The organism is Xanthobacter pseudotagetidis, from assembly GCF_043194795.2.
GTDB classification, from domain to species: Bacteria; Pseudomonadota; Alphaproteobacteria; order Rhizobiales; family Xanthobacteraceae; genus Xanthobacter; species Xanthobacter tagetidis_A.
This window is the reverse complement of sequence record NZ_CM195534.1, coordinates 2,115,292-2,170,875: the sequence shown is the minus strand read 5'-3', so window position 1 is coordinate 2,170,875 and position 55,584 is coordinate 2,115,292. Positions and strand designations below refer to the sequence as shown.

51 protein-coding genes, 1 tRNA gene and 1 pseudogene (1 of these 53 only partly in view) are annotated in these 55,584 nt (G+C 70.2%); 29 read left to right on the top strand and 24 right to left on the bottom strand.

Features of this window, described 5'->3' with window-relative positions; translation table 11 throughout:
- Together V5F67_RS09930 and V5F67_RS09925 are read right to left on the bottom strand one after the other, a co-directional pair.
- Window positions 1–195 carry the start of a tetratricopeptide repeat protein gene (locus tag V5F67_RS09930; RefSeq protein ID WP_394019653.1) on the bottom strand. The gene continues 900 nt to the left of window position 1, outside the view, so the window shows 195 of its 1,095 coding nt (coding positions 1–195); it begins with the start codon at window positions 193–195; its stop codon lies beyond the left edge, outside the window.
- Window positions 195–785 (bottom strand): thiamine phosphate synthase, encoded by a 591-nt coding sequence (locus V5F67_RS09925; RefSeq protein ID WP_394019655.1) that lies wholly within the window; start codon window positions 783–785, stop codon window positions 195–197. The genes V5F67_RS09930 and V5F67_RS09925 overlap by 1 nt, the downstream gene beginning before the upstream one ends.
- 382 nt (window positions 786–1,167) lie before the next feature.
- On the opposite strand from V5F67_RS09925, the gene zwf reads away from it, so the two are divergent.
- The 4 genes from zwf (at window position 1,168) to V5F67_RS09905 (ending at window position 5,400) form a co-directional block, all read left to right on the top strand.
- On the top strand, window positions 1,168–2,643 hold the full coding sequence (gene zwf, locus V5F67_RS09920) for a glucose-6-phosphate dehydrogenase (RefSeq protein WP_394019657.1): 1,476 nt from the start codon (window positions 1,168–1,170) through the stop codon (window positions 2,641–2,643).
- Between the two features lie 8 nt (window positions 2,644–2,651).
- On the top strand, window positions 2,652–3,380 hold the full coding sequence (gene pgl, locus V5F67_RS09915) for a 6-phosphogluconolactonase (RefSeq protein ID WP_394019659.1): 729 nt from the start codon (window positions 2,652–2,654) through the stop codon (window positions 3,378–3,380).
- A complete protein-coding gene (gene pgi, locus V5F67_RS09910; RefSeq protein ID WP_394019661.1) occupies window positions 3,380–5,026 on the top strand; it encodes a glucose-6-phosphate isomerase in 1,647 nt (548 codons plus the stop codon). Before pgl ends, pgi begins: the two co-directional genes overlap by 1 nt.
- A gap of 137 nt (window positions 5,027–5,163) precedes the next feature.
- Complete coding sequence (locus V5F67_RS09905) at window positions 5,164–5,400, top strand: hypothetical protein (protein ID WP_394019663.1); 237 nt, start codon at window positions 5,164–5,166, stop codon at window positions 5,398–5,400.
- A gap of 81 nt (window positions 5,401–5,481) precedes the next feature.
- Here the strand turns inward: V5F67_RS09905 and oxlT (V5F67_RS09900) are convergent, their stop codons facing one another.
- The 4 genes from oxlT (V5F67_RS09900) to V5F67_RS09885 form a co-directional block, all read right to left on the bottom strand.
- Window positions 5,482–6,795: an oxalate/formate MFS antiporter gene (gene oxlT / locus V5F67_RS09900; protein ID WP_394019665.1), complete on the bottom strand. Its 1,314-nt coding sequence runs from the start codon at window positions 6,793–6,795 to the stop codon at window positions 5,482–5,484.
- Window positions 6,796–7,284: 489 nt separating this feature from the next.
- Window positions 7,285–8,571, bottom strand: coding sequence for an oxalate/formate MFS antiporter (gene oxlT, locus V5F67_RS09895; protein ID WP_394019667.1), 1,287 nt, complete (start codon window positions 8,569–8,571; stop codon window positions 7,285–7,287).
- 115 nt (window positions 8,572–8,686) lie between these two features.
- The gene (gene frc, locus V5F67_RS09890) at window positions 8,687–9,916 is read right to left on the bottom strand and encodes a formyl-CoA transferase (RefSeq protein ID WP_394019669.1); all 1,230 of its coding nucleotides are present in this window, start codon (window positions 9,914–9,916) and stop codon (window positions 8,687–8,689) included.
- Between the two features lie 276 nt (window positions 9,917–10,192).
- A complete protein-coding gene (locus V5F67_RS09885) occupies window positions 10,193–10,666 on the bottom strand; it encodes a CBS domain-containing protein (protein ID WP_394019671.1) in 474 nt (157 codons plus the stop codon).
- Window positions 10,667–10,947: 281 nt separating this feature from the next.
- Between V5F67_RS09885 and V5F67_RS09880 the strand changes: the two genes are divergently transcribed.
- The 4 genes from V5F67_RS09880 to V5F67_RS09865 all read left to right on the top strand — a co-directional run bounded on the left by V5F67_RS09880 (window position 10,948) and on the right by V5F67_RS09865 (window position 14,297).
- Complete coding sequence (locus V5F67_RS09880; protein ID WP_394019673.1) at window positions 10,948–11,637, top strand: GntR family transcriptional regulator; 690 nt, start codon at window positions 10,948–10,950, stop codon at window positions 11,635–11,637.
- Between the two features lie 510 nt (window positions 11,638–12,147).
- Window positions 12,148–12,894, top strand: a complete 747-nt coding sequence (locus tag V5F67_RS09875) for an FkbM family methyltransferase (protein WP_394019675.1) — start codon at window positions 12,148–12,150, stop codon at window positions 12,892–12,894.
- A gap of 93 nt (window positions 12,895–12,987) precedes the next feature.
- Window positions 12,988–13,641, top strand: coding sequence for a dienelactone hydrolase family protein (locus V5F67_RS09870; RefSeq protein WP_394019677.1), 654 nt, complete (start codon window positions 12,988–12,990; stop codon window positions 13,639–13,641).
- Between the two features lie 2 nt (window positions 13,642–13,643).
- Complete coding sequence (locus V5F67_RS09865; RefSeq protein ID WP_394019714.1) at window positions 13,644–14,297, top strand: phosphoribosyltransferase; 654 nt, start codon at window positions 13,644–13,646, stop codon at window positions 14,295–14,297.
- Between the two features lie 12 nt (window positions 14,298–14,309).
- On the opposite strand, the gene V5F67_RS09860 is transcribed toward V5F67_RS09865, so the two are convergent.
- Together V5F67_RS09860 and V5F67_RS09855 are read right to left on the bottom strand one after the other, a co-directional pair.
- Complete coding sequence (locus tag V5F67_RS09860) at window positions 14,310–14,516, bottom strand: ChaB family protein (RefSeq protein WP_394019716.1); 207 nt, start codon at window positions 14,514–14,516, stop codon at window positions 14,310–14,312.
- A 47-nt stretch (window positions 14,517–14,563) separates the two neighbouring features.
- On the bottom strand, window positions 14,564–15,160 hold the full coding sequence (locus V5F67_RS09855) for a hypothetical protein (protein ID WP_394019678.1): 597 nt from the start codon (window positions 15,158–15,160) through the stop codon (window positions 14,564–14,566).
- Between the two features lie 243 nt (window positions 15,161–15,403).
- Here V5F67_RS09855 and V5F67_RS09850 point away from each other — a divergent pair, with 243 nt between their 5' ends.
- Window positions 15,404–15,949, top strand: a complete 546-nt coding sequence (locus V5F67_RS09850) for a DUF1269 domain-containing protein (protein WP_394019680.1) — start codon at window positions 15,404–15,406, stop codon at window positions 15,947–15,949.
- Between the two features lie 42 nt (window positions 15,950–15,991).
- On the opposite strand, the gene V5F67_RS09845 is transcribed toward V5F67_RS09850, so the two are convergent.
- The 3 genes from V5F67_RS09845 to V5F67_RS09835 all read right to left on the bottom strand — a co-directional run bounded on the left by V5F67_RS09845 (window position 15,992) and on the right by V5F67_RS09835 (window position 18,806).
- Window positions 15,992–16,753: an ABC transporter permease gene (locus V5F67_RS09845; RefSeq protein ID WP_394019682.1), complete on the bottom strand. Its 762-nt coding sequence runs from the start codon at window positions 16,751–16,753 to the stop codon at window positions 15,992–15,994.
- On the bottom strand, window positions 16,750–17,727 hold the full coding sequence (locus V5F67_RS09840; RefSeq protein ID WP_394019684.1) for an ABC transporter ATP-binding protein: 978 nt from the start codon (window positions 17,725–17,727) through the stop codon (window positions 16,750–16,752). Before V5F67_RS09840 ends, V5F67_RS09845 begins: the two co-directional genes overlap by 4 nt.
- A 95-nt stretch (window positions 17,728–17,822) precedes the next feature.
- Window positions 17,823–18,806, bottom strand: coding sequence for a TIM44-like domain-containing protein (locus tag V5F67_RS09835; RefSeq protein WP_394019686.1), 984 nt, complete (start codon window positions 18,804–18,806; stop codon window positions 17,823–17,825).
- 257 nt (window positions 18,807–19,063) lie between these two features.
- Here V5F67_RS09835 and V5F67_RS09830 point away from each other — a divergent pair, with 257 nt between their 5' ends.
- Both V5F67_RS09830 and V5F67_RS09825 read left to right on the top strand, forming a co-directional pair.
- Window positions 19,064–19,999 carry an MBL fold metallo-hydrolase gene (locus tag V5F67_RS09830; RefSeq protein WP_394019688.1) on the top strand — a complete coding sequence of 312 codons (936 nt, stop codon included), beginning with the start codon at window positions 19,064–19,066 and terminating at the stop codon, window positions 19,997–19,999.
- Complete coding sequence (locus V5F67_RS09825; RefSeq protein WP_394019690.1) at window positions 19,983–20,942, top strand: hypothetical protein; 960 nt, start codon at window positions 19,983–19,985, stop codon at window positions 20,940–20,942. Before V5F67_RS09830 ends, V5F67_RS09825 begins: the two co-directional genes overlap by 17 nt.
- 773 nt (window positions 20,943–21,715) lie before the next feature.
- Here the strand turns inward: V5F67_RS09825 and V5F67_RS09820 are convergent.
- Window positions 21,716–23,512: an acyl-CoA dehydrogenase family protein gene (locus V5F67_RS09820; RefSeq protein WP_509210647.1), complete on the bottom strand. Its 1,797-nt coding sequence runs from the start codon at window positions 23,510–23,512 to the stop codon at window positions 21,716–21,718.
- Window positions 23,513–23,676: 164 nt separating this feature from the next.
- Here V5F67_RS09820 and V5F67_RS09815 point away from each other — a divergent pair, with 164 nt between their 5' ends.
- From V5F67_RS09815 to V5F67_RS09805, 3 genes are all read left to right on the top strand, one after another.
- The gene (locus V5F67_RS09815) at window positions 23,677–24,702 is read left to right on the top strand and encodes an L-threonylcarbamoyladenylate synthase (protein WP_394022255.1); all 1,026 of its coding nucleotides are present in this window, start codon (window positions 23,677–23,679) and stop codon (window positions 24,700–24,702) included.
- Window positions 24,699–25,157, top strand: a complete 459-nt coding sequence (locus V5F67_RS09810; RefSeq protein ID WP_394022256.1) for a GNAT family acetyltransferase — start codon at window positions 24,699–24,701, stop codon at window positions 25,155–25,157. Before V5F67_RS09815 ends, V5F67_RS09810 begins: the two co-directional genes overlap by 4 nt.
- Before the next feature lie 122 nt (window positions 25,158–25,279).
- Window positions 25,280–26,209, top strand: a complete 930-nt coding sequence (locus V5F67_RS09805; protein WP_394022257.1) for a histone deacetylase family protein — start codon at window positions 25,280–25,282, stop codon at window positions 26,207–26,209.
- 31 nt (window positions 26,210–26,240) lie between these two features.
- Here V5F67_RS09805 and V5F67_RS09800 read toward each other — a convergent pair whose 3' ends face one another.
- The 4 genes and pseudogenes from V5F67_RS09800 to V5F67_RS09785 all read right to left on the bottom strand — a co-directional run bounded on the left by V5F67_RS09800 (window position 26,241) and on the right by V5F67_RS09785 (window position 29,145).
- On the bottom strand, window positions 26,241–26,939 hold the full coding sequence (locus V5F67_RS09800; protein WP_394022258.1) for a TIGR00266 family protein: 699 nt from the start codon (window positions 26,937–26,939) through the stop codon (window positions 26,241–26,243).
- A 110-nt stretch (window positions 26,940–27,049) separates the two neighbouring features.
- Window positions 27,050–27,807: pseudogene (locus V5F67_RS09795) on the bottom strand (IS5 family transposase).
- Between the two features lie 79 nt (window positions 27,808–27,886).
- Window positions 27,887–28,807 carry an SRPBCC family protein gene (locus tag V5F67_RS09790; RefSeq protein WP_394019238.1) on the bottom strand — a complete coding sequence of 307 codons (921 nt, stop codon included), beginning with the start codon at window positions 28,805–28,807 and terminating at the stop codon, window positions 27,887–27,889.
- A complete protein-coding gene (locus V5F67_RS09785; RefSeq protein WP_394019260.1) occupies window positions 28,804–29,145 on the bottom strand; it encodes an ArsR/SmtB family transcription factor in 342 nt (113 codons plus the stop codon). The genes V5F67_RS09790 and V5F67_RS09785 overlap by 4 nt, the downstream gene beginning before the upstream one ends.
- 175 nt (window positions 29,146–29,320) lie before the next feature.
- Between V5F67_RS09785 and V5F67_RS09780 the strand changes: the two genes are divergently transcribed.
- The 5 genes from V5F67_RS09780 (at window position 29,321) to V5F67_RS09760 (ending at window position 34,745) form a co-directional block, all read left to right on the top strand.
- A complete protein-coding gene (locus V5F67_RS09780) occupies window positions 29,321–30,430 on the top strand; it encodes a hypothetical protein (protein WP_394019236.1) in 1,110 nt (369 codons plus the stop codon).
- A gap of 33 nt (window positions 30,431–30,463) precedes the next feature.
- The gene (locus V5F67_RS09775; protein WP_394019234.1) at window positions 30,464–31,564 is read left to right on the top strand and encodes a class I SAM-dependent methyltransferase; all 1,101 of its coding nucleotides are present in this window, start codon (window positions 30,464–30,466) and stop codon (window positions 31,562–31,564) included.
- A 226-nt stretch (window positions 31,565–31,790) separates the two neighbouring features.
- Complete coding sequence (locus V5F67_RS09770) at window positions 31,791–32,873, top strand: TRAP transporter substrate-binding protein (RefSeq protein ID WP_394019232.1); 1,083 nt, start codon at window positions 31,791–31,793, stop codon at window positions 32,871–32,873.
- 5 nt (window positions 32,874–32,878) lie between these two features.
- Window positions 32,879–33,412 (top strand): TRAP transporter small permease subunit, encoded by a 534-nt coding sequence (locus tag V5F67_RS09765; protein ID WP_394019230.1) that lies wholly within the window; start codon window positions 32,879–32,881, stop codon window positions 33,410–33,412.
- Window positions 33,413–33,419: 7 nt separating this feature from the next.
- On the top strand, window positions 33,420–34,745 hold the full coding sequence (locus V5F67_RS09760) for a TRAP transporter large permease (RefSeq protein WP_394019228.1): 1,326 nt from the start codon (window positions 33,420–33,422) through the stop codon (window positions 34,743–34,745).
- 28 nt (window positions 34,746–34,773) lie between these two features.
- On the opposite strand, the gene V5F67_RS09755 is transcribed toward V5F67_RS09760, so the two are convergent.
- The 4 genes from V5F67_RS09755 to groES form a co-directional block, all read right to left on the bottom strand.
- Window positions 34,774–36,381, bottom strand: a complete 1,608-nt coding sequence (locus tag V5F67_RS09755) for an ATP synthase subunit B family protein (protein WP_394019226.1) — start codon at window positions 36,379–36,381, stop codon at window positions 34,774–34,776.
- Between the two features lie 135 nt (window positions 36,382–36,516).
- Complete coding sequence (locus V5F67_RS09750; protein WP_394019224.1) at window positions 36,517–37,905, bottom strand: diguanylate cyclase domain-containing protein; 1,389 nt, start codon at window positions 37,903–37,905, stop codon at window positions 36,517–36,519.
- Window positions 37,906–38,175: 270 nt separating this feature from the next.
- Window positions 38,176–39,822 (bottom strand): chaperonin GroEL, encoded by a 1,647-nt coding sequence (gene groL, locus V5F67_RS09745; RefSeq protein WP_394019222.1) that lies wholly within the window; start codon window positions 39,820–39,822, stop codon window positions 38,176–38,178.
- A 46-nt stretch (window positions 39,823–39,868) separates the two neighbouring features.
- Window positions 39,869–40,159: a co-chaperone GroES gene (gene groES / locus V5F67_RS09740; protein ID WP_394019220.1), complete on the bottom strand. Its 291-nt coding sequence runs from the start codon at window positions 40,157–40,159 to the stop codon at window positions 39,869–39,871.
- Window positions 40,160–40,506: 347 nt separating this feature from the next.
- Between groES and V5F67_RS09735 the strand changes: the two genes are divergently transcribed.
- Complete coding sequence (locus V5F67_RS09735) at window positions 40,507–41,031, top strand: hypothetical protein (RefSeq protein ID WP_394019218.1); 525 nt, start codon at window positions 40,507–40,509, stop codon at window positions 41,029–41,031.
- A gap of 323 nt (window positions 41,032–41,354) precedes the next feature.
- Window positions 41,355–43,349 (top strand): TonB-dependent siderophore receptor, encoded by a 1,995-nt coding sequence (locus V5F67_RS09730; RefSeq protein WP_394019216.1) that lies wholly within the window; start codon window positions 41,355–41,357, stop codon window positions 43,347–43,349.
- A gap of 34 nt (window positions 43,350–43,383) precedes the next feature.
- Here V5F67_RS09730 and lepA read toward each other — a convergent pair whose 3' ends face one another.
- Window positions 43,384–45,189, bottom strand: a complete 1,806-nt coding sequence (gene lepA / locus V5F67_RS09725) for a translation elongation factor 4 (RefSeq protein ID WP_394019214.1) — start codon at window positions 45,187–45,189, stop codon at window positions 43,384–43,386.
- A 389-nt stretch (window positions 45,190–45,578) separates the two neighbouring features.
- Between lepA and folP the strand changes: the two genes are divergently transcribed.
- Together folP and folK are read left to right on the top strand one after the other, a co-directional pair.
- Window positions 45,579–46,415, top strand: coding sequence for a dihydropteroate synthase (gene folP / locus V5F67_RS09720; protein WP_394019212.1), 837 nt, complete (start codon window positions 45,579–45,581; stop codon window positions 46,413–46,415).
- On the top strand, window positions 46,405–46,905 hold the full coding sequence (folK, locus tag V5F67_RS09715) for a 2-amino-4-hydroxy-6-hydroxymethyldihydropteridine diphosphokinase (RefSeq protein WP_394019210.1): 501 nt from the start codon (window positions 46,405–46,407) through the stop codon (window positions 46,903–46,905). Before folP ends, folK begins: the two co-directional genes overlap by 11 nt.
- A gap of 93 nt (window positions 46,906–46,998) precedes the next feature.
- On the opposite strand, the gene V5F67_RS09710 is transcribed toward folK, so the two are convergent.
- Window positions 46,999–47,205 carry a CsbD family protein gene (locus V5F67_RS09710; protein ID WP_394019208.1) on the bottom strand — a complete coding sequence of 69 codons (207 nt, stop codon included), beginning with the start codon at window positions 47,203–47,205 and terminating at the stop codon, window positions 46,999–47,001.
- 101 nt (window positions 47,206–47,306) lie between these two features.
- Here V5F67_RS09710 and meaB point away from each other — a divergent pair, with 101 nt between their 5' ends.
- A complete protein-coding gene (gene meaB / locus V5F67_RS09705) occupies window positions 47,307–48,290 on the top strand; it encodes a methylmalonyl Co-A mutase-associated GTPase MeaB (protein ID WP_394019206.1) in 984 nt (327 codons plus the stop codon).
- A 10-nt stretch (window positions 48,291–48,300) separates the two neighbouring features.
- Window positions 48,301–48,897 carry a pyroglutamyl-peptidase I gene (locus V5F67_RS09700; RefSeq protein WP_394019204.1) on the top strand — a complete coding sequence of 199 codons (597 nt, stop codon included), beginning with the start codon at window positions 48,301–48,303 and terminating at the stop codon, window positions 48,895–48,897.
- 6 nt (window positions 48,898–48,903) lie between these two features.
- Here V5F67_RS09700 and V5F67_RS09695 read toward each other — a convergent pair whose 3' ends face one another.
- The gene (locus V5F67_RS09695) at window positions 48,904–50,196 is read right to left on the bottom strand and encodes a GGDEF domain-containing protein (protein WP_394019202.1); all 1,293 of its coding nucleotides are present in this window, start codon (window positions 50,194–50,196) and stop codon (window positions 48,904–48,906) included.
- Window positions 50,197–50,576: 380 nt separating this feature from the next.
- Between V5F67_RS09695 and V5F67_RS09690 the strand changes: the two genes are divergently transcribed.
- The 3 genes from V5F67_RS09690 (at window position 50,577) to V5F67_RS09680 (ending at window position 53,723) form a co-directional block, all read left to right on the top strand.
- A complete protein-coding gene (locus V5F67_RS09690) occupies window positions 50,577–51,503 on the top strand; it encodes a sulfite exporter TauE/SafE family protein (RefSeq protein WP_394019200.1) in 927 nt (308 codons plus the stop codon).
- A complete protein-coding gene (locus V5F67_RS09685; protein ID WP_394019198.1) occupies window positions 51,500–52,312 on the top strand; it encodes a TIGR02186 family protein in 813 nt (270 codons plus the stop codon). The genes V5F67_RS09690 and V5F67_RS09685 overlap by 4 nt, the downstream gene beginning before the upstream one ends.
- Window positions 52,313–52,934: 622 nt before the next feature.
- A complete protein-coding gene (locus V5F67_RS09680; protein ID WP_394019196.1) occupies window positions 52,935–53,723 on the top strand; it encodes an enoyl-CoA hydratase-related protein in 789 nt (262 codons plus the stop codon).
- 139 nt (window positions 53,724–53,862) lie between these two features.
- Here the strand turns inward: V5F67_RS09680 and V5F67_RS09675 are convergent, their stop codons facing one another.
- Entirely contained in the window at window positions 53,863–54,825 is a 963-nt protein-coding gene (locus V5F67_RS09675) for a hypothetical protein (RefSeq protein WP_394019194.1), read from the bottom strand.
- Between the two features lie 362 nt (window positions 54,826–55,187).
- Between V5F67_RS09675 and V5F67_RS09670 the strand changes: the two genes are divergently transcribed.
- Window positions 55,188–55,262 (top strand) — tRNA-Gln (locus tag V5F67_RS09670).
- Window positions 55,263–55,584 lie beyond the last annotated feature (322 nt).

Genomic DNA, 55,584 nt, shown 5'->3' with positions numbered 1-55,584 from the left:
CGGCTTCTGGGCCGGCTTCGCGGGCGGCACAGCGGGAGCCGACGGATTGAGCTGGATGGCGTTGGGCAGGAGCGGCGGCAGCGGCTGTGCCGCCGTCTGCGCCGCCGCCTCGGAGCCCGGCGCGGCGGCGCCCAGCGCCAGCGCCAGCAGGACCGCGCCGGCGCCCGCCGGAAAGACCACGGCCGCGCGCCGCATCAGGCGCCGGCCTCGGCGATGCGCGCCATGGCGGCGGCGACATTGGCCGGCCCCTGCCCGGCGTCGAGCAGCGGCCCCGCCAGGGCGATGAAATCCACGCCGGCGCGGGCCAGCGCCTCCACCTCGTCGAGGGAGGCGGCGACGCCCACGCACGGCACCTCGAACAGGTCCGCCCACCAGGCGGCGAGATCGAGGGTGCGGGGAAAGCCGCCGGCGGCGCCGGCGGCATCGCCGAACAGCACGTAGTCGGCGCCGCTCTCGCCGGCGATCATGGCCTCGTGGCGGTCCGCCAGGCCGCCGGCGCCGACGATGGCGCCCGGCTTCAGGGCCGAAAGCGCGGACTTGAGGGCCGCCGGATCGCTGACATGGACGCCGTCTAGCCCCGCCTGGGCGGCGGCGGCGGTCCCGCCTTCGGCCAGCGCCGCCACGTCGCGGCGCTGCGCCGCCTCCACCTGATCGGCGGGCGGCGGCCCGCGCCAGATCACCGCCGCCACGTCGCCCGCATCGAGGCAGGCGCCGAGGTCGGCGACGCCTTGCGGCGGCAGGATCATCATCAGGCGCGCGGCGGGCCGCGGCAGGGGGGCGCTCATGGGCAAGACCGGTCGGCCAAGAAACGGGCGAAAGCGGGGCGCGCGGCGCGCGTGCCCCGGGAGGAGCGCGACCTTAGCTTCTGGCCTCCGCAAAGGAAACCACGACGGCGACGCGCCGGATATTGCATCGCGACACCACATCCAAATCGATTTAGAATCGATGATCAAACCGTCCGCAAGCGGGATGGGGCCGTCGCGGCCAAGTGATCGCAGCCGCCGGCGCCGCACGTCCTGCGCGGACCTCTCGTCGCACGCGGAACGTCCGGCGGCCCACGGCATTGCCCCTTTGCAGCCGTCGGCGGCGGGCGGAGCATGGCGGCACGTGGACGGCGGGGCGGGAGATTCGCGCCGCCCATCGGGCGCGCTGGACGGAGAATCGGGAATGGTCGCGCGGGTGATTGAAGTGGAGCCTTTCGACATCGTCGTGTTCGGGGCGACCGGGGACCTCGCCCGGCGCAAGCTCCTGCCCGCCCTCTACGAGCGCGACCGCGCCGGCCAGTTGCCGGAGGCCTGCCGCGTCTTCGGCGTCTCGCGGCGCCCCATGGCGCGCGCCGCCTTCGAGGCCTTCGCCCGCGAGGCGGTGGAGGACCGCGACGGCATCGAGGAGGCGTCTCGGTCCGATCTCGCCCGCTTCCTCAAGCGCCTCGACTACGTGGCGGTGGACGCGCTCTCCGATGCCGGCTGGGCCGACCTTGCCGCGCGCCTCGCCGAGGCCGAGGACCGGGTGCGGGTGTTCTATCTCGCGGTCGGGCCGGACCTGTTCGACGACATCTGCGCGCGCATCGGCGCCCACGGCCTCGTCACCCCGCTGACCCGCGTGGTGGTGGAGAAGCCCGTGGGCAAGGACCTCGCCTCGGCGCGCAAGGTCAACGCCGCCGTGGGCCGGGTCTTCCCCGAGGAGGCGGTGTTCCGCATCGACCACTATCTCGGCAAGGAGACGGTGCAGAACCTGATGGCGCTGCGCTTCGCCAACGCCTTGTTCGAGCCGATCTGGAACAACGCCCACGTGGACCACGTGCAGATCACGGTGGCCGAGAGCCTCGGCACCGCCGGCCGCGCCGGCTATTACGACACCGCCGGCGCGCTCAGGGACATGGTGCAGAACCACATCCTGCAACTGCTCTGCCTCGTCGCCATGGAGCCGCCGGTCTCGCTCGACGCCGACGCGGTGCGCGACGAGAAGCTGAAGGTGCTGAAAGCCCTGGTGCCCATCGACGAGAAGACCGCCGGCCAGCTCACCGTGCGCGGCCAGTACCGCGCCGGCGCCTCGGCGGGCGGGGCGGTGCCCGGCTATCTGGAGGAACTGGGCGCCGGCGCCTCCGGCACCGAGACCTTCGTGGCGCTGAAGGCGGAGATCGCCAACTGGCGCTGGTCCGGCGTGCCGTTCTATCTGCGCACCGGCAAAAGGCTGGCGAGCCGGGTGTCGGAGATCGTGATCCAGTTCCGCCCCATCCCGCATTCGGTGTTCGACGGGCAGGCGGGGCCGATCATGGCCAACCGCCTCGTCATCCGCCTGCAGCCGGACGAGGGGGTGAAGCTCTGGATCATGATCAAGGACCCCGGCCCCGGCGGCATGCGGCTCCAGCACGTGCCGCTCGACATGAGCTTCGCCAGCGTGTTCGGCGTGCGCAACCCCGATGCCTACGAGCGCCTTCTGATGGACGTGGTGCGCGGCAACCAGACCCTGTTCATGCGCCGCGACGAGGTGGAGGCGGCCTGGCGCTGGGTCGATCCGATCCTGGAGGCCTGGCGCAATTCCCGCGAGGCGCCGAAGCCCTACACCGCGGGCACCTGGGGCCCGTCCGCCGCCATCGCGCTGATCGAGCGCGACGGGCGCACCTGGGCCGACGACGCCTGAGGCCGGCCATGGACCACCCCCCCCTGCCCTTGCCCCCCTTGCCCTACGCGCTCGCGGCCTATGACGACCGCGCCGCGCTCGCCCGCGCGCTCGCCGCCCATGTGGCGCAGGCGCTGCTTTCCCGTACCGCGCGGGACGGCGCGGCGAGCCTCGCCGTCTCGGGCGGCCGCACCCCGGCGCTGTTCCTGGAGACGCTCTCGGCCGCGCCGCTCGACTGGGGCCGCATCACCGTGACTCTGGTGGACGAGCGCTGGGTGCCCGAGACGTCCGTCCGCTCCAACGCCGCCTTGGTGCGCGCCCATCTGCTGAAGGGGGAGGCCAGGCGGGCGCGCTTCGTGCCGCTCTTCACCGGCGCGCCGACCCCCGAGGTGGGGCTCGACGAGGCCACGGCGCGCGCCGCCGGCCTGCCCCGTCCCTTCGCCGCCGTGGTGCTGGGCATGGGGGATGACGGGCACACCGCCTCCTTCTTCCCCGGCGCCGCCGGCCTGGATGCCGCCATCGACCCCGCCGCGCCGGCGGCGCTCGCCGCCATCCGCGCCGCGGCGGCGGGCGAGCCGCGCATCACATTTACGCTGCCGCCGCTCCTTGCCGCCGACACGCTTCTGCTGCACATCGAGGGCAAGGTGAAGCGGGAGGTGCTGGGGGCGGCCTCCCGTCCCGGCCCGGACGGCGAGATGCCGATCCGCGCCGTGCTCCGCCATGCCCGGCGCCCTCTCGATGTCCTGTGGTGCCCCTGATGGAGACGTGCATGAGCGAGACCGAGGCCTTCTGGCAGTCCCTTTCGGCCGCCTGGGCGGCGGACCGGGAACGCCCGCTCCGGGAGGTGGTGGCGGAGCCGGGCCGGTTCGAGGACTTCTCCTGCGCCTTCGGCGACCTGCTGCTCGACTTCTCCAAGACCGGGCTTTCCAGGCGCAGCCTCGGCCTGCTGATCGACCTCGTGAAGGCGGCGGGCGTCACGGCGCGGCGCGACGCCATGTTCGCCGGCGAGAAGGTCAACGCCACCGAGCGGCGCAGCGTGCTCCACGTCGCCCTGCGCGACGGCGAGGAGGCCGCCCTCGTGGTGGACGGGGCGGACGTGAAGCCGCCGGTGCGCGAGACGCTGGCGCGCCTGTTCGCCTTCGCCGACCAGGTGCGCTCCGGCGCCATCGCCGGCGCCAAGGGCGCGCGCTTCACGGACGTGGTGAACATCGGCATCGGCGGCTCGGACCTCGGCCCGGTGATGGTGACGGGGGCGCTCGCGCCCTATCACGACGGGCCGCGCTGCCATTTCGTCTCCAACGTCGACGGCGCCCACATCGCCGACACGCTGAAGGGCCTCGACCCGGCGACGACCCTCTTCGTCATCGCCTCGAAGACCTTCACCACGGTGGAGACCATGTGCAACGCGGCCACCGCCCGCGCCTTCATCAAGGAGGCGCTGGGCGAGGCGGCGGTGGCGGACCATTTCGCCGCCGTCTCCACCGCGCTGGAGAAGGTCGGGGCGTTCGGCATCCGCCCCGAGCGCACCTTCGGCTTCTGGGACTGGGTGGGCGGGCGCTATTCGGTGTGGTCCGCCATCGGCCTGCCGGTGATGATCGCGGTGGGGCCGCAGAACTTCCGCGAGTTCCTGGCCGGCGCGAGCGCCATGGACGAGCATTTCCGCACCGCGCCGCCGGAGATCAACCTGCCGGTGCTGCTCGCCGCCGTCGGCCTGTTCCACCGCAACGTCTGCGGCTTCCCGAGCCGCGCCGTCATCCCCTACGACCAGCGGCTCGCGCGCTTTCCCGCCTATCTCCAGCAGCTCGACATGGAGAGCAACGGCAAGAGCGTGACGCTGGACGGCAAGCCGGTCGCCCGTCCCACCGGGCCGATCGTGTGGGGCGAGCCGGGCACCAATTCCCAGCACGCCTTCTTCCAGCTCATCCACCAGGGCACGGACGTGATCCCGGTGGAGTTCCTCATCGCCGCCGAGGGCCACGAGCCGAAGCTGAAGGAGCATCATGCGCTGCTGGTCGCGAACTGCCTCGCCCAGTCCGAGGCGCTCATGCGCGGGCGCACGCTGGAGGAGGCGGCGGCGCAGCTGCGCGCCAAGGGCCTCGGCGAAGCGGAGGTGGCGCGGCTCGCCCCGCACCGGGTGTTCCCGGGCAGCCGGCCGTCCGTCACGCTCGCGTACGCCCAGCTCGATCCCTTCACCCTCGGCCGCCTGATCGCCCTCTACGAGCACCGGGTGTTCGTGGAGGCGGCGGTGTGGGGCATCAATGCCTACGACCAGTGGGGGGTGGAGCTGGGCAAGGAGCTCGCGACCGAGCTGCTGCCGGCGGTCACGGACGACAAGGTCCCGCCCGCCGCCTCCGCCTCCACCCGCGGGCTGCTGACCCATCTCAAGGAGATCGGCGGCCGCTGAGGCGCCGTGCTGCCATGCAGCAAAGGCAGGGCTCAGTTTCGTATTATGTATACCACAGAGGCCGGAAATTGGGTCAGTATGCCATCCGTAATTGGGAGGTCACCTCCCGAGAGGCGCTCCGGCGCCCGGAGGCAGACATGAGCGTTCTCGATTTCGCCGCCCTCGGCATCCTTGGCATCACCCTGACGGGCGCCACCATCGGCTTCTCCTCGCCCAAGCTGTTCCTGGCGGCCGGCGGCGACGTGGGCATCCCGATCGCCGACGCGCTCGGCGAAGCCCCTGCTGCGCAGCGCTTGGCCGGCGTCCGCTTCGGCGGCGAGCCTTCGCGCGATTCGGTCGAACCCGCCGTCGCCGCCTTCCCGCGCGCCTTCTGAAGAAAAAGAGGGAGAGGCGCCAACCTCTCCCTCCAGGACGGCGCGGGGTGGAAAGGGCGCGCCGTTGAACCCAGGCCGAGATCAGCGGGCGATTTCCGGCGCCCGCCCCTCGACCGCCTCGATGCCGCGCGCCTGCGAGACGAATCGCGCCCGGAGCGGCTTCAGCACGAAGATCGCCATCAGCGCCGCGACGGCGTTGACCGCTGCGGTGACGAGGAACACCAGGTCCCAGTTGCCGAGGCTCGCCACCGCCACGGAGGCCATGGGCACCACCAGCGAGGCGGTTCCTTTGGCGGTGTAGAGGAGGCCCGCATTCGTGGTGGCGAACTTCGACCCGAACGTGTCGCCGCAGGTCGCCGGGAACAGCGAGTAGATCTCGCCCCAGGCGAAGAAGACGAGGCCGGTCAGGATCACGAACAGCACCGGGTTGGCGCCGAAATGGGCCAGCGCCAGCACGCCGACCGCCTCCAGCGAGAAGGCGATGAACATGGTGTTCTCGCGGCCGATATTGTCCGACACCCAGCCGAAGAAGGGCCGCGTGACGCCGTTCAGCACCCGGTCGATGGAGAGCGCGAAGGTGAGCGCCGGCATGGTCAGGCCGAGGATCGACACCGGCACGTCGGCGATCCTGAAGTCCTTGGCGATGGAGCCGAGCTGGGCGGTCGCCATGAGCCCGCCGCCCGCCACCAGCACGAACATCAGGTACATGATCCAGAACACCGGCGTCTTCACCATCTCGCCGGGGCCGTAATTGCGCCGGCTCTGGTTCACCGCCACCTCGACCTTGGGCAGCTGGCCCTCCTTCGGACTCTGCAGCAGCAGCGCCAGCACGAACACCACCGCGCCCTGGAGCAGGCCGAAGAACAGGAAGGTGTGCTCGTAGCCCTGCGCCTTGATCATCGCCGCGATGGGCACGATGGTCAGCGCCGAGCCGGCGCCGAAGCCGGCGGCGGTGATGCCCGCGGCGAGGCCGCGCCGGTCCGGGAACCACTTCAGCGCCGCGCCGACGCAGGTGCCGTAGACCGCGCCGGCGCCGGTGCCGCCGATGGCGGCCGAGACGTAGAGCAGCGCCAGGCTGTCGGCGATGGAGTTGAGCCACCAGGACGCCGCGCACAGCACGCCGCCGATCATCACCACGATGCGGGGGCCGAACTTGTCGACGAACCAGCCCTCGATGGGCACCAGCCAGGTCTCGAACAGCACGAAGATGGTGAACGCCACCTGGATCGCGGCGCGGCCCCACTGGTGCTTCTCGTTCATGGGCTCGACGAACAGCGTCCAGCCATACTGGAGGTTGGCGATCATCGACATGCAGACGACGCCGATGAGGAGCTGGAGCCAGCGCCCGCCCACGGGGCCGCGGCCGGCCGCGGCCGGCAGAGTTGAAGACGGCATTTCCTTCCCTTTCTCACTGGGGATCATCGAAGGACGATGAACGGCCCGTGACGGTCACCATTCGGCCGCGCCTCGTTCGAGCGGGAGCGGCTGCGTTCCGTGGGGAAGGATGGATAGAAATACGGTATACCGTATGCAAGTTTCGGATATGTAACGGCTACCTCGCCCCCTTTGACCGGTCTTTCGCGCGGTTCGACGGGCACCCGCCCCGATCCGGCGCGCGCGGGCGCGCATACGTCTCCCCGGCCGGTGCGGGGGGCGGCGCGGCGGTCTCGTCGCGCCGGAGCGGCGGGTCGTCCGCGGCGCGCCGCGGCCTTGGGGCGCCGACCGGTGCGTCCGGCCTGGCCTGCGCCCCCGCTCCAGCCCCGTCGACCAGGCAAAAAAATGGCCCCGACTTGCGCCGAGGCCATGCAGGGGCCGCCCGAGGGGCGGTGGAGGGACTTCAGGCGCGCGCCGCGATGTGGCGGCGCGCGCGATCCGCGGAGCGGGTCAGACGGTGGCCGCGCGCGCCTTCAGGGCGCGGGCCTCGTTGAGCCGGTGATGGCGCGCGAGCAGCGGCTTCAGCACCAGAAGCGCGGCGATGGCGGCGGTCATGTCCATGGCCGCGACGGTGTAGAGCACCACCGTCCAGCTGCCGGTCGCCTCCATCAGCAGGTTCGCCACCGGCACCAGCAGAGCGGCGATGCCCTTGGCGCAGTAGAGCATGCCGTAGATCTTGCCGATGTGCTTGGAGCCGAAGGTGTCCGCGGCGGTCGCCGAGAACAGGGAGTAGACCTCGCCCCAGGCCAGGAAGACGATGCCCGACAGGATGATGAAGGCCCACGGATTGTGCCCGAACGTGCCGAGCGCGACGATGCCGATGCCCTCCATCATGAAGGCGAAGAACATGGTCTTCTCGCGGCCGATATGGTCCGAGATCCAGCCGAAGAACGGCCGCGAGAAGCCGTTCAGGATGCGGTCCAGCATCAGCGCGAACGGCAGGGCCGCCATGGCGAAGAAGTAGAGGTTGACCTCCACGTGCTTCACGCCCAGGTCCTCGGCGATCACGCCGAGCTGCGCCACCGCCATCAGGCCGCCGGTGACGGTCAGCGTGAACATGGTGAGCATGACCCAGAACACCGGCGTGCGCAGCGCCTCGCCGAGCGTGTAGTCGCGCCGGCTCTGGGCGACGGTGGACGAGTAGGTCACGTCCTTGCCGGTCGGCGCGGTCAGGAACAGCGCCGCGGCGACGATCACCGCGCCCTGGATCAGGCCGAAGGTGAAGAAGGTCTCGTGGTAGCCGGACGACTTGATCATCGCCGCGATGGGCAGGATCGTGACCACCGTGCCCGAGCCGTAGCCCGCCGCGGTGAGGCCGACCGCGAGGCCGCGGCGGTCGGGGAACCACTTCAGCGCGCTGTTGACGCAGGTGGCGTAGACGCAGCCGACGCCGATGCCGCCCACCGCCGCCGCGAAATAGAGCGCGGGCAGCGTGGAGGCATAGGAGTTCAGCACCCAGGACAGGCCGGTGAACAGGCCGCCCATCAGCACCACGTTGCGCGGGCCGTACTTGTCGATGAAGTAGCCGACGATGGGCGTCGCCCAGGTCTGCACCACGACGAACACCGTGAAGGCCACCTGCACCGAGGCGCGGGTCCAGGTGTTGGCGGAAACGATCTCGGGAACGAACAATGTCCAGGAATATTGAATATTCGCGGCCGCAACCATGCAGACGATGCCGGCCACCAACTGAAGCCAGCGGTTGGGGCCGGCAGCTTTGACAGATTCACTCACCATTTGATCCACCCTTTGAGAACATTATTATTTTAGTTCCAAGAAGACAGAGCCGCCCCACCCCGTCGTTTTCCCTCTCGGAGGCAGCTTTTTTTGAAAAACAGAAAGGCGCGTGCGCTTACACCGCGCCGGCGGTGCGCATGCCGGCGATCTCCTCGGCGCTGTAGCCGAGGGCGCCGAGCACCTCGTCGGTGTGCTCGCCGAGCAGCGGCGCGCGCGCGACCGGCACGTGGCTCGCCGACATCTGGATCGGCGAGCCGAGCGTCACGTAGGTGCCGCGCTCGGGATGCGGCACCTCGACCAGGAAGCCCCGCTCGTAGAGCGCGCGGTCCTCCAGGATGTCCTTGGTGGAAAGCACCGGGCCGCACGGCACGTCGATGGCCTTGAGCGCCTCCATGACCTCGAACTTGGTGCGCTTCAGCGCCCAGCGCTCGACCACGTCGAAGCAGGCGTCGAGGCGCTGCAGGCGCGCCTCGTGGCTGGCAAACTTGGGATCGTCGATGAGGTCCTTGCGGCCGACGAGCCGCATCAGCGGCGCCCAGCCCTGGGGCTGGATGATGACGTAGCAATAGTCGTTCTCGCCGCCCGGGGCGCAGCGTACCGCCGCGCCCGGCTGGCCGCCGCCGGAGCAGTTGCCGGCGCGCGGCACGCATTCGGTCTCGGGGGCGCCGGGATACTCGGCCAGCGGGCCGGAGGCGAGGCGCTGCTGGTCGCGCAGCTTCACCCTGAGGAGGTTCATCACGCAGTCCTGCATGGCGACTTCCACCAGCTGGCCCTCGCCCGTGACCGTGCGCTGGTAGAGCGCCGCCAGCACCCCGGCGAGGCAGTGGACGCCGGTGCCGGTGTCGCCGATCTGGGCGCTGGTGGCGGTGGGCGGGCCGGAGCGCCAGCCGGTGGTGCTCATGGCCCCGCCCATGGCCTGTGCGATGGTCTCGTAGGCCTTGGCATCGATGCCCGAGGCGTCGGCGAAGCCCTTGATGGTGGCGTAGATCAAGCGCGGGTTGATGGCGCGCGCCTGCTCGTAGCCGAAGCCCTGGCGGTCGAGCACGCCGGGGCCGAAATTCTCCACCAGCACGTCGGCGCTGGCGATGAGGCGGGTCAGCGCCTCCTGCCCCTGGGGGCTCTTGATGTTGAGGGTGAGGCTGCGCTTGTTGGCGTTCAGCATGGTGAAATAGAGACTGTCGACGTTCGACTTGTCCCTGAGCTGGGATCTCGTGATGTCCCCGCGCCGGGGCATCTCGACCTTGATGACCTCCGCCCCGAGCCACGCCAGCATCTGGGTCGCGGACGGTCCGGACTGCACGTGCGTCATGTCCAGGACACGCACGCCCTCAAGCGCCTTGCCCATGCCGTTACCCCTGGATTTCCTCGATCCGACCGTGTGTTCCGCCAGTCTTGAGCCGGCTTGCGGGCGCAGCCTGCGCCCGGCATCCATTCGTGTCTACTGGATATGGTATGCCATATACAAACGTTATCATCGCCATTTTCCGCCTGCAACCGAATTCGACTTAAGTGAAACGGCAGGCGCTGCGGGACCGCGCCAGACAACGGCACGATCCCTGCGGACGCGGCCGGCGGCGGCGCGGGCGGCGGCAGCGCGGGCGGCCGCCGCCCGCAAGGCGGCTCAGCGCAGGACGGCGAGCTCGGCGCCCATGCCGCTCGCGGCCTGCTCCGCATGGGTCGCCACCTCGGATTCGTGCAGGTAGTGGCGCATGAGGTCGGTGGCGCTGATGACGCCCACCAGCGCATGGTCCTCGATCACCGGCAGGTGGCGCACCTGGTGCTCGTTCATGAGCCGCAGCACGGTGACGAGGGAATCGCCGAGCCCACAGGAGATCAGCTCCCGCTTCAGCAGCGTCGCCAGCACCACGCCGGGGGTCGCGGCGCCGTGGGCGAGCAGGGCGCGGGTCACGTCGCGCTCGGAGAACACCCCGACGACGGTGTTGCCCTCGGTGCGGCACACGTCCTTGACGATCACCGAGGAGATGTTCTCCCGCTTCATGATCATCACGGCGGTGGCAACCGTCTCGTTGGCGCGGACGGTGATGATCCTGGTGTCGCGCTTCTCGCGCAGGATGTCGTCGACGGTCATCAGCATTGGCATTCCTCCGGGGCCGAAGCCCCCTGTTCCAGAAGGTCCGGGCCTCTTAGAGGGCACCTGGAGCAATTCTTGTATTCATAATACATGAAGTCAACACGCAGTGCGGCAGCGACATCCACCCTTCCATGCTGCGTTGCAGCGCCCTGCCGTTCCGGGGCCGGGCCTGCGGCAACCCTTGCCCTCAACGCACAAGTCCTTCATCTGATATGATGTATTTGGTCGGCATCGAAATGCGGGCCGCGCCGCGCCACGAAGACTGCCTAAGGCGAAGGGGAGCGATGACCTACCAGGACATCAACGTGAAGCCGATCGAGACCGAATCGAGCTTCCGCATGAAGGCCTACAAGGCCCTGAAGTCGGCCATCATGGAGATGGACATCTACAGCCACCGGGAGGAGATCCGCCTCGAGGAGCGCCAGCTCTCCGAGAAGCTCGGCGTCTCGCGCACCCCCATCCGCGAGGCCATGACGCTGCTGGAGCAGGAGGGCTTCGTCCGCTCGGTCCCCCGGCGCGGCATCTTCGTGGTGCGCAAGACCCGGCAGGAAATCCTGGAGATGATCACGGTCTGGGCGGCGCTGGAGAGCATGGCGGCGCGTCTCGCCTGCGCCCGCGCCTCCGAGGCCGAGATCCGCGAGTTGCGCGAGAACGTGCGCGCCTTCGCCGACCGCGACCCGGAGGAGTTCGTCTCGGAATATTCGGAGGCCAACCTCGCCTTCCACAAGATCATCATCCGCATGTCCGGCTGCGAGCTGATCGGCGAGATGACCGAGGGCCTGTTCCCGCACATGCGCGGCGTGCGCAACGTCACCATCGGCCAGGACCACCGCGCCCAGCGCTCCATCGTCGATCACACCCGCATCGTCGCCGCCATCGAGAAGCGCGACGCGGACCTCGCCGAGCGCCTGGTGCGCGAGCACACGCTCGGCCTTGCCCGCCACGTGGAGGCGCACGGCGAGTTCCTGGACTGACCTTTGGCGCTGCCCGCCTCCGGGCGCGGGAACCTGCCGCCAAGCCCTCTCCCGCCTGCGGGGGAGGGTTGGAAGGGGGCATGGCCGGGCGCCCCTTCGGCGCGACAGAACATCCGCTCGGCCGCCGGCCCTGCGGGCCGCCCCCGCAGGCGGGAGAGGGGGCGCGAACGGCGGGGCCGACGCCCCGCTCCCGCCTCCGCGGCGTATCGCCCGCGCGGTCATGCTCCAGCCCCCTCCCACCCGAACGCCGTTGAAGCGGAGCTTGGATCGAAGATCCCGAAGCCGGAAACGTCCGGCTGCGGACGGGAAAGAGGACGCGAACGGCACCCGCAAAATGCCTCTGCGGGGGCGCGGTGCGTCGCGGCGGCAGGCGTGCCATAATCGCCGGCGAAGGCCCCTTCATCCGCCGCTCGCCGGCGACGGGAGGGGCCGCTTCTTATCCGGCGCCTGCCCTCCCCCCATCACCGGAGCGCGGCGGGGCGGCCGGCGCGGACCATCGGCGGAGCAAGGATGCGTTATCTCAACCTCATCAAGACCATCTCCAACTGGCCGGTCTATTTCGCGCACAAGTACAACCTGACCACCACGTCCCCCGCCGTGTTCGAGCTGCGCGGCGGCGGGCGCATCCATGTCCCGCGCGAGGTGATGCACGAGTTCAAGGAGGTGTTCTTCGACGAGGCCTATCTCTGCGGCCTGCCGCTGGCGGTGCCGGAGGGCGCCACGGTGGTGGACATCGGCGCCAATATCGGCGCCTTCAGCGTGTTCGCGGCCACCCGCTTCACGGGCGCCCGCGTCGTCGCCTTCGAGCCCGACCCGGTGAACTTCGCGGCGCTGGCCCGCAACGCCGCCGAGGCGGCCGGGCGCGTCACGGCGGTGGAGGAGGCCATCGCCGGGCAGGCGGGCACGCTCGTGTTCCACCGGGGCGATGCCACCGGCGTCTCCACCTCCGGCTCGCTGGTGCGCAGCACCGGCGAGAAGATCACGGTCAGGGCGGTGACGCTGGAGGAGGCGTTCGCGGCGCGGGGCATCGCCACCTGCGACCTGATGAAGATGGATTGCGAGGGCGCCGAGTTCGACATTCTCTACGGCGCCTCCGACGCCCTGCTCGCCCGCATCCGCCAGATGGTGGTGGAGATCCACGACCAGGGCCGTGGCGACCGCACCCGCGCCGCCGTCGTCGCCCACCTCGTCAAGAAGGGCTTCCGGGTGAAGGACGGCATGCACCATTTGCTGTGGGCGTGGCGGCAGCCCCAGTGAGCGCCCGGCGCCACTTGACCGCGATCAAGGCCGAGATACCGCAGCGGCCCGCATAAAGAACGGCGTCGGCTTCCGCCGGCACCGGAGGGCGGAATGGCGACGTTCGAGGTGAGTGTGCCGCCGCACGGCCTTCCCGGGACACTCAGCATCCCCGATTATGCGGGCGCGCTCGTGCTGTTCGCCCATGGCAGCGGATCGAGCCGCCACTCGCCGCGCAACGCGACGGTGGCCGGGGCGCTCAATGCGCAGGGAATAGCCACGCTTCTGTTCGACCTGCTCACGCCCGAGGAGGAGGCCGACCGCGCCAACGTCTTCGACATCGACATGCTCGCCGACCGGCTGTCGGAGGCGGTGCGCTGGGCCAGGGCGGAGCCGCGCGCCGCGCGGCTGCCGATCGGCCTGTTCGGCGCCAGCACCGGCGCCGCGGCCGCCCTCAGGACCGCCGCGCGGCTCGGCGGCCTCGTCTCGGCCGTGGTCTCGCGCGGCGGACGCCCCGACCTCGCCTGGGAGCAGCTCGGCCAGGTGGCGGCGCCGACCCTGCTGATCGTCGGCGGCGCCGACGAGACGGTGCTGGAGCTGAACGCCGAGGCGTTCGGCCGGCTCACCTGCGACAAGGCGCTGAAGATCGTGCCCGACGCGAGCCATCTCTTCCCCGAGCCCGGCGCGCTGGAGGAGGTGATCGCCTTGTCCACCCGCTGGTTCGAGCGGCATCTGCTCGGCCGCACCGACGACTGGAAGGCGCCGTGAGCATCCCCTTCGCCGACCGCCGCGACGCGGGCCGGCGGCTCGCCGCCGCCCTCGCGCACCTGCGGGATGCGGCGCCGGTGGTGCTGGCGCTGCCGCGCGGCGGCGTGCCGGTGGCGGCCGAGGTGGCGCAGGCGCTTGGCGCGCCGCTCGACCTGGTGCTGGTGCGCAAGATCGGCGTCCCGGGCGCCGAGGAGCTGGCCATGGGCGCCGTGGTGGACGGCGCCGCCCCCGTCGTGGTGCGCAATGACGACATCATCGCCGCCGCGCGGGTGACGCCCGCGGACTTCGACGCCGCCTGCGCCCGCGAGCTGAAGGAGATCGAGCGCCGGCGCGCGCGCTATATCGGCACGCGGCGGCGCGCGCCCATCGCCGGGCGGACGGTGGTGATGGTGGACGACGGCATCGCCACCGGCGCCACCGTGCGCGCCGCGCTCAAGGCGGTGCGGGCGCGCGGGCCAAAGAGGCTCGTTCTGGCGACCCCGGTGGCGCCGCCGGAAACCGTCGACGCGCTCACGGCGGACGCGGACACGGTGGTGTGCCTGGAGACGCCCGAGCCGTTCGGCGCCATCGGCTATTTCTACGACGACTTCCGGCAGGTGAGCGATGCCGAGGTGATCGACCTGCTGGCACGCCATCCCGTGCCGCCGGAGGGATGATTCGCGCCGCCTCTACACCGGCACCCAGCGCGCGCCCTGCTTCACGTAGGACCGCTTCACGGCGCCCCAGGCGATGCGATGCGCCGCCTCCTCCTGGCGCGGGTCGTCGGCATGAGCGGCGAAGGCATGGTTGAAGGCGGCGCGCCAGATGTCCTGCGCGTGCTCCGGCAGGTGGTCGCGCACCGCGGGCGGCAGGTCGGCGTTGGTGGCATAGGGCATCATGCTGCGCCGCCGGGCCCCGGCGGCCTCCCCGGACCGCGGGGAGGCTACACCCGCGCGGCGGGCGCGTCAGCCGGCGCGGCGTCGGCGCGCACCTCCACCGGCGCCGCCGCGAGCCGGGCGAACAGGTCGCGCCGCCGGGCGAGCGGCCACCAGTCGTAGAGGAATATCTCGATCGGCCGCCAGTTGGCCACCCAGCCGACGATGATCAGGCTCTCCTCCAGGATGCCGGCGAACGTGCCCTCCCCGAGCACGCGCGAGACCAGCTGCGCCGCGAGGAGGCACGCCGCCAGCACCGCGAGGCCGATGGCCAATGACAGCCGGCCGACCCGGAACAGCTGCTTCAGCTCCCGCGCGGTCTCCTGGCGGCGATAGTCGAAGAAGTGGGAGATCGCCTCCGGCAGGCCCTGCGCCTCGTGGCCCGCGGCCTCCGCCGCCGGCAGGTGGACGACGATGGCGAGCGGCGCGCCGGCCGGCATCTCCTCGGCCCAGCCGCCGATATACTCCTCCGCCTCCGGCGCCAGGTCGCGCTCGCGGAAGGGAAACGGGTCCAGCATGTTGAAGAGCTGGGAGACCCGGGTCAGGCGGATGGAGATCACGCCCGGCGCGGTGGGGGCGGCGGACGGGGTCGGTGCTTGCGTCATCGGGAAGGGTCCGCCGTCGCGGCGCGCCGGCGCGCGCCTCCGCCCGGCGCAATAGCCGCGCGCGGCGGCGCGCACAAGGTGCCCCCGCTACCGCCGCCGGAGATGCCGGCACGCGGCAGGCCGAGCGCGCACTCGCGCGCGGGAACCGGTCGTGCCACTGTCACGTTCCGCGAGGACGCTCCCGCGGCCGGGCCCACGCTTCCGGCGGCGGCGAAGCATCCCGCACTGCGAGGAAAGACAGTCATGAGCAATCTTGTCGTATTCGGTTTCGATGGCGTCCACTCCGCGGACGAGGTGCTGAACAAGCTGCGCTCGCTCCAGAAGGGCCACCTGATCGACCTGGAGGACGCCTGCGTCGTCGAGCGCGAGGCGGACGGCAAGGTCCATATCAAGCAGGCGGTGAACCTGGTGGCGCTGGGCGCCGCCCAGGGCGGCACCATGGGCGCGCTGTGGGGCGGCCTCGTCGGCCTCCTGTTCCTCAACCCGCTCGCCGGCATGGCGCTCGGGGCGGTGGCCGGCGCAGGCGCGGGCGCGATCTCCGGCTCGCTCGCCGACTATGGCATCGACGACGACTTCGTGAAGAACCTCGGCGACACCATCCCGGCCAATTCCTCGGCGCTGTTCGTGCTCATCAAGAGCGTCACCGAGGACAAGGTGCTGCCCGAGATCGAGCCCTACAATCCGCGCGTGCTGAAGACCTCGCTCTCCAACGAGGCCGAGGCCAAGCTGAAGGAGGTGCTCGCCAAGGCCGCGGCCGGCCTGCCCGCGGGCGCCGCCCCCGCCGCCTGAGAAGCGCGAAGCAAGCGAGGCCGGCGCGGACGCGCGCCGGCCTCAGCTCTTCAGCCGGTAGCCGGTGCGGAACATCCAGGTGCACGCGCCGAGGCACAGGGCGAGGAAGCCCAGCGTCATGGCGAGCGAGAGCCCGACCGCCACGTCGGAGATGCCGAAGAAGCTCCAGCGGAAGCCCGACACCAGATAGACCACCGGGTTGAACAGCGTCACCGTGCGCCAGGCCGGCGGCAGCATGTCGAGCGAGTAGAAGGTGCCGCCGAGGAAGGTCAGCGGCGTGATCACCAGCAGCGGGATCACCTGCAGCCGCTCGAACCCGTCGGCCCAGATGCCGATGATGAAGCCGAACAGCGCGAAGGTGAACGCGGTCAGCACCAGGAACGCCATCATCCAGACCGGATGCTTGATCTCCAGCGGCACGAACAGCGAGGCGGTGGCGAGGATGATGAGCCCCAGCACCACGGTCTTTGTGGCCGCCGCCCCCACATAGCCGAGCACGATCTCGAACGGCGACACCGGCGCCGACAGCAGCTCGAAGATGGTCCCTGTGAAGCGCGGGAAATAGATCGCGAACGCGGCGTTGGAGATGGACTGCGTCAGCAGCGTCAGCATCATCAGGCCGGGCACGATGAAGGCGCCGTAGGGAACACCCTCGATCTCGGCCATGCGGGTGCCGATGGCGGAGCCGAACACGACGAAATAGAGCGAGGTGGAGATCACGGGCGACACCACGCTCTGCAGCAGGGTGCGCATGGTGCGGGCCATCTCGAACATGTAGATGGCGCGGACGGCTTCGAGATTCACTGTTCCCGCCTCACGAGGCTCACGAAGATGTCTTCGAGGGAGCTCTGCTCCGTGTGGAGGTCCTTGAAGGCGATGCCCTCGGCCGAGAGCAGGGCGAGCAGATCGGCGATGGAGCGCGTCTCGCCCTCCTCCTCGGCGCCCGAGGCCCGCGTCTCGTAGATATAGGTCAGGTGCGTGCCGCCGGCCGAAAGCTCAAGGCCGAACGGCGCCAGCGCCTCGGGGATGGCGGCGAGCGGGGCGACCAGCTCCACCGTCAGCTCCTTGCGGCCGAGCCGGCGCATCAGCGTCGCCTTCTCCTCCACCAGGATCAGCTCGCCCTTGTTGATGACGCCGATGCGGTCCGCCATCTCCTCCGCCTCCTCCAGATAGTGGGTGGTGAGGATGATGGTGACGCCGTTCTCGCGCAGCTCGCGCACCAGCCGCCACATGTCGCGCCTCAGCTCCACGTCGACGCCGGCGGAGGGCTCGTCGAGGAACAGCACCTGCGGCTCGTGGGAGAGCGCCTTGGCGATCAGCACGCGCCGCTTCATGCCGCCCGAGAGCGTCATGATCTTGGCGTCCTTCTTCTCCCAGAGGGAAAGGCTGCGGAGCACCTTCTCGATATGAGCGGGGTTCGCCTTCTTGCCGAACAGGCCGCGCGAGAAGCTCACGGTGGCCCACACGGTCTCGAAGCTGTCGGTGGTCAGCTCCTGCGGCACGAGGCCGATGGCGGCGCGGGCGGCGCGGTAGTCCTTGACGATGTGGTGGCCGTCCACGCGCACCTCGCCCGAGGTGGCGTTCACGAGGCCGCAGACGATGGAGATGAGGGTGGTCTTGCCGGCGCCGTTGGGGCCGAGCAGGGCGAATATCTCGCCGCGCCGGATGTCGCAACTCACGTCCTTGAGCGCGCTGTGGCCCGTGGCGTAGGTCTTCGACAGGCGGGAGACGGAGATGACGGCGCCGGGCGCGGCGCGGGACTCGGGGGCGGCGGGCATGCCACCTCATTAAACCGGTCCGGGCGCGCGCGGAAGGGCGCGCGAGGGGGTCACGCACCGTCAGGCGCGGGACCCTGTCCTGCATCGGGAGCCGATCAGGCGCCTTGGATGGCGCTGAGCTTCCAGTCGCCGCCGTTCTCGCGTACGAAGGTCCAGATTTCCGTGGCCTCGCCCTTGGCGTCGCGGTCGCCGCCCACCACCTGGCCGGTCGCCCGGTCCACCATGGCGTCGCGGCTCTCATAGCGCATGGCGACGGTGGCGAACTCCCTGCCACCCTCGCGCCACGCCTCGGCGAGGTCGCCCTGGAGCAGCTTCACGTCGCTGACCACGTTGCGCACGCCGCGCTCGGCATTCTCGCGCAGCTCGTCGGCGAAGTAGGAGAACACCTCCGGGGTGGTGTGCTGCATCAGCGTGCCCTGGTCCTCGGCGCCGAACGCGCCATGGATGGTGCCGAGCAGCCGCTCGAAGGCGTCGAAGTCCTCGCCCTTGAGGCCCAGCTCGTCGGAGGGCGCGCCGGGCGCGGCCTGGCGCTGCGGCTGGGCCGCAGCGCCGGAGGCGGCATAGCCGGCGCCGGCGGCGCCCGCGGGCGCGCCGCCCATGGGCGGAACGCCGCTGGAGCGCGCATAGGGCGCGCCCGCGCCCGCCGGCTGAGGCTGGCCGCGCCGCAGCAGGCGCATCACCAGCATCACCGCGAGCACGATCAGGCCGGCCTGGAGCAGCAGGCCGAGAATGCCGGCGAGGCCGCCGAAGCCGCCGCCCATGAGCAGCCCGACGATGCCGCCGATCAGCAGGCCGCGCATGAGCGCGCCGCCGAGCCCGCTGCCGAACATGGACGGACGCGCCGCCGGAGCGGCGGAGGGAGCGCGGGTGGCGGCCGGGGACGGTGCCGTCTGCGGCGTGGTCGAACGCTGGATCGGCGCGGACGTGGGCGCGGTGTTGGTGGCGGGCGGCGCCTGATACGTGCGCGAGCCCCGGTTGCCGAACGAGAAGCCGCGCTTGGCCTCGGCGTGGTCGGCCGCGACCAGGGTCAGGCCCGCCGCGATGGCGAGCGCCGCAAACAGAGTGGTCTTCCTGAACATCGTTCCTCCCGCACCGCCACCTGACCTAAGGGCAGCCTTGCCATTCATATGGGAAAGCCACCGCCGATTGCCAGGGGCTCGGCGGCCCGCGACTTGAAATCTTGGTGTGCACCGCGAGGGCGCATCCGGCTCCGCTCGGCCAGGGCGTCGGGGATGCCCTGATCGGCCGGGATGCCCCAGCCGCCCGAGATTGGCCCCGATCGGCGCCCCTGATATGGTCCGCGCCCTTGCGCGCATGAGCCTTCCAGGAGCCTGCGATGTCCGCCCTCTCCCGCCGCGCCTTCATCGCCGCGAGCGCCGCCGCTGCGCTCGGCCCCAAAGCCGCCTTGGCCGATTCGCATCTTCGTCCGCCGGCGGTGCCGCTGGGGACGGCGGGCTTCCGCGTCGGCGCGTTCCAGGTGACGCCGCTGTTCGACGGCACCTTTCCCCTGCCCCTGGCGGTGATCCCGCAGGCGCAGAGCCCCGAGGGCACGGCTTTGCTCAAGGCGGCCGCGCTGCCCGCCGACGGGCCGGTGCCGATCCCGGTGAATGCGTTCGCGCTGGAGCGGAACGGTCGCCTGGTCCTGATCGACTGCGGCTGCGGTCCGCTGTTCGGCGCCGATTTCGGCAAGGCGTTCGGGGCCATGGCGGACGCCGGCATCGATCCGGCCAAGGTGGAGGCGATCCACCTGACCCATCTGCACGGCGACCATGCGGGCGGCCTCATCACCGCCGACGGCACGGCCCGCTTCCCCATGGCCCGGGTCACGGTCCAGCTCAAGGAGATCGCGTTCTGGAGCGACGACGCGATGCTGGCCCGCGCGCCGGACGACATGAAGCCGTTCTTCAAGATCGCCCGCGACGTGCTCGCCGCCTACAAGGACCGGATCGAGCCGATCGAGGGGGTCGCGGCGCTGGCGCTGGGCCTGCTCGCCATGCCCTTGCCGGGCCACACGCCGGGCCATATGGGGGTGCTGATCGAGGATGGTCCCGAGCGCATCCTCCTGTGGACCGACGCGCTGCACACCGCGGCGCTGCAATTCCCCAATCCCGGCTGGTCGCTGCTGTTCGACGTGGACCAGGCTCAGGCCCGCGCGACCCGTCTGCGCCTGCTCGACCTGGTGAGCGCCGACAAGATCCCGGTGATGGGCTCCCATTTGGGCCTGCGCGGGCTGATCGAGCCGAAGGGCGCGGGCTATGCCTTTGCGGGCTGAACGGATCGTCGCTGCGGCGCTGGTCCTCGTTCTGGTCCAGGTGGGCCTCGGCCCGGCCGGCGCGGAAGAGATCGGCGTCGCGGTGGCGAACGGCACCGCGCCCACCGCCTGCGCCGAGACCGACAACGTCTCGCTCACCTTCGCCGCCCCGGCGGTCACCGGCCTCAGGATCGAGGCGCGGCATCCGGCCTATGTGGGCACCCTCGCCATCGACAGCACGGCGCCCGACTTCACCGCCTGCGACATGGCGAACGACCCGGCGGTGCCGGCCGCCGCCCCGCTCGCCGGGCCGAGGCGCACCACGCTCTACGAGACCCCGGACCTGTGGCTGGTGGGCTTCACCTTCCCGAGTTTCTGGCGCGCGGCGGCGACGCCGGTGCGGGTCGGCGGGCTCACCTTCGAGGGGCTGCATCTGGTCCAGCTCTGGGTCTGGCACAAGGAGCGCGCCGAGGAGGTGCTGGTGGTCTACCCGCCCGACGGCTACTGGCGCGCCCGCCCGCTGCCGCCGCCGCATCTGCGCGCCGTGGCCTACGGCTCCTCGTTCCTGCTCGGTCCGGTGGAGGAGAAGGGGCGGCCGATGGTGGAGCTGAAGGAGATCGCCTTCGATCCCGCGGCGAAGGCCTTCACCCTCGCGTTCGCGGACGGCGGCGCCGCGCGGCTCGCCATGACCGAGCTTTCCGAGGCCCGCATGGTGCTGGAGGCGACGTTCGACCGCCCGCGCGCCGGCGCCTTCGCGGCCCTGCGCTCCATGTACGTCACCGAGGCCAACGCCGACGTCGCCCGCCTCGCCTGGCGCACGGGCGCGGCGGGCTGGCGCGAGGCGCCGGTGACGGGCTTCGGCGGCGCCTCGGACGTGCGCGCTTTGTGGGCGGGGCGGCTCGTGCCCTCCGCCCACAACACCAGCGCCCCCGACATGATGCTCGACCGCTTCGCGGGGCCGTGAAGGCGGGCGCGCCCCGGCTGCCCGCCGCCCTGCCCGGCCGCGGCGCCCCCTCACCCTGGCCCTCTCCCGCAAGGGGAGAGGGGACGTGAACGGAGACGCTCACGCCGTACAGCTCGTGAGAGCGGCGGCCTTCCCTCTCCCCTTGCGGGCCGGGGGCGAGGGCGCGCGAAGCGCTGCGGAGGCGCCGGCGTAGCGCCTCCCGCCCTCATCAGTCCCATGCCGGCGCCGCCGGTGATGCTCTCGCGAAGGCCAGCCGCCTTTCCGCCGTCATGCTCCGGCTTGACCGGAGCATCCAGCCTCAGGGCAGGAAAACGACGCGGGCCGTGGGCCCTCCGGTCAAGCCGGAGGGCGACGGCGGCGACATTCGGAAGCCCCCCTCAGCCGACCGCCAGCGCCGCCTCCGCCTCCAGCACCGCGCCGGCGCCGCCGGTGATGCTCTCGCGAAGGCCAGCCGCCTTTCCGCCGTCATGCTCCGGCTTGACCGGAGCATCCAGCCTCAGGGCAGGAAAACGACGCGGGCCGTGGGCCCTCCGGTCAAGCCGGAGGGCGACGGCGGCGACATTCGGAAGCCCCCCTCAGCCGACCGCCAGCGCCGCCTCCGCCTCCAGCACCGCGCCGGCGCCGCCGGTGATGCTCTCGCGAAGGCCAGCCGCCTTTCCGCCGTCATGCTCCGGCTTGACCGGAGCATCCAGCCTCAGGGCAGGAAAACGGCGCGGGCCGTGGGCCCTCCGGTCAAGCCGGAGGGCGACGGCGGCGACATTCGGAAGCCCCCCTCAGCCGACCGCCAGCGCCGCCTCCGCCTCCAGCACCGCGCCGGCGCCGCCGGTGATGCTCTCGCGAAGGCCAGCCGCCTCGGTGGCGAGGTTCTCGGCGAAGAAGCGGGCGAGCGCGATGCGGGCGGCAAGGCGCGGGTCGCTCTCGCCCTCCGTGCGCGCGCGGTGCGCCGCCAGCGCCGCCTTGGCGAGATAGGCGCCGCCGGCCGCGCGGGCGAACAGGCGCAGATAGGGGGTCGCCCCGGCGAGCGCCTTGGCCTGGTCGTCGCCCAGCCAGTCGAGCATCTTGCGGGTGGCGGCGGCGAACGCGTCCACCGCCTCGCCGAGCCGCACGCCCATATGGCCGAACTCGGGGGCGTTCACCGCCGTCACGTCGGCCGCGACGGCGCGGCAGTCGGCGATCAGGCCCTCCACCACGTCGCCGCCGTTCTGGCCGATCTTGCGGGTGACGAGGTCGATGGCCTGGATGCCGTTGGTGCCCTCATAGATGGCGAAGATGCGCGCGTCGCGCAGGTGCTGGGCCGCCCCGGTCTCCTCGATATAGCCCATGCCGCCATGCACCTGGACGCCCATGGAGGCGACCTCGATGCCGATGTCGGTGGAGAAGGCCTTCGCCACCGGCGTGAGCAGGCTCGCCTCGGCGTGCGCGGCGGCGCGGGCGGCGGGGTCCGGCAGGCGATGATAGCGGTCGAGCGCGTCGGCGGTCATGAGGCAGATGGCGCGCGCCGCCAGCGTCTCGGCGCGCATGGTGAGCAACATGCGCTTGACGTCCGGATGGGCGATGATGGGGGCCATGCCCTCGCCCTGATAGGACGCCGCCTTGCCCTGGCGGCGCTCCTGGGCGTAGGCGATGGCGCGCTGGGTGGCGCGCTCGGCGACGGCGACGCCCTGCACGCCCACCGCGAGGCGGGCGTTGTTCATCATGGTGAACATGCAGGCGAGGCCCCTGTTCTCCTCGCCGATCAGCCAGCCGATCGCGCCCTCGCCCGTGTCGCCGAAGGTCATGGTGCAGGTGGGCGAGCCGTGCAGGCCGAGCTTGTGCTCGATGCCGGTGCACACCGCGTCGTTGCGCGCGCCGAGGCTGCCGTCCGCGTTCACCAGGAACTTCGGCACCAGGAACAGCGAGATGCCCTTGGTGCCGGCGGGCGCGCCGGGCAGGCGGGCGAGCACCAGATGGATGATGTTCTCGGCGACGTCGTGCTCGCCATAGGTGATGAAGATCTTGGTGCCGAAGATGCGGTAGGTGCCGTCGCCCTTGGGCTCGGCGCGGGCGCGCAAAGCGGCGAGGTCGGAGCCCGCCTGCGGCTCGGTGAGGTTCATGGTGCCGGTCCAGGTGCCGGCCACCAGCTTCGGCAGGTAGGTGTCCTGGAGCGCCTGCGAGCCGTGGGCGGTGAGCGCCTCCACAGCGCCCATGGTGAGCACGCCGCAAATGCCGAAGGCGGGCGAGGCGGAATTCCAGAACTCGGTGAGCGCGGAGGTGAGCGCGGTCGGCAGGTGCTGGCCGCCGAACCGCTCCTCGGCGGCGACCGAGGGCCAGCCGGCGGCGGACCAGGCCGCGTAGGCGGCGCGCACGCCGGCGGGGGTGGTGACCGCGCAGTCCTTCAGCGTCGCGCCTTCCGTGTCCGCCACCCGGTCCAGGGGGGCGATCTCGGAGGCGGCGAACTTGCCCGCCTCCTCCAGCACGCTGTCCACGAGATCGAACGAGAGATCGACCACGCCCTCCTCCATCAGCCGGGGCAGGGAGGTGCAGGTCTTCAGCAGGAAGGACACATCCTCCACGGGGGCGCGATAGGCCATCGATCTCTCCACTTGTGCATTTTCGCCGCCCGCGCGCGGGCACGATGCGGCTTGACCCGGCCCGGCACGCTCACTAGAGGCGGGACCGGCGCACCAATTCGGGGCGTCGCCCCCCTTTCGTCAAGGGGCTGGCCCTGGCCACTTCGTCTGATGCGCCGGCACCCATGGACCCTTCCGCAGCCCCCCCGCACCGCCGCACCCTGAGCCTTTCGGCCGCCGATCCGCAGGCGCCCGCGCGCGGCGCGGCGCTGCTTGCCGAAGGCCGGCTGGTCGCCTTCCCCACCGAGACGGTCTACGGCCTCGGCGCGGACGCGGCGAACCCGCGGGCGGTGGCGGACCTTTATGCCGCCAAGGGCCGGCCGGCCTTCAACCCGCTCATCGCCCACACCGCGACGGTGGCGCAGGCGCTCGACATCGGCGCCTTCCCGCCAGAGGCACGGCGCCTGGCGGACGCCTTCTGGCCCGGCCCGCTGACGCTGGTGGTGCCGTTCGCTGGCGGGGATGCGGTGTGCGAGCTCGCCCGCGCGGGCCTGTCCACGGTCGCCCTGCGGGTGCCCTCCCATCCGGTGGCGCAGGCGGTGCTGAAGGCCTTCGGCGGCGCGGTGGTGGCGCCGAGCGCCAACCGCTCGGGCCGCGTCTCGCCCACCGAGGCCGCGCACGTCGGCGCCGACCTCTCGGGCCGGATCGACGCCATCCTCGACGGCGGCCCGACCGAGGTGGGGGTGGAATCCACCATCGTCGACGCCACCGGGCCGGTGCCGCGCCTGCTGCGCCCCGGCGGCGTGCCGCGCGAGGCCCTCGAACGGGTGCTCGGCCACACGCTGGCCGACGCGGGCAAGGACGACGCCGCGCGCCCCGCCTCCCCCGGCCGGCTCGCCTCCCATTACGCCCCGCGCGCCGCGGTGCGGCTCGACGCCGACGCAATGGCGCCGGGCGAGGCGCTGCTCACCTTCGCCGGGGCGCGCCCGCGCGGCGCCGAGGCGGCGCGGGCGGTGATCGACCTCAGCCCCTCCGGCGACCTCGCCGAGGCCGCCAGCCGCCTCTACGGCGCCCTGCGCGCGCTCGACGCCACCGGCGCCCCGGCCATCGCCGTGGCGCCCCTGCCCCGCCACGGCCTGGGCGAGGCCATCGCCGACCGCCTGGCCCGCGCCGCCGCCCCCCGACCCGCCCCCGAGGAGACGCCGCAATGACCGCCCATCCCATCGCGGCATCCACCGCCGCCGGCGCCCTCGCCATCGACCATGCCGGGGACGGCGACACCGCCGCCCTCGCGGCGCTGTGGGAGCGCGCCGGCCTGACCCGGCCCTGGAACGATCCGCTCGCCGACATCGCCCTCGCCCGGCGCGGGCCGCATTCCACCATCCTGGTGGCGCGGCAAGGCGAGGCCATCGCCGGCTCGGTGATGGTGGGCCACGACGGCCATCGCGGCTGGCTCTATTACCTCGCGGTGGAGCCGGCGCTCCGGGGCAAGGGCATCGGCCGGGCGCTCGCCCGGGCGGCCGAGGACTGGCTGAGGGGCCGCGCGGTGCCCAAGCTGATGCTCATGGTGCGGCCGGACAATGCCGACGTGCGCGCCTTCTACGAGGCCCTGGGCTACCTGGAGGAGGAGCGCATCGTCTTCTCCCGCCGCCTCGACGGCAGGTGAGCGCGGGCGGCGCCGCGCCGGCGATTGAGCCGGCTCAAAGCGCTACCGGGCCTGCTGGAATATGGTATGCAAACGGAGCCCCCGCTCCGAAAGAGAAGCCAGCCCGAGGAAACGCCGCTCCCATGTCCACCCTGCTCGTCACCCATCCGTCCGGCCTCGCCCACGCCACCCCGCCCGGACATCCGGAACGGGCCGACCGGCTGCGTGTGCTCGACCGCATCTTCGAGCAGGAGAAGTTCGCCAACCTGGTGCGCGATCTCGCGCCGCGCGGCGAGCGCGAGGACATCATCCGCGTCCACCCGGCCGACTTCGTCGACGCCATGGGCGAGGCGAGCCCCAAGGAAGGGCTGGTGCGGATCGATTCCGACACGCTGATGTCGCCCGGCACCTGGGAAGCGGTGCTGCGCGCCGTGGGCGGCGCCTGCTTCGCCGTGGACGAGGTGATGGAAGGCAAGGTTTCCAACGCCTTCGTGGCCATGCGTCCGCCGGGCCACCATTGCGAGACCCGCCGGCCCATGGGCTTCTGCCTGCTCAACCAGGTGGCCATCGCCGCGCGCCACGCCCAGGCCAAATACGGCATCGACCGCGTCGCCGTGATCGACTTCGACGTGCACCACGGCAACGGCACCCAGGAGATCTTCTGGGCCGACGACAGCGTGCTCTATTGCTCCACCCACCAGATGCCGCTCTATCCCGGCACCGGCGAGGTGAGCGAGACCGGCGCCGCCGGCACCATCGTCAACGCCCCGCTCGCCTCCGGCGACGACGGCGCGAAGTTCAAGGAGGCCATGGAGGGCCGCATCCTGCCGCGGGTTGAGAGCTTCGCGCCGGAGCTGATCCTCATCTCGGCCGGCTTCGACGCCCATGTGCGCGACCCGCTGGCCTCGCTGCGTCTCGTGGACACGGACTTCGCCTGGATCACCAGGCGCCTGATGGAGATCGCCGACAAGACGTGCGGCGGCCGCGTGGTCTCGGTGCTGGAAGGCGGCTACGACCTCGAAGGCCTCGCCTCCTCCGCCTCGGCGCACGTCACCGCTTTGATGCGGGGCTGACGCCGGCAGGCGGACCGCGCCCCGCCGCCCCTCAGCGGTGCTCGCCGGAGGGCAAATAGGGCCGCAGCGCGTGGGCGAGCTTGGCGGGCGTCAGCGACTGGAGCCACACCTGCCCCGGCCCGGACAGCCGGGCGAGGAACAGGCCGTCGCCGCCGAACAGGATGTTCTTCACGCCGCTGATGGTGGTGATCTCGAAGCCGACGGTCTCCTCGAACATGCCCACATGGCCGGGATGCACCAGCAGGTCCTGGCCCTGCTTGAGCGTGTAGCTGACGATCTCGCCCCCCAGCTCCACGAAGGCCGGCCCCTCCCCCGTGAGGTGCTGGAGCACGAAGCCCTCGCCGCCGAACACGCCGGCGCCGAGCGACTGCTGGAAGCCGATGGCGAGGCTGAGGCCGGCGGCGCCGGCGAGGAAGCCGTGCCGGTGGATCAGCAGGCCCCGCCCGGCACTGACCTTCATCTCCATGATGGCGCCGGGCACGGTGGCGGCGAAGGCCACCAGCGCCTCGCCGCCCCGGGCGGTGAACTCGGTCATGAACAGGCCGCCGCCGGACACCGCCCGGCCGATGGCGCCGAAGAATCCCGAGGCGCCGCCGGTGGCCGCCGTGGTGCGCATGGCCACGTTGGACGACATCCAGGAGAGACGGTCCGGCTCGGCCAGCACCGTCTCGCCGGCCTCCAGCGTGAGCGTGAGGACGGGGAGCGTCGTGCCGGAAATCTCGCTGCGCATGGCGTGGGCATCCCCCGTTCGGCGCTCGCATCGCACCGACGGTAATTTAACACGGTCGGACGGCGGGCCGGAAGCGCCGGCCGTCGCGCCGCCCTAGAGCATATCGACATTCATCGCAGCCAGATCATGGCTGCGGCGATGTGGATGAAGCCGGTGAAGTGGATTGTCCTGCGGTCATATCTGGTCGCGAAGCGTCGGAAGTGCTTGAGGCGGTTGAAGCAGCGCTCGATCCGGTTGCGCCGCCTGTAAGCCATGACATCGTGGGCGATGAGCACCTTGCGGGTGCGGTTGGAAGGGATCACCGCCGTCGCGCCGATGCCGGTCACGATCTTGCGGAAGGCATTGCTGTCATAGGCCTTGTCGGCGAGCACGGCGCCACCGACCCGGCCCTCCACCAGGGCTGGAGCGGCGGTGACATCGCCTTTCTGGCCGGCCGTGACGATGAAGCGCAAGGGCCGCCCCAGCGCGTCGGCCAGCATGTGGATCTTGGTGGTCAATCCCCCTCGGGAACGCCCCAGCGCCTGATCCTTGGCCCCCCTTTTCCGCTCGCGGCCTGCTGGTGGGCGCGGACGATGGTTGAGTCGATCATCAGATAGCGGTTGTCGTGATCGGCTGTCAGAGCCTCGAACACGCGCTCCCAGACCCCGGCGTGGCACCAGCGGCTGAAGCGCTTGTGGATGCTCTTCCAGCGGCCATAGCGCTCGGGCAGGTCGCACCAGTGCGCGCCGGACCGTAGAACCCAAAGACACCCGTTGACGAACAAGCGGTTATCCGAGCCCGTCCGCCCGGGATCCGTCGCCTTGCCGGGCAACAGCGGCGCGATCTTCTCCCATTGAGCGTCGCTCAATTCATACCGTTTCGCGGCCATGCCGGGGCTCCGTGCGGAAAACACGGTTCCCTATGAATCAGCATTTCAGCGCGCTGGGAATCCTGAATGTCGATCCCGCCTAGGGGGCGCCGACGAAGCGGGCGAGCTTGCCGAGCGTCTGCTGCCCCAGCTCGATGGCGCCGAAGCCCTTCGCGGCCTGGAACTCGGCCTCGGTGCTGAACACCATGCCCAGCGTCACCGTCGTCGCCCCGTCCTGCTCCTCGAACGTGGCCCAGGCGTCGGCGTGCTTGGGCCCGTTCTCGCCCCACAGCAGCGCATAGGCGATGCGCTCCTGCGGCCGGACCTCGCCGTAGCGGTGATGGTTCGGGAAAACCGTGCCGTCGGGGGCGATCATGTCGAACACCCATTCGCCCCCGGCGGTGAGGTCGATCCGCTTGGTGCGGCAGGAAAAGCCGTCCGGCCCCCACCATCGCGGCAGCGTCTCGGCATTCATCCAGGCATTCCAGACGGCGGCGCGCGGCGCCCGTATCACGCGCTGAAGCACCATGGTGCGCGCGGCGACCCCCGCGAGATTGCCGAGGCCCGCCTCGAAGCCCTGCCGGTAGCCGGCCTCCATGTCCTTGGCCAGCGAGGAGAGCTGCACCGTCACCGCCAGGCGGCTGCGCGCCTCGGTGCCGGAGAACTCGGCCGTCACCAGCGCCGCCGACTGCGCCACGCCCGCGGTGGAGACCACTTCATAGTTCACGCTGCGCTCGGCCGGGCGCAGCTCCAGCCAGCCGCATTCGCAGCGGATGTCCGGCTCGCCTTCGACCTTGCACAGCGAGACCTCGCGCCCGCCGACCCGCGTGTCGGCGTCGACGAACGCGACGACCACGTCGGGCGTGGGGGCGGCCCAGACCGCCCGCGCGGCGGGCGCCGTCCAGGCCTGCCAGAGCGCCGACAAGGGCGCCTCCACCTCGCGCTCGAAGGTCAGCGTCGCAAAGCGGCCGCCCGCTTGGCCGGGCGCTTGCCCATGCCCGGGTTCCGGATTGGCTGTCATTCCTGGCGCTCCTTCATCGCGTTGATGACAAATGCGTCCAGCCGGTCGAGCCGGCTTTCCCAGATCGCCCGCTGCGCGTCGAGCCAGGAGCGCGCCGGCTCCAATGCCTGGGGAACGACGGCGCAGGTGCGCACCCGCCCGGCCTTGGACGTGGCGATCAGCCCCGCTTCCTCCAGCACCGAAAGGTGCCGCATCACTGTCGGCAGCCGCAGGCCCGTGGGCCCGGACAGCTCCGTGACCCGCGCGGGCCCTTCCGCCAGCCGGGTCAGGATGGACCGGCGGGTCGGATCGGCAAGGGCATGGAAGAGCAGCGACAGGTCCGGATCATGCTTAGTCATATCGCTAACTATCACTCGCGCGATTCCGCGGCAAGAAAAACTTCGCTCTCTTGCTAAGTGTTCGCGGCGGCCGGCGACGGCGCAGGCTGGAACGCCTTGCGGTTTGCCGTGGGGAATGATGATGTCGCAGCGTGCCGCGCGCGGCACGCCTTCGCCATCCCAGGGTCCCCCATCCATGACGTCCCACGAAGGTGCACCACGCGCCGTGCCCGGCCTCCCCTCCTTCTGTGCCCTTCTCTGTGCCGCGCTGTGGTGGTGCGGCGCGCAGCCCGCCGGCGCCGCTGACGAGACCGGCCCCCGCAGCGTGACCCTCACCTTCCTCAATGCGCCCGCCGAAGCCGAGCCGCTGCTGCGGCCCCCCACCCTCGGCCTCGCGGTGGGCAGCGGCGAGGTCCACCGGGCGGTGCTCGACACCGGCTCGACCGGGGTCGTGATCTCGGCCTCGTCGATCCTCGACCTCGACAACCTTCCGGTGATCGGGCCGGGCCAGCTCACCTATACGAGCTCCGGCCGGATCATGCAGGGGCGCTACGTGTTCTCGCCGGTCACGGTGATCGGCAAGAATGGCGTCGCGCTCACCACCCGGCCGATCGCGGTGCTGGCCGTGGACAGCGTCGACTGCCTGGTGTCGGCGCGCAATTGCGAGCCGCAGGACCAGCCCCGCGGCATCGCCATGCTGGGCATCGGATTCGCGCGCGAACGGGACCACCAGCGCGCCGCCACGCCCGACAAGAATCCGTTTCTCAACCTCCCCGACATGGGCCAGAACGGCAGGCGCGGGCCGCTCGGGCGCGGCTATGTGCTGAACCGCCGGCAGGTCCAGGTCGGGCTCGAACCGGGCGACATCGGCGTGCGCTTCGCCACCATTCCGCTCCTGCGCGACCCCGCCTCGGGCGACTGGGCGCCGCCGCAGGCGTGCATCTCGGTCGCGCAGCGCATGCCGCCCGCCTGCGGGACCCTGCTGGTGGATACCGGCGTCACGTCCATGTACCTCTCGATCCCGGTGCTCCAGATCGAGGACCGGGAGCACATCAGCGCGCGCGGCCTGCCCACCATCGCCGTGGGCGTGGAGCTCGCGATCCTTCCGCCGCCGGGCGCGAGCGCGCCCTCCTATCGCTTCGTCGTCGGCGACGACGCCAATCCGCTGGCGCCGGAGCAGGTGATCCTGGTCGGGGACGGGCGGCGCCCGCCTTTCGTCAACACCACCGTGCGGCTGCTCAACCGGTACGACTATGCGTTCGACGCCGATGCCGGCCTGATCGGCTTCCGGCCGGTGCAGAACTGAGCCGGCGGCACACAGAAAGGATCGGATCGGACCATGCAGGACCAGCATTGGGGCGCGCAGGCCGCCGGCGGCGGAGCGGGGCGGGACCGGCCGGCGCCCATGGAAGGCCACGGCGCCTACAATCGCGGCTCGCGGGTGCAGGGCTCCTCGCTCGGACCGGCGGCGGGACTGCTGGTGGCGGCGGCGCGCGCGGCGGCGCTGCCCGATGCGCCGGCGCCGCTGGTGATCGCCGACTACGGCGCCTCGCAGGGCCGCAACTCGCTGGCGCCCATCGGCGCGGCCTTGGGCGAGCTGCGCCGGCGCGCCGGCCCCGGCCGCGCGGTCGGCGTGATCCACACCGATTTGCCGGGGAACGACTTCTCGGCCCTGTTCGAGACGCTGGAGAGCGATCCCGGCAGCTACCTGAAGGGCGACGGCGCGGTCTTCCCCTCGGCCGTGGGACGCTCGTTCTTCAGGCAGATCCTGCCCGGCGGCAGCGTCCATCTCGGCTGGACCTCCTGGGCGGTGCAGTGGCTGAGCCGCGTGCCCGCGCCGATCCCCGACCAGGTGCAGGTCGCCTTCAGCCGCGACGCGGCCGCCCGCGCCGCCTTCGCCGCCCAGGCGGACGCGGACTGGCGCGCCTTCCTCTCGGCGCGCGCTGCCGAGCTTGCCCCCGGCGGGCGCCTGGTGGTGCTCGCCATGGCCACCGACGATAGCGGCGACTTCGGCTATGGGGCGCAGGTCGCGACGCTCTACGCCGCCCTGGAGGCCATGGCGGCGCGCGGCGACATCGCCGCCGACGCGCTCGCCCGCATGGCCATCCCCACCTACGGCCGCACCCGCGCCGAGTTCGCGGCGCCGTTCGCGGGCGGGCGCTTCGCCGGCCTCAGGATCGAGGGGCTGGACGTGTTCCACGGCGAGGACCGGGTGTTCGCGGACTACGCCGCCGACGGCGATGCCCGCGCCTTCGGTGCCAAATGGGCCGGCTTCTCGCGCGCCTCGGTGTTCCCGACGCTCGCCTCCGAGCTCGGCGCCGACCCGGCGCGGGCCGCGCGCTTCATGGACGCGCTGGAGGCGGACGCCGCCGCCCGCCTCGCCGCGGCGCCGGCGCCGACCGTGATCCCGCTGGCGGAGATGACCCTGGTGCGGGACTGAGCCTGCCGGCATCGGACCGGCGCGGCCGTCCAGGGCGCGGCCTCACGGCCGCGTGAGAGTGCCAGAATGTGCCCGGCGGGGCGGCAATTGCCGCTCCGGCAGGCAGAACAGCCCTACCCGGTGCGGGAATGAGGCAGCTTTCAGCCTGCATCCACAAACTGCATGCAATTGGCACGGTCGTTGCGAAAGGGGAGCCCGGACCTTCCCCCGACGCACGAGGCCTGCCATGCGCCGCCGCGACTTCTCGAAACTTGCCCTGACCGCCGCCGCCGGAACCGTCGCCGCCCCGGCGGTGTTGCGCGCCCAGACCACCTTCACCTGGAAGATGACCTCGGCCTATGGCCCGAAGGCCGCCTTCTACTCGGTGGGGCCCGGCAGCGCCACCGACCTGTGCAAGCGCATCGAGGCCATGTCCGGCGGCCGCATCAAGATCCAGTTCTTCGGCGCCGGCGAGCTGATCCCGGCGCTGGAGGGCTTCGACGCGGTCTCCGCCGGCACGGTGGAGATGAACTACGCCAACGCCTACTTCTGGACCGGCAAGAGCTTCGCCGCGCAGTTCTTCACCGCGGTGCCGTTCGGCCTCAACTTCCAGGGCGTCAACGGCTGGCTCTACGAGGGCGGCGGCATGCCGCTCTACAAGGAGGTCTACGACAAGTTCAACCTGGTGCCGCTGGTGGCCGGCAACACCGGCGTGCAGATGACCGGCTGGTTCAAGAAGCCGATCGAGAAGACCGCCGACCTCAACGGCCTGAAGATGCGCATCCCCGGCCTCGCCGGGCGCGTCTACAAGGAGTTCGGCGTCGATGTGCGCCTGCTGCCGGGCGGCGAGATCTTCCCGGCGCTGGAGCGCGGCGTGATCGACGCGGCCGAGTTCGTCGGCCCCTATCTCGACCGCCAGCTCGGCCTGCAGAAGGTGGCGAAATACTATTACACCACCGGCTGGCACGAGCCCGCCACCGTCTCCGAGGTGATCGTCAACAAGGCCGCCTGGGCCAAGCTGCCCGACGACCTGAAGGCCATCGTCGAGAATGCCTGCGCCGCCTGCAACGTGATCTCGGAGGCCTGGTGCCAGAAGGCCAACGGCGAGGCGATGCAGGACCTAGTCAAGAACCAGGGCGTCATCGCCCAGCCGCTGCCGGACGACGTGGTGAAGGACCTGCGCGCCGGCACCGCCAAGGTGCTCGACGCGGCGGTGGCGGCCGACCCGATCGCCAAGAAGGTCTCCGAGAGCTACTTCGCCTTCCTCGGCACCTACCGGAACTGGGCCGAGCTCTCCGAGGGCGTGTACTACGACAAGATCCTCGGCTGACGCCCATGACCACACCTGCCGAAACGGCCGGCGCGCCTTCCCTCGGGGGGCGCGTCGCGGGCGCCATCGAGGCGCTGGTGGACAAGGTGGGCGCGCTCTCGGCCTGGACCTGCCTGGCGCTGGTCCTGGTCATGGCCACCAACGTGCTGCTGCGCTACCTCTTCTCCACCGGCTCCATCTGGGCGCAGGAGCTGGAATGGCACCTCTTGGTGCCGATCTGCATGCTGGGCGCGGCCTATGCGCTGCGCCACGGCGAGCATGTGCGGGTGGACGTGCTCTACGCCCACTATTCGCCCCGCGCCAAGGCAGTGACGGACGTGCTCACCGCGCTCGTCTCCATGACGGTGGCGGCGATCATCTTCCGCCTGTCGATCCCCTACGTGATGCAGTCGGCCGCCATCGGCGAGGGCTCGGCCAACCCGGGCGGCATCGAGATGCGCTACCTGCTGAAGGCCTTCATCCCGCTCGGCTTCGCGCTGTTCTTCCTGCAATCGCTGGCCGACGCCATCCGCGCCTGGCAGCGCCTCATCTCCCGGTGACATCCCCATGAGCGTGAACGAGTGGCTGGCGATCGGCATGCTGGTCGGCTTCTTCGGCCTGCTGATGGCCGGCCTGCCGGTGGCCCTGACGCTCGCGGTGTCGGGCTTCGTCGCCGGCTGGCTCGGCTTCGGGCCGCTTTTGTTCAACCTGGTGCCGGCGCGCATCTATGGCGTCGTCACCAACTACACGCTGCTCGCCATCCCGCTGTTCGTGTTCATGGGGGTGATGCTGGAGAAATCCCGCCTCGCCGAGGACCTCATGGAGGTGGTGAGCCACCTGGCCGGCGGGCTCAGGGGCGGCATCGGCGTCGGCATCATCCTGGTGGGCGTGATCATGGGCGCCACCACCGGCATCGTCGGCGCCACGGTGGTGACGCTGGGCCTGCTGACCCTGCCGGCGCTGCTGCGGCGCGGCTACGACAAGGGCCTCGCCTGCGGGGCGATCTGCGCCTCGGGCACGCTCGGGCAGATCATCCCGCCGAGCCTGGTGCTGATCCTGCTCGCCGACATCATGAACGAGAGCGTCGGCACGCTGTTCGCGGCGGCGGTGATCCCGGGCCTAATGCTGGCGGCGCTGTTCTGCATCTACATCCTGGCGCTCGGCATGGTGCGGCCGGACATGGCGCCGGCGGTGCCGGCGGACGAGCGCGCCGCCATGGGGCGGGCGGAGCTGATGGGCAAGATGGTGCGCGTGGCGCTGCCCCCGTTCGGGCTGGTGCTGGCGGTGCTCGGCTCCATCATCGCCGGCGTCGCCGCGCCCACCGAGGCCGCCTCCATGGGCGCGCTGGGCTCGATCCTGGTGACGGCGCTGGGGCGGCGGCTCTCCTGGGCGACGCTGTGGGCCACCATGACCGACACGGCGAAGATCACGGCGCAGATGATGTTCATCCTGATCTGCGCCCAGGTGTTCGCCATCGCCTTCCGGGGCCTGGGCGGCGAGCGGCTGGTGCAGGACGCCTTCGACCTCCTGCCGGGCGGTCAGGCGGCCGAGATCTGGTTCATGCTCGCGATCGTGTTCCTGCTCGGCTTCTTCATCGAGTGGATCGAGATCTGCTACATCGCCGTGCCGCTGTTCCTGCCCATCTTCCAGGCGCAGAACGTGGACCTGGTGTGGATCGGCATGCTGGTGTGCGTGATGCTCCAGACCAGCTTCCTGACCCCGCCCTTCGGCTGGGCCCTGTTCTTCCTGCGCGGCGTGGCCCCGCCGGAGGTGAAGACGGGGGACATCTATCGCGGCGTCATCCCCTTCATCGCCCTGCAGGTGGCGGCGACGGTGCTGGTGTTCCTGTTCCCCCGGCTCGCGACATGGCTGCCGGGAGCGATTGGGTGGTGAGGGGGATACTGATGGAGAACGATGGCAGTCAACTTGCATCAGTGTGCCGATGGGCGGGCATATCCGCAATTACTATCTGCGAACTAACATCATCAAATGCATAATAAATTCGCAAACATTTTTCCGGATCTCTGGTATTTCCGCCCGTTTTAATATGCCATGCGGCGCTCAATTTTCTACCCTGGAAATAAAATTCAAATTCATCTCCGCCGCAAGGAGCATTTTCGACCCCTGATTCGATAGAAAAATTTGCTATACTGCCACCGCCATTAATAAATCGATCTCTTGCCTGCGAGGCGAGCCAATGAATGCATCTGGCCACCAAACTCACGTCACCAAATTGTGGAGACCTAACCCCTCGACGAGCAGATGGGGCGAGAGACAAACGGCCAACAAACTTCTCTTCGCACCAGTCGGCAAATCCGGTCCAGACATCTGGATATAACAAATCGGAATCAGGATTAATATTTTTGGATAGCAATTTCAATTCGAGCGATCTTATTCGGACTCGCATTGAGTGCAATTGCGCCTCGGCCGACCTTGCGCGCTCCTCCTCCGATTGTGCCAAATCCATTGCCTGATTTACTTGTTCAATAGCTGATTTTAATTGAAAGTCCAATGCATCTGCTCGCCGCAGCTCCTGATCGAAACGCTCTGCATCACTGGCACCTTCGGCAAAACGCGACTCTCGCTCAACAAGTAACGCAGCACTTCTCACGGCGCCGAATGAAACCACTTGTCGCTCTAGACGGGTTCTCTTAACGCTATCAGCGGCTAAAAAAATGGAAATCTCAGTTAAAACAGCGTCGGGATCGACCAGAACTCTATCACCAAGAAATAGCGGATGCTCAAATTGGTCAGAATCGATTGTAAATCCAGGTTTATATATTCGAATTGCGCCATGAAAAACAGATCTTGATCGCCCGATCATGTCTGTTAGATGATAAGTAAAATCTGACGGCAAGAACACGACATGCGCAAGCCCAAGCATGGCTCTAGCCAATTTTTTTCCGTCAAACTGGAGACTGACATTGGATGTATGACGCTCATCGCCAGATATTACAACAATCGGAAGTCGATCAGGACTCTCGAGGGCTGCGACGAAAACTTCGATATCGCTTAATGACGTCGGAGTCCAAATTTCAGCATTCGCAAAAAAAGATCCATTTTTTAGATTCATCATATTTGATATTTTATGCAAAAAACCTGGAACATGGGGAGAAATATGAAGCTTAGGCTCTCTCGAAGAAACAAGAAGACGCACACTTAACTTTGGACTACTGATTGGGTCTGACCCTATGGTTACTTCCGTTGTCCAGACTCGACCGGGAACATCCTTGTCGGGATCATCGCACCGAGCCGCCCATAAATCTGCCTCATCCGACCTAAGTCGCACACAATGAATTGTTCTTCCGCCTGATAAACAATCAAAACTATTGCCCTGCCAAGCTTCTTCTGGAAATTTAACGCCATTACGCTTTTGCGCCCAAATCAATACCTGATTTATAGCGACCTCCATAGGTTTAGGAAGCTGCCCATTTTCTAATGACGCTACTATGCGTAAAATTTCACGCTCTTGAATGCTCACGGAATCCACCCGACGCGCGTATGGTCTCGATGTCGCAGCGAAGTCCATCTCCCCTTCTCCTTAGAGCAGTCTTTTATCGCATTGGTTGAAGCATAGGTATACGGCACAGAAAAAGAAACGGGCATGATGGGCATCTCTGTTCGCGTTTCGGTCTATCAGACCTTCAGGTCTTGGAATCCCCCCTCACCCCACCCGCCACCCGTTCCGTCCCCCCGCCTTCGCGGCGTAGAGCGCGGCGTCGGCGGCCTTGAGCAAGGCGGCGGGGGTGTCGCGGCCGGGGCGGGCGGCGGCGATGCCGGCGGACAGGCCCACGCTCACGCGCCGCCCCGCCACCATCACCGGCTTGGCCATGGCGGCGATCAGCCGGTCGGCGAGCCGGCTCGCCGCCGCCTCGGCCTCGGCCGCCGCGTCGGCGGCGCCTTCGGGAGCGGGCGCCCCGGCGCCCGGCGCGGGCTGCGCCTCCACCACCACCAGGAACTCGTCGCCCCCCACCCGCGCCACCAGGTCGCCGGCGCGCAGCTCGGCGCGGAAGCGCTCCGCCGCCGCGTGCAGCACCTGGTCGCCGGCGCCGTGGCCCAGCGTGTCGTTCACCGCCTTGAAGCGGTCGAGGTCCAGCATCAGCACCGCCACCGCGCTCTCCCCGCCCGCCCAGCGCGCCAGCGCCGCCGATAGCCGCGCCTCCCCGACCACCCGGTTGGGCAGGCCGGTGAGCGGATCGTGCGAGGCGGCGAAGGCGAGCGCCTCCTCCGCCGCCTTGCGCTGCGAGATGTCGCGCACCGAGGCCACATAGCCGTCCGGCGCGCCGGTCTCCTTGTCGCGCGTCAGCTTGAGATAGGCCTCCAGCCACACATATGCGCCGTCCTTGCGCCGCTGGCGGTGCTCGGTGCGCAGCAGCTCCACCCGGCCGGCCCGCACATCCTCCATCATCCGGCGGAACTCGGGCAGGTCGTCGGGATGCACCAGCTCGGCCGCGCGGCGGCCCACCATCTCCTCGGGCGCATAGCCCAGCAGATCGCGCACCGAGGAGGAGATGTAGAGTCGCACGCCCTCCAGGTTGCCGCGCACCAGCGTGTCGGTGTTGTGCTCGGCGATCAAGGCGTAGAGATCGCGCTGCTCGCTCGCCTCGCGCTCCTCGGTGAGAGCGGCGAGGTGGGCCGAGAGCAGCGCCGCCACGTCCCGCAGCAGCGCCCGCTCGGCGGGCGCGAGCGCGGCCTGGGCACGGCTCCAGGCCACCACCAGCCCGGACCCGGCCAGGAGCGGCGCCACCGCCACCACGCCCGGCGGCAGCGCGCCGGTCGCGGCGAAGTCCGGGTCGTGCCCCATGTCGGCGATCTCGAACACGTCGGCGAACGTGCCGGTCCGCGCCAGCATCACCGCCGCCCGGGGATCGGACGGCCCGGCGCGGCCGATGCGGGCGCGCGCGGCATCGGTGAGCCAGACCTCGACGACCCGCCCCGGCAGGGCGGCGGACGCGACGCGGACGAAGGCCTCCATGGCGCTGTCGAAGGCCGGCTGCGCGGGCGGCGTCCCCGCGCCGTCCCGGCCCTTCACCTGCGCCCATTTCTCCAACACCGTCCGCTCCGCCCGACGCGCCCCTGCGGCTTCAACCTTAGGTCAAGGCACGCGGGCGCGCACCGGGAAAGTGGCCGCGCCGGCGCCTCCCGCGCGCCAACGAAAAAGGGCGCGGCCTCGCGGCCGCGCCCCAATTTGCCACCCGTGCCGGCATCGCCGGCTCGGGAGCCTCAAACCTCGGTCGGCACGGACGTCCTCAGAAGTCCATGCCGCCACCCGTGCCGGCGCCGCCGGCACGGGAACTCCAGGTCCCGGTCGGCTTGGACTTCCTCAGAAGTCCATGCCGCCCATGCCACCCATGCCGCCGCCCGGCATGGCGGGCATGCCGGCGTCCTTCTTCGGCAGCTCGGCGATCAGCGCCTCGGTGGTGACGAGGAGGCCGGACACGGAGGCCGCGTCCTGGAGCGCGGTGCGGACCACCTTGGCCGGATCGACGATGCCGGCCGAGATCATGTCCACATATTCCTCGGTCTGGGCGTTGAAGCCCTGGTTCGGGTCCTTCGCCTCCAGCAGCTTGCCGACGACGATGGAGCCTTCCACGCCCGAGTTCTCGGCGATCTGGCGCAGCGGCGCCTCCAGCGCCTTGAGCACGATCTTGATGCCGGCGGCGATGTCGGCGTTCTCGGAGTTGAGGGCCTCGACCGCCTTGCGCGCGCGCAGCAGCGCCACGCCGCCGCCGGGAACGATGCCCTCTTCCACCGCCGCGCGGGTGGCGTTGAGCGCGTCGTCCACGCGGTCCTTCTTCTCCTTCACCTCGACCTCGGTCGAGCCGCCGACGCGGATCACCGCGACGCCGCCCGCCAGCTTGGCGAGGCGCTCCTGGAGCTTCTCGCGGTCGTAGTCCGAGGTGGTCTCCTCGATCTGCGCCTTGATCTGGGCGACGCGCGCCTCGATGTCCGCCTTCTCGCCGACGCCGTCGACGATGGTGGTCTTCTCCTTCTCGAGGATCACCTTCTTGGCGCGGCCGAGCTGGGCCAGCGTCACGTTCTCGAGCTTGATGCCGAGGTCCTCGGAGATCACCTGGCCGCCGGTGAGGATGGCGATGTCCTCCAGCATGGCCTTGCGGCGGTCGCCGAAGCCCGGCGCCTTCACCGCCGCGACCTTCAGGCCGCCGCGCAGCTTGTTCACCACCAGGGTCGCGAGGGCCTCGCCCTCCACGTCCTCGGCGATGATGACCAGCGGACGGCCCGACTGCACCACCGCCTCGAGCACGGGAAGGATCGGCTGCAGGCCGCCGAGCTTCTTCTCGTGGATGAGGATGTAGGGGTCCTCCAGGTCGGCGATCATCTTCTCGGCGTTGGTGACGAAGTAGGGCGAGAGATAGCCGCGGTCGAACTGCATGCCCTCGACCACCTCGAGCTCGGTCTCGGCGGTCTTGGCTTCCTCGACGGTGATCACGCCCTCGTTGCCCACGCGCTGCATGGCGCCGGCGATCATCTCGCCGATGGACTTGTCGCCGTTGGCGGAGATGGTGCCCACCTGCGCCACCTCGGCGGAGGAGGAGACCTTCTTGGCGCGATCCTGGATGTCCTTGAGCGCCGCGGTGACGGCGAGGTCGATGCCGCGCTTCAGGTCCATCGGGTTCATGCCGGCGGCCACCGCCTTGGCGCCTTCCTTGACGATCGCCTGGGCGAGCACGGTGGCGGTGGTGGTGCCGTCGCCGGCGAGGTCGTTGGTCTTCGAGGCCACCTCGCGCACGAGCTGCGCGCCGAGATTCTCGAACTTGTCCTCGAGCTCGATCTCCTTGGCGACGGAGACGCCGTCCTTGGTGATGCGCGGGGCGCCGAACGACTTCTCGATCACCACGTTGCGGCCCTTGGGGCCGAGGGTGACCTTCACCGCGTTGGCGAGGATGTCGACGCCGCGCAGCAGCTTGTCGCGCGCGTCGGAGGAGAACTTCACGTCTTTGGCAGCCATCTCGGCCTCCTTAATGGGATTGTCGGGGGTGGACCGGGCGGGCGCCTTACTTGGCGATCACGCCGAGGATGTCGCTCTCCTTCATGATCAGGAGATCCTCGCCGTCGATCTTCACCTCGGTGCCGGACCACTTGCCGAACAGCACCCGGTCGCCGGCCTTCACGTCGAGGGGAATGAGCTTGCCGGCCTCGTCGCGGGCGCCGGCGCCCACCGCCACCACCTCGCCCTCCTGGGGCTTCTCCTTGGCGGTGTCGGGGATGATGATGCCGCCGGCGGTCTTCTGCTCGGCTTCGATGCGCTTGACGACGACCCGGTCGTGCAGGGGACGGAAGGCCATGGGACTTTTCCTCTCGGCGCTTGGAGGCGGGTGATCCCGCCGGTTCTGGCACTCACGATCAGGGAGTGCCAAGCTCGCGGCGGAGATAATCAGCCCGCCGCCCGGCGTCAAGGCGGGAGACCGCTGTCGGCAGGCGCATACCAATCGGTAACCAAGGCGCCGTTAGGATTTCGCCATCGCTGACCGCTGGCGGTGCCGCTGCGGCACCTCACGCAGGGTCAGGACCGAGGTCGGCCTCCCAGGTCGACGCCGTGCCGGGAACGCTCTATGGTCCGGCACGCCCGCACGGCGGGACGGGGAGGCGAAATTCCAGGGCGCAGGAAGCGCGTAGGTTGCGGAGTGGCCTGATGCTGACACAGACGGTGGAACACGAGACGTCCCGCGAACGGAGCGGTCGCCGGGGCGCGGGTCGCCACCCCTGGGGCGCTGCCATCGCCGTCACCTTCGCGCTCGCCCTCGCCGCGTGCGAGACCACGCCCAGTGCGCCGCCGCCGCCCGCCCTGCCGCAATATACCAGCCCCATCCCGGCGGCGAGCCTCGTGGGCCGCTGGGGCCTCGCCGCCTATCACCGCCCGGACGACGCCGCCCGCACCGAGACGCAGGCCAGGGCCCAGTGCTCGAACCCCTATGTCATCACCGCCGGCCCGAACGGCGGCGTGATGATGTATCTCGCCGACGACAACAAGCTCACCGAGGTGGTCTCCAAGCAGGTGGCGGGCGGCCCCACGTTTATCGGCCCGCCCGACGAGGCTGCCGGCGGCGAGAAGGACCGCCAGGTGCTGCGCTTCGACGGCAAGGTGCTGGTGCTCAAGTGGGTCGACCCGGAAGTGTCCAAGCGCTACGGCACCATGGTGTTCGTGCGCTGCGCCTGAGCGGGCGCCGCACGCCGGGCGTCACTTGAGAAAAGCCGCTGCCCGGGAGCGCCCGGCCCCGGGAGGCGCGGCGGTCTATCGTATCCGGTTGAAACGCGGGCAAGGCGCCCGTACCTGTAGGGTCGAACCCATCTGTTCGAGCTTGCGGGATTTCCATGACCGCTCTGGCCAGAACCGCTCCCGCCAGCACTTCCCGTGCCGGGATGCCTTCTTCCAAGCCTGCGCTTGAGCGCGGCGCATCGCGCCGCCGCCGGATATCCGCGCTTCTGGCCGCCACGGCCCTGTCCGCCCTCGCGCCCGCTGCCGCCCGGGCGGAGGACACCATGCTTCCCACCCTCACCGTGGAGAACGACGAGCAGAGCGCGTGGGGGCCGGTGGACGGCTACATCGCCGAGACCAGCGCCGTCGGCACCAAGACCGACACGCCGATCCTGGCGACGCCGCGCGCCATCTCCGTGGTCACGCGCGAGGAGATGGAGGACCGCGGGGCGCGGACCGTGGTGGACGCCGTCGGCTATACCGCGGGCGTCGTGAGCGGCACCTATGGCTATGATCCGCCCTTCGACTCGATCTATATTCGCGGCTTCCCCGTGACGGCGAACGGCGACTTCCTCGACGGCCTGCGCCAGGGCGCAGGCCTCTTGTCCCGTTTCCGCACCGAAGTGTACGGCCTCGAGCGCATCGACATCATCAAGGGTCCGGCCGCCGTGCTCTATGGGCAGATGGTCCCGGGCGGGCTGATCAACCGCATCTCCAGGATGCCGGTGGACCGGACCTTCCACGAGGTGCAGGGGCAGGCGGGCGATCCGGACTGGCTGCAGGCCGCATTCGACTTCGGCGGCCGCGCCACGGAGGACGCCAGCGTGCTCTACCGCTTCACCGGCGTCGCCCGCGACGCCGACGGTCCCCGGGCCCACACCGACAACAACGAAATCTATCTCGCCCCCGCCGTGACCTTCCAGAACGACACGACGCGCCTCACGGTGCTCGCCAACATCCTCGACGCGGAGCTGCCGAGCAGCAGAGTTTACTACCAGCCGGGCGGAGTGCTCACCAAGGCGCCCGTCGGCACCTCCTTCAACCTCCTCGACCAGACCCAGCAGCAGATCGGCTACCGCCTGGAGCACGACCTCAACGACGCCGTCACCGTGCGCCAGAACCTGCGCTATGGCCGCATCGACAACACCAGTTCCTGGCTGCTTCCCACCGGGACCGAACGGGGACCTTATGTGGGCGTCTACGCCATCAGCTACAAAGAGGTGCTGGACATCTTCCAGGTGGACACCCAGATCCAGGCCAGGTTCGCCGCCGGCCCCATCCAGCACAAGGTGCTGGCCGGCCTCGACTATACCTGGGGCAGCACGAATTACGGCCGCGCCTACAGCACCATGGTGGCGCCCCTCAACCTGCTCGACCCCAACGCGCCGAACGTCGGCCTGATCCCGCGGCCGGCCATGACCGAGCGCATCCGCGTCGACCAGCTCGGCCTCTACGTCCAGGACCAGATGGAGTTCGGCGACGGCTGGCACTTCACCATCGCCGGCCGGCAGGACTTCACGGGCCAGCAGCAGACCGCCCCCCTCAGGGACGTCTCCGCCGCGCGGGACGAGCGGACGTTCACCTGGCAGGCGGGCCTGCTCTACGAGTTCGATTTCGGCCTGTCGCCTTATGTGAGCTACGCCACCTCGTTCCTCCCCTCCTACAATCTGGACCAGTTCGGAGCCCTGCTCCCATCCTCCACCGGCGAGCAGTACGAGGCCGGCGTCAAGTACCAGCCCAGGGGCAGCCGCAGCCTGTTCACCGCCGCCGCCTACCAGATCACCCAGAGCAATTATGCCGTGCAGGACCCGGTGAACCTCTATTACACCGCGGTGGGCAACGTGCGGGTGCGCGGCTTCGAGGCGGAGGCCCTGGTGCAGCTGGCGGACGGGCTTGATCTCACGGCGGCCTACACCTTCACCCGCGGCGAGATCATCGGCGGCGCCGATGCGGCCGCCATCGGCAAGACCCCGGTGAACATGCCGGAGAACGTGGCGTCGCTCTGGCTGAAATACACCGTCCTGGACGGGCCGGCGAAGGGCTTCGGCTTCGGCGCCGGCATCCGCTACATTGGCGCGTATTGGGCCGACCACCTCAACACCTACAAGAACTCCGCCCAGTTCCCGGTCGATGCGGCGCTCTATTACGCGAAAGACAATTGGAGGCTCGCGCTCAATGCGAGGAACCTGTTCGACCAGCAGGAGGCGCTGGAGAACGAGGGCGCCTGGTACTGGCAGCAGGGCCGCACCGTGATCGCCTCGGCGACCTACCGCTGGTGAGCGAAGGCAACGGGCCCTCCCACGTCCCGCGCGCCTACTCGTCCATCTTCAGGGCGGCGATGAAGGCTTCCTGCGGGATCTCCACCTTGCCGAACTGGCGCATCTTCTTCTTGCCCTCCTTCTGCTTGTCCAGAAGCTTGCGCTTTCTCGTGATGTCGCCGCCGTAGCACTTGGCGGTCACGTCCTTGCGCAGGGCCTTGATGGTCTCGCGGGCGATGATCTTGGCGCCGATGGCGGCCTGGATCGGGATGTTGAACAGGTGCTGCGGGATCAGGTCCTTCAGCTTCTCGCACATCACCCGTCCGCGCGCCTCGGCGCGGGTGCGGTGCACCAGCATGGAGAGGGCGTCCACCGGCTCGCCGTTCACCAGGATCGACATCTTCACCAGGTCGCCGGTGCGGTACTCGGTGATCTGGTAGTCGAACGAGGCGTAGCCCTTGGAGATGGACTTCAGCCGGTCGTAGAAGTCGAACACCACCTCGTTCAGCGGCAGGTCGTAGGTGACCATGGCGCGGGCGCCCACATAGGTGAGCTCGATCTGGTTGCCGCGCCGGTCCTGGCAGAGCTTCAGCACGCTGCCGAGATAGTCGTCCGGGGTGAGGATGGTGGCGCGGATCCAGGGCTCGCGGATCTCCTCGATCTTCACCACGTCCGGCATGTCGGCCGGGTTGTGCAGGTCGATCATCGAGCCGTCGGTCATCTCGATCTGGTAGATGACGGAGGGGGCGGTGGCGATGAGGTCGAGGTTGAACTCGCGCTCCAGGCGCTCCTGGATGATCTCCAGGTGCAGCAGCCCGAGGAAGCCGCAGCGGAAGCCGAAGCCGAGCGCGGCCGAGGTCTCCATCTCGAACGAGAAGCTGGCGTCGTTGAGGCGCAGCTTGCCCATGGCGGCGCGCAGGTCCTCGAAGTCGGCGGCGTCCACCGGGAACAGGCCGCAGAACACCACCGGCTGCGCCGGCTTGAAGCCCGGCAGCGCCTCGGCGCAGGGCCGCTTCTCCTCGGTGATGGTGTCGCCGACGCGGGTGTCGGCCACCTCCTTGATGGAGCCGGTGAGGAAGCCGATCTCGCCCGGGCCGAGCTCGGTCATGGCCACCATCTTCGGGGTGAACACGCCGACCCGGTCCACGTCGTAGACCGCGTCCGTGCCCATCATCTTGATGCGCTGGCCCTTCTTCAGCACGCCGTCGACGATGCGCACCAGCACCACGACGCCGAGATAGGTGTCGTACCAAGAATCCACCAGCAGCGCCTTCAGCGGCGCCGCGCGGTCGCCCATGGGCGGCGGCAGGCGGGTGACGATGGCCTCCAGCACCTGGTCGACGTTGAGGCCGGTCTTGGCCGAGATGCCGATGGCGTCGGAAGCGTCGAGGCCGATCACGTCCTCGATCTGCGCCTTCACCTTCTCCGGCTCGGCGGCGGGCAGGTCCACCTTGTTGAGGACCGGGACGATCTCGTGATTGTTGTCGATCGCCTGGTAGACGTTCGCCAGCGTCTGCGCCTCCACGCCCTGGGAGGCGTCCACCACCAGCAGCGAGCCCTCCACGGCGGCGAGCGAGCGGTTCACCTCATAGGCGAAGTCCACGTGGCCGGGGGTGTCGATGAGGTTCAGCGTGTAGGTCTCGCCGTCGTGCGCCTTGTAGGACAGGCGCACGGTCTGGGCCTTGATGGTGATGCCGCGCTCGCGCTCGATGTCCATGTTGTCGAGCACCTGGTCGGTCATCTCGCGCTCGGAGAGCCCGCCGGTGATCTGGATCAGGCGGTCGGCGAGGGTCGACTTCCCGTGGTCGATATGGGCGACGATGGAGAAGTTGCGGATGTGCTTCTGGGCGCTGGCGGTCATCCGCGCCGCATAGCATCGGCCCGAGGCGGCCACAAGGCGGGGGCGCCCTCCCCTCGCGCCCGCGGCCTCCCGTCCCCCTTGCGGGAAGGGGTGAGGGAGCGGGGGTGGCGCAACATCACCATCTCCCGCCCCGTCGCCCTCCGGCTCGGCCGGAGGGCCCAAGGACCCAGGCCGCATCTCCAACCCCGAGAGTGGATGTTCCGGTCAAGCCGGAGCATGACGGCGGAAAACAACAGACGTGCCGACACCCTCACCCCTGCCCCTCCCCGCAGGGGGGAGTGAGCCCAGAGAGGTACGGGCGCTCTCGGCGAAAGCACGCCCCGCACCCTCCCCTTGCCACGCCCGCCGCCAGCGGCTTCATTGGCCACCTCCTCCTTCTGCGGCGCACCATGGACCCGATCTCACCCCGTCCCCTTCTCGCCCGCGGCCGCACGCTCGCGCTCGGCCCGCGCACCCTCGTCATGGGCATCCTCAACGTGACGCCGGATTCCTTTTCCGACGGCGGCCGGAGCGCCAAGCCCGACGATGCCGTCGCCACCGCGCACCGGCTGGCGCAGGAGGGCGCGGACATCCTCGATATCGGCGGGGAATCCACCCGCCCCGGTCACACGCCGGTGGCGGCGGAGGAGGAATGGGCGCGCATCGCCCCGGTGCTGGAGCGCCTCGCCGCGGAGAGCGCCCTGCCCGTCTCGGTGGATACCTGGAAGGCCTCCGTCGCCCGCCGGGCGCTGGAGGCGGGCGCGGTGATCGTCAACGACATCTGGGGCTTCGCGCGCGATCCGGACATGGCGAAGGTGGTTGCCGAGTACGACGCCGCCGCCGTGGTCATGCATAATCGCGCCGAGGTGGACGAGACCATCGACATCGTCTCCGACATGCTGGCCTTCTTCGAGCGGGCGCTGGAGACCGCCGACAAGGCCGGGGTGAAGCGGGAGAGGATCGTGCTCGATCCCGGCATCGGCTTCGGCAAGAGCTTCCCCCAGAACCTCGCGGCCATCCGCCGCCTGCCGGAGCTGCGTGCGCTCGGCCTGCCGCTGCTGCTCGGCACCTCGCGCAAGTCGCTGATCGGCAAGGTGATCGCCACCGAGCCGGCGGAGCGCCTGCCGGGCACCATCGCCTCGAACGTCATCGGCGTGATGGCGGGCGTGGAGATCGTGCGGGTGCACGACGTCGCCGCCCACGTCCAGGCGCTGCGCGTCGCCGAGGCGATCCGCGATGCCCGCTGAGGCGCCGGCGCGGCGGGCCTATCTGTGCCTCGGGTCCAATGTGGGCGACCGCGCGGAAGCGCTGGGCGGGGCGCGGGCACGGCTGGACGCGGCCGGCGTGAAGATCCGCGCCGCCTCCTCGCTCTACGAGACGCCGCCCTGGGGCCCGGTGCCGCAGGGGCCCTATCTCAACCAGGTGGTGGAGGTGGCCTCTCCCATGGGCCCGCACGCCCTGCTCGACCTCGCGCTCGGCATCGAGCGGCAGCTGGGGCGCGACCGGTCGCGCGAGGTGCGGTATGGCCCGCGCCGCATCGACATCGACATTCTCTGGTTCGAGGGCGAGACGGTCGCCGAGGAGGACCTGGAAATCCCCCATCCCCGCCTCATGGAGCGCGCCTTCGTGCTGGTGCCGCTGACCGAGATCGCGCCCGACTTCGCGGCCTTCGGCGTCACGGCGAAGGCCGCTCTGGCCGGCCTCGACGTCTCGGGCATCTCCCGCATCGACATCTGAAACGACAGGCGCCGCCCCGCCCCTCGAAGGGACGGAGCGGCGCCACCCTGCGTCCCGCCGGCTCGCGCGTCAGGCGCGGCGCGGCGGCAGGTTTCACATGGTGCGCACGTGGGTGGACCAGGTGTCGATCTGGCGCTTCACCTCGTCCTTGGCGTAGCCGTAGCGCTCCTGGAGCTTGCCCTCCAGGACCTCCCGGTTGCCGTTGATCTGCGTCAGGTCGTCGTCGGTGAGCTTGCCCCACTGCGCCTTGACGTTGCCGGAGATCTGCTTCCAGTTGCCCTCGATGCGATCCCAGTTCATGGCTCGTCCTCTCAATGGTTGGAAGATGCCGGGACAACGCGGACGCGTCCCTGCGGGTTCCCGCAGCGGGCGGCACGGAGCGGACCAGGAAGGACAGGCGCGTGGTGCGACACGAGGACGATGCGGCGCTGGCCGCGCGGGTGGCGAAGGGCGAGCGCGCGGCGCTGGCGCGGGCGATCACGCTGGTGGAATCGCGCCGGCCGGACCACCGCCAGCGCGCCGAGGCGCTGCTCCAGGGCCTTCTGCCGCGCACCGGCGGCGCCTTCCGCGTCGGCATCACCGGCGTGCCCGGCGTGGGCAAGTCCACCACCATCGACGCGCTCGGCACCTACCTGACCGGCAAGGGCCGCAAGGTGGCGGTGCTGGCGGTGGACCCCTCATCCACCCGCACCGGCGGCTCGATCCTCGGCGACAAGACGCGCATGGCGCGCCTCTCGGTGGACCCCAACGCCTTCATCCGACCCTCCCCCTCCGGCGGCACGCTGGGCGGCATCGCCGCCAAGACGCGCGAGACCATGCTCCTGTGCGAGGCCGCCGGCTTCGACGTGGTGCTGGTGGAGACGGTGGGCGTCGGCCAGTCGGAGACCGCGGTCGCCGACCTCACGGATACCTTCCTGGTCCTGATGCTGCCGGGCGCCGGCGACGAGCTGCAGGGCATCAAGAAGGGGGTTCTGGAACTGGCCGACATCGTCGCCGTGAACAAGGCGGACGGCGACAACATCGCCCGCGCCAAGGCGGCCGCCGGCGAGTACCGCGCGGCGCTGCACCTGCTCGGCCCGCGCAGCGAGCACTGGTCGCCGCCGGTGCTCACCTATTCCGCCCTGACCGGCGCCGGCATTCCCGACGTGTGGGAGCAGGTGGAGCTGCACCGGCGGAAATGCGAGGCCGCGGGCGCCTTCGCCGCCACCCGCCGCGCCCAGCAGGTGCGCTGGATGTGGACCCTGCTCAACGAGCGCCTGGCCGCGCGCGTCACCCACGACCCGGCGGTGAAGGCGCGCCTGCCGGAGCTGGAGCGGCAGGTGGCCGAGGGGACCCTCGCCCCGGCACTGGCGGCGGCGGAGATCGCCCACCTGATCGGCCTGTGAGGGAGCGGCCATGACGCGGCCAACGCTCCTCGTCACCGGCTTCGGCCCGTTCCCCGGCGTGCCGGCGAACCCCTCCGCGGTGCTGGCGCGGCAGGTGGCGCGGCTGCGGCGCCCCGCTTTGGCGCGCTTCCGCCTCCAGGTGGAGGTGCTGCCCACCCGCTGGGACGGGCTCGACGGGCTCGCCGCCCTGATCGCGCGGCAGCGACCGGCGGCGGTGCTGATGCTGGGGGTCGCCGCCCGGCGGCGGCTGGTCTGCGTGGAGGGCCGGGCCATGAATGCGGCGCGACCGGCGCCCGACGCCGCGAAAGCGCATCCGGCAGCGGTCCGGCTGGCGCTGGAGGGACCGGACGCGCGCCCGTCCACCGCCCGCCTCGCGCCGCTGCTGGCCGCGCTCCGGCGCCACCGCGTGCCGGCCCGCCTGTCGCGCGATGCCGGGCGCTATCTGTGCAACGCCTCCTATTTCCGCGCCCTGGCGGCGGCCGGCGCGGTGCCGGTGGCGTTCATCCACCTGCCCGGCCGCTCCGGCCGGCCGCGCGGGGTCGGGAGCGCCCGCATGGGCCGCGCTTTGAGCGACCTCCTGGTCGCGCTCGCCGCCCAGGCGCGCTGACCGGCCTCAGGCCTCCATGAGGTCGATGCGGTCGCGCCCGCCATTCTTGGCGCGGTAGAGCATGTCGTCGGCCCGCTTCAGGGCGTCGTAGGCGGCGATCATCGCCGGGTTGCGCACCGCGCAGATGCCGATGCTCACCGTGAGCCGGGCAAGGCGCGGATTGATGCGCGCCCAATCCACCATGCGCAGCGAGCGGCGCATGCTGCGGGCGATCGCCATGGCCTCCTCGCCGGTGGCGTTCGGCAGCAGCACGGCGAATTCCTCGCCGCCATAGCGGGCGGCAACATCGGCCGACGGCGTCACCGCCTCCTTCACCGCCGCCGCCACCCGGCGCAGGCATTCGTCGCCCGCGGCATGGCCGAAGCTGTCGTTCACCGCCTTGAAGTGATCGAGGTCGATGAACATCACCGCGATCGGCCGGCCCTCGGCGACCGACTTCGGCCACTGCTCGGTCAGCGCCTGGTCGAAGCGGCGCCGGTTGGCAAGCCCCGTGAGCACGTCGGTGGCGGCGATGGTGGCGAGCTCGTCCATGGCCCGCTTCAGATCCGCCTGCTGCCGCTTGAGGACGGTGATGTCGGAATGGGTGAAGAACCCCACGCCGCTCGCCGAGCGCCGCGCGATCACCCGCCGCCAGCGCCCGCCCGGCAGGCAGACCTCGAACGGCGCGCCGGCAAAGCGCAGGTTGTCGAGCGCCGAGGCCTCGGCCGCGCGGTCCTCCTGCCCCGCCTTCAGGCAGGCCTCGCGCACCACGTCGGCGAAGGTGAGGCCGATGACCGATCGCTCGTCCGGCACGTCGTAGAGCGTGCGGAACTCGTCGTTGGTGGCGACGATCCGATCCTCGCCATCGAGCACCATGGCGCCGTCGGCGATGAAATTGAGCAGGTCGATCGGAAAGACGGCCCACCGCTCATCCTGAGCCGGAACCACCTGCTCCGGGGCGATGTCCTGCCAGATGCGCACGCGGTGGCCGTCCGGCGTCGACTGGGAGGCGACGCGCAGCCTGCGGCCGCGATGGCTGAACACGAACGGCCGGGTCTGGCTGCGATGGCGCTCGATGCCTTCCTCGATGTAGCGCTCGATATTGGCGCGCTCGGCCTCCGACAGCCGTCCGCGGTAGAAGCGCAGGAGATTTTCGCGGTAGGGCTCGCCCACATGGACATGACCCGCATGCTCGGGAAAGAAGCGCAGGAAGGCGTCGTTCCACAGCACGGTGCGATCCTGCGCATCGAACAGGCAGAGCGCCACATCCAGCGTATCCAACACCTCGCCGAAAAACGCATAGGAATCCAGATTCGGCACGGCGCCCTCTTGCCCCCGCGGCGCGCCATGATTGCGCGGGCGCGCCCGTGCAACAAGCCATCTTCGGCCGGCCGCAGGAACTATCCACCAAAGACGCGCCGCGCGGGCGACAGACGGCATGCGCCCGTTCGCGAGCGGATCGCGCCGCGAACTGCGCTTTGCGGCGGGCCCGCCGCCGCAGTGAATTGACGCAAGTGGCGCGACGCGTCCGTGCCGGCCTCGGCCTGGGCTCTGGCCACGAAATTAAACCCATTGATTTTATTAAATAATTTATTTCGGATACAGGACGGAACGGCCCTTCAAATGCCCGCCTCAATGACGTAAAGCGCCTCTCATCTTCCGCGCCGCCGCCGGCTCCGCCCCGTCATCAGGACCCATCCGTGACGATCTATCTGCCCATCGCCGAGCTGCCGGTTGCCATATTCACCATATTCGCCATGGGCTTGGCGGTTGGATTCATCTCCGGCATGTTCGGCGTGGGCGGCGGATTCCTGATGACGCCGCTGCTGATCTTCACCGGCGTCCCGCCGACGGTGGCGGTGGCGAGCGTGTCGCCCTACATGGCGGCCTCCTCCTTCTCCGGCGCGCTCTCCTATCTGCGCAAGGGCATGGTGGACCTGACGCTCTCCGGCGTGCTGCTGAGCGGCGGCCTCGTAGGCACGGCGGCGGGGGTGGCGTTGTTCGCCTTCCTGCGCCGCGTCGGCCAGGTCGATCTCGCCATCGCCCTGTCCTACACGGCGCTGCTCGGCGCCATCGGCACGCTGATGCTGACCGAGAGCGTGCGGGCCATCGCGCGGTCGCGGCGCGGCGGCGCGCCCCAGGTGCGCCGGCCGGGCACCCATTCCTGGTTCATGCGGCTGCCGCTGAAGATGCGATTCCGCCGCTCGCGCATCTATGTCTCGGCGATCCCGGTGGTGACGCTCGGCTTCGTCATCGGACTGCTCGGCGCGGTGCTGGGCGTCGGCGGCGGCTTCATCCTGGTGCCGGCGCTGATCTACATGCTGCGCGTGCCGACCCAGACCTCGGTCGGCACCTCGCTGGTGCTCACCCTCGTCACCATGACCGCCGCCACCGTGCTGCACGCCGAGGCCAACGGCACGGTGGACGCGGTGCTCGCCCTGGTGCTCATGATCGGCGGCACGGTGGGCGCCCAGTTCGGCGCCCGCGCCGGCCAGACCATGCGGCCGGAATATCTGCGCCTGCTGCTCGGCCTGCTGGTGCTCTCGGTCGCCGTCCGCGTCGCCGCCGATCTCGTGCGCCCGCCGGCGGATGCCTACATCATCGCCCCGGTCGAGGGACCGCCATGAGCCGCGCCGACCGCCGCGCAAGCGGCCGCCCCCTCCTTGCGCTGGCGCTCGCCGCCGCCACCACGACCTTCGCCAGCCCCGGCGCGCACGCCGCGGAGGCGCGCGCCGAAGCGGTCGTGCTCTCCATCTCCCAGCGCGAGGTCCTGATCACGTCGAGCTTCGCCGGTGCCGACCTCACCATCTTCGGCGTCGCCGAGCCGAAGGGCGCCGCCGCGCCGCGCCCCGACGTGGTGGTGACCGTGCGCGGACCCGAGCAGACCTTCCTCACCTGGCGCAAGTCGCAGGTGATCGGACTGTGGATGAACACCGACAGCCGCGCGTTCCTGGACGTGCCCGGCTTCCTGAGCGTCATGTCCAGCCGGCCCGCGGCGCTCCTCGCCGGTCCGGAGATCCTGCGCGCCGAGCAGATCGGCCTCGACCGCATCCTGCTGCTGCAGCGCGTGGGCCCCGACTTCGCCGACGTGGTGCCTTCCGACCCGTTCCGCACCGCCTTCCTGCGCATCCAGGCGGCGCACCAGCTCTACCAGGACGACCCAGCAGGCGTCACGTTCCTGGCTCCGAACGTGTTCCAGTCCCAGCTCAGGCTACCGGGGCACGCGCCCATCGGCCGCTACGAAGTGCATGTGAAGGTGCTCAGGGACGGCCAGGTCACGGGCGAAGCGCGGACACACTTTGAAGTTGCACGCACAGGATTCGAGCAGAGTATCGCGGCTTTCGCGCACACTAGCGGTATACTCTATGGTATTTCCGTTGCGTTTGGCAGTCTCGTGGTCGGTTTCTTGGCGAACCTGTTGTTCCGGAAGGAATGACCTTCAGCCGGCATCATGATGATCGCCCGATTGTCGCGCGCTAGCATGCCGGCATTGTATGCCAGCATGGACCATTCAGTTACCAGTGATTGAATTTGTCGGTGTTGATCGACATTTTTCGCTTGAAGTTGCACCGCGAACTCGTCACAGAAGACGCGAAGGGCCTGATGTGGCCGATCTCCTTCGGGTGCCAAGCCCTGACCGGCGCCCGTAGGGACGGGGCGGCGCCTTGCGGCGCCGTCCCGGCTCCCTACCGGAAGTCGTCCCGCTACGACACTCCCGCCAAGACCCTCCCGCCAAGATCGTCCCGCCAGGACGGAAATCCGCATCGGCCGGATTCATCGCGCTCCCCGCCCCCGGCCCTCTTCTGCTCCGCTCCTGACCGAGCCTCGGCGCGGACATCACCGCGCGGCACGATGCGCGGCATGGTCATGCGACCGTGAATGGGGCATATGTCCTTCCGGAACCGCGCGCAGGGGCGTCGATCGGCAGCGTCCGGAGCGATATCATGGCCGGCCGGCGGCAGTCGTCCTCCTGGCGGCACTCCGGTCTCGGGGCGCAGAGACCATCGCCCGGTCCAACCTTGGCCGGGCCTGGCGGGCGCGTCGGCCGGATGAGGGAGGTGCATTTGGCGGGGACCATCGCAATTTCGGTCGAAGGCGGCATCGCCCGGCTCGTTCTCTCCAATCCGGAGCGGCGCAACGCCATCTCCAGCGGCATGTGGCGCGCGCTCAGCGCGTTCGCGGCGGATGCCGCGCGGCCGGGCGACATCCGCGTCGCCATCCTGCGCGGAGAGGGCGACCTCGCCTTCTCCGGCGGCGCCGACATCTCCGATTTCGACACCGCCCGCTCCGACGCGTCCGGGGCGCAGAGCTATGACGATCTGGTGGAGGCCGCCTGCTCGGCGATCGAAGGGCTGCCGTTCCCGACCCTCGCCTTGGTGCGTGGCGCCTGCGTCGGCGCGGGCGCGGCGCTGGCGGCGAGCTGCGATCTCAGGATCGCGGCGGACGACGCCTTCTTCGCCATTCCCGCGGCGCGTCTCGGCCTGGGCTACGATCCGCGCGGGTTCGCGCGGCTGGCGCGCGCGTTCGGCGGCCAGAGCGTGCGCACCCTGTTCTTCACCGCCGAGCGCATGACCGCGGTCCGTGCCCAGGAGGTCGGCGCGGTGGACCTGTGCCTGCCCGGCGCCGAGGTCGAGGCAGCGGCCGTGCGCATGGCCCAGCGCATGGCGGACAACGCGCCCCTGACCCTGCGGGCGGCGAAGCTCTCGATCCGCGCCACCGAGGGCGCGCCGCACCAAGTGCTGGCGGAGGCGCGCCGCGCCACCGCCTTGGCCAATGCCAGCGCGGACTATCGCGAGGGACGCCTCGCCTTCGCCGAGAAGCGGGCGCCGCGCTTCACCGGGGCCTGAACGGACCGGCCACGGCGCGCGCCGATCGGAACGCGCCTCCCTCGTCGCCCGCGCGAGAGGGCGAACGCGAGAGGTCGAAAGCAAGAGGGCGAAGCCCGAGCGGATCGACACCGCCCGCATGGATCGCCCTCCCGGCGCCTCAGCGGCTGGCGGCGGCCTTCAGGCGCTTGTTGCAGGCGCTCCAGTATTGCGGCCAGGTCTGGCCGTCGGGAATCTTGCCGGCCTCCTTCTGGGACCGCCATTGGGCGCCGCACTCCTTCATCCGCTCGCGCGCGGCGAGCTGGCCCGGGGTCGGCTCGCGCACGCCCTCGCCGGTGTCCTCGTCGTCGTCCACCGCCGGCTTGGCGGCCGGCTTCGCCGCGGCGGGCGCCTGGGCGGGCGCGGACGCGGGCTTGGCGGTCGCCGGAGCGCCCGGCTTCGCCGCCGCGGCGGCCGGTGCGGCAGCAGGCGCGGCGGCGGGGCTCGCCGCGGAAAGGCGCGCGGCGCATTCGCTGTAGAACTTGGGCCAGGTGGCGCCGGCAGGGAGCTTGCCCCCGGCCTTGGCCTGCTTCCATTCCTCGGCGCAAAGCGCCTGGCTCGAATGGCCGGCTGCCGGCGTCGCGTCGGGCTTGGCGGCGGCCGCCGGGCTGGCGGGCTTGGCGGCCGCGGCGGGCGTCGCCGCGGCCGGCGTCGCGCCCGAGAGGCGCGCGGCGCACTCGCTGTAGAATTTCGGCCAGGTGGCGCCGGCCGGCAGCTTGCCGCCGTCCTTGGCCTTCTTCCACTCCTCCGCGCAGACCGTCTGGCTCGAAGAGGCGGCGCTCTGCGCCGGCTTTGCCGCAGCGGAAGCCGGCGCGGCGGCGGGCTTGGGCGCCGGCTTGGCCGTATCCGTTGACACCGCCGCGGGCGCCGACGCGGCGGGAGCGGCGGCCGCGCCGAGACGCGCGGCGCATTCGCTGTAGAACTTCGGCCAGGTCATGCCATCCGGCACCTTGCCCGCGTCCTTGGCCTTGCTCCATTCGGCCGCGCATTGCTGCTGGCGTGATGGCGTCTCGGCGGCGGCGGGCAGGCTGACGGCGAGGGCGGCACCGAAGGCGGCGCCGAAAAATGCGATGCGCAACGTCATTGCGCGCTCTCCCCAGAACGCCGCGCGATCTGCGCAGCGCCGCAGCCTACCGCAGATCGAGAGGCAAAATCGACGGCAGAATCTGCTCCGGCCGCCCGCTCACAGGGTGACGTAACGGCGGCTGAACCCGCCGCCAGGCAGCGGGGCAGCCTGAGGCACGCGCTTCTCCGATCTGCCTCTTGCACCCGAAGCCGGATATTTCCGGCATCGGCACTCTCAAACCGGACGCCGCTTCCGCTACGTTCGGGCGGGGAGACTGCTGCCGCGCGCCCGGCCCGGCGCTGGAATTCAAGCTGACCCGTTCCCAGCAGCCAAGGGTGTTGGACATGGCGCCGACCCGAAGATATGTTCCGCCGCCGCGATGGGGCGTAGCCAAGTGGTAAGGCAGGGGATTTTGATTCCCCCATTCCCTGGTTCGAATCCAGGCGCCCCAGCCACTGTCGTATTTCCGTTATTTTTCAAAATATTATGACAATAGAACCGGATCATTCCAAAATATTCAACACCACCTTGACGTTGTTACCTGCAATCCTGGCGAAGGGCCGCGCTGCCGATCCAGGATGATGTCGCCCCCACCTCTCGCCTCCATGCCACGCAGCAAGCAACAGGGGCGAGGGTTGGCTCGCTTGATGCTGAATGCGCGGCGCGAGACATTCATACCCCTGCTTCGCGCTTCGTTTCTCTTGAACAGAGAAACAGAGAAGCGCGCATGCGCCCCTCAAATTCCTCCTGCCGCAGGGAACCCGGCTTTGCCGCAGG

Bases quoted from the DNA above. Each gene is read 5' to 3' on its own strand.
- V5F67_RS09775 (WP_394019234.1), top strand. From the start codon at position 30,464: ATGCAGGACCAGCATTGGGGCGCGCAGGCCGCCGGCGGCGGAGCGGGG.
- V5F67_RS09875 (WP_394019675.1), top strand. From the start codon at position 12,148: ATGCGTTATCTCAACCTCATCAAGACCATCTCCAACTGGCCGGTCTAT.
- oxlT (WP_394019667.1), bottom strand. From the start codon at position 8,571: ATGGTGAGTGAATCTGTCAAAGCTGCCGGCCCCAACCGCTGGCTTCAG.
- V5F67_RS09810 (WP_394022256.1), top strand. From the start codon at position 24,699: ATGACCGCCCATCCCATCGCGGCATCCACCGCCGCCGGCGCCCTCGCC.
- oxlT (WP_394019665.1), bottom strand. From the start codon at position 6,795: ATGCCGTCTTCAACTCTGCCGGCCGCGGCCGGCCGCGGCCCCGTGGGC.
- V5F67_RS09710 (WP_394019208.1), bottom strand. From the start codon at position 47,205: ATGAACTGGGATCGCATCGAGGGCAACTGGAAGCAGATCTCCGGCAAC.
- V5F67_RS09675 (WP_394019194.1), bottom strand. From the start codon at position 54,825: ATGACGTTGCGCATCGCATTTTTCGGCGCCGCCTTCGGTGCCGCCCTC.
- V5F67_RS09880 (WP_394019673.1), top strand. From the start codon at position 10,948: ATGACCTACCAGGACATCAACGTGAAGCCGATCGAGACCGAATCGAGC.
- pgl (WP_394019659.1), top strand. From the start codon at position 2,652: ATGGACCACCCCCCCCTGCCCTTGCCCCCCTTGCCCTACGCGCTCGCG.
- V5F67_RS09770 (WP_394019232.1), top strand. From the start codon at position 31,791: ATGCGCCGCCGCGACTTCTCGAAACTTGCCCTGACCGCCGCCGCCGGA.
- groES (WP_394019220.1), bottom strand. From the start codon at position 40,159: ATGGCCTTCCGTCCCCTGCACGACCGGGTCGTCGTCAAGCGCATCGAA.
- V5F67_RS09840 (WP_394019684.1), bottom strand. From the start codon at position 17,727: ATGCCCGCCGCCCCCGAGTCCCGCGCCGCGCCCGGCGCCGTCATCTCC.
- V5F67_RS09830 (WP_394019688.1), top strand. From the start codon at position 19,064: ATGTCCGCCCTCTCCCGCCGCGCCTTCATCGCCGCGAGCGCCGCCGCT.
- V5F67_RS09730 (WP_394019216.1), top strand. From the start codon at position 41,355: ATGCTTCCCACCCTCACCGTGGAGAACGACGAGCAGAGCGCGTGGGGG.
- lepA (WP_394019214.1), bottom strand. From the start codon at position 45,189: ATGACCGCCAGCGCCCAGAAGCACATCCGCAACTTCTCCATCGTCGCC.
- folK (WP_394019210.1), top strand. From the start codon at position 46,405: ATGCCCGCTGAGGCGCCGGCGCGGCGGGCCTATCTGTGCCTCGGGTCC.
- V5F67_RS09790 (WP_394019238.1), bottom strand. From the start codon at position 28,807: ATGACAGCCAATCCGGAACCCGGGCATGGGCAAGCGCCCGGCCAAGCG.
- V5F67_RS09870 (WP_394019677.1), top strand. From the start codon at position 12,988: ATGGCGACGTTCGAGGTGAGTGTGCCGCCGCACGGCCTTCCCGGGACA.
- V5F67_RS09855 (WP_394019678.1), bottom strand. From the start codon at position 15,160: ATGACGCAAGCACCGACCCCGTCCGCCGCCCCCACCGCGCCGGGCGTG.
- V5F67_RS09820 (WP_509210647.1), bottom strand. From the start codon at position 23,512: ATGGCCTATCGCGCCCCCGTGGAGGATGTGTCCTTCCTGCTGAAGACC.
- V5F67_RS09765 (WP_394019230.1), top strand. From the start codon at position 32,879: ATGACCACACCTGCCGAAACGGCCGGCGCGCCTTCCCTCGGGGGGCGC.
- V5F67_RS09785 (WP_394019260.1), bottom strand. From the start codon at position 29,145: ATGACTAAGCATGATCCGGACCTGTCGCTGCTCTTCCATGCCCTTGCC.
- V5F67_RS09835 (WP_394019686.1), bottom strand. From the start codon at position 18,806: ATGTTCAGGAAGACCACTCTGTTTGCGGCGCTCGCCATCGCGGCGGGC.
- folP (WP_394019212.1), top strand. From the start codon at position 45,579: ATGGACCCGATCTCACCCCGTCCCCTTCTCGCCCGCGGCCGCACGCTC.
- V5F67_RS09885 (WP_394019671.1), bottom strand. From the start codon at position 10,666: ATGCTGATGACCGTCGACGACATCCTGCGCGAGAAGCGCGACACCAGG.
- V5F67_RS09925 (WP_394019655.1), bottom strand. From the start codon at position 785: ATGAGCGCCCCCCTGCCGCGGCCCGCCGCGCGCCTGATGATGATCCTG.
- V5F67_RS09815 (WP_394022255.1), top strand. From the start codon at position 23,677: ATGGACCCTTCCGCAGCCCCCCCGCACCGCCGCACCCTGAGCCTTTCG.
- V5F67_RS09905 (WP_394019663.1), top strand. From the start codon at position 5,164: ATGAGCGTTCTCGATTTCGCCGCCCTCGGCATCCTTGGCATCACCCTG.
- V5F67_RS09760 (WP_394019228.1), top strand. From the start codon at position 33,420: ATGAGCGTGAACGAGTGGCTGGCGATCGGCATGCTGGTCGGCTTCTTC.
- V5F67_RS09755 (WP_394019226.1), bottom strand. From the start codon at position 36,381: ATGGACTTCGCTGCGACATCGAGACCATACGCGCGTCGGGTGGATTCC.
- V5F67_RS09850 (WP_394019680.1), top strand. From the start codon at position 15,404: ATGAGCAATCTTGTCGTATTCGGTTTCGATGGCGTCCACTCCGCGGAC.
- V5F67_RS09700 (WP_394019204.1), top strand. From the start codon at position 48,301: ATGACGCGGCCAACGCTCCTCGTCACCGGCTTCGGCCCGTTCCCCGGC.
- zwf (WP_394019657.1), top strand. From the start codon at position 1,168: ATGGTCGCGCGGGTGATTGAAGTGGAGCCTTTCGACATCGTCGTGTTC.
- V5F67_RS09735 (WP_394019218.1), top strand. From the start codon at position 40,507: ATGCTGACACAGACGGTGGAACACGAGACGTCCCGCGAACGGAGCGGT.
- V5F67_RS09780 (WP_394019236.1), top strand. From the start codon at position 29,321: ATGACGTCCCACGAAGGTGCACCACGCGCCGTGCCCGGCCTCCCCTCC.
- groL (WP_394019222.1), bottom strand. From the start codon at position 39,822: ATGGCTGCCAAAGACGTGAAGTTCTCCTCCGACGCGCGCGACAAGCTG.
- V5F67_RS09825 (WP_394019690.1), top strand. From the start codon at position 19,983: ATGCCTTTGCGGGCTGAACGGATCGTCGCTGCGGCGCTGGTCCTCGTT.
- V5F67_RS09860 (WP_394019716.1), bottom strand. From the start codon at position 14,516: ATGCCCTATGCCACCAACGCCGACCTGCCGCCCGCGGTGCGCGACCAC.
- V5F67_RS09805 (WP_394022257.1), top strand. From the start codon at position 25,280: ATGTCCACCCTGCTCGTCACCCATCCGTCCGGCCTCGCCCACGCCACC.
- pgi (WP_394019661.1), top strand. From the start codon at position 3,380: ATGGAGACGTGCATGAGCGAGACCGAGGCCTTCTGGCAGTCCCTTTCG.
- frc (WP_394019669.1), bottom strand. From the start codon at position 9,916: ATGGGCAAGGCGCTTGAGGGCGTGCGTGTCCTGGACATGACGCACGTG.
- V5F67_RS09685 (WP_394019198.1), top strand. From the start codon at position 51,500: ATGAGCCGCGCCGACCGCCGCGCAAGCGGCCGCCCCCTCCTTGCGCTG.
- V5F67_RS09800 (WP_394022258.1), bottom strand. From the start codon at position 26,939: ATGCGCAGCGAGATTTCCGGCACGACGCTCCCCGTCCTCACGCTCACG.